General features: G+C 71.5%; 41 protein-coding genes and 1 pseudogene. 15 read left to right on the top strand and 27 right to left on the bottom strand.

Annotated elements, in window-relative coordinates; all coding sequences use genetic code 11:
- Positions 1-273: 273 nt before the first annotated feature.
- The 3 genes from ABZY45_RS34330 to thyX form a co-directional block, all read right to left on the bottom strand.
- Positions 274-1,959, bottom strand: coding sequence for a ribonuclease J (locus ABZY45_RS34330; protein WP_015578985.1), 1,686 nt, complete (start codon positions 1,957-1,959; stop codon positions 274-276).
- Between the two features lie 132 nt (positions 1,960-2,091).
- Complete coding sequence (gene dapA / locus ABZY45_RS34325) at positions 2,092-2,991, bottom strand: 4-hydroxy-tetrahydrodipicolinate synthase (RefSeq protein ID WP_356746173.1); 900 nt, start codon at positions 2,989-2,991, stop codon at positions 2,092-2,094.
- 152 nt (positions 2,992-3,143) lie between these two features.
- Entirely contained in the window at positions 3,144-3,881 is a 738-nt protein-coding gene (thyX, locus tag ABZY45_RS34320; RefSeq protein ID WP_356746172.1) for an FAD-dependent thymidylate synthase, read from the bottom strand.
- Between the two features lie 175 nt (positions 3,882-4,056).
- Here thyX and ABZY45_RS34315 point away from each other — a divergent pair, with 175 nt between their 5' ends.
- Positions 4,057-4,296 (top strand): hypothetical protein, encoded by a 240-nt coding sequence (locus ABZY45_RS34315; protein WP_356746171.1) that lies wholly within the window; start codon positions 4,057-4,059, stop codon positions 4,294-4,296.
- A 93-nt stretch (positions 4,297-4,389) separates the two neighbouring features.
- Positions 4,390-4,941 carry a hypothetical protein gene (locus ABZY45_RS34310; RefSeq protein WP_356746170.1) on the top strand — a complete coding sequence of 184 codons (552 nt, stop codon included), beginning with the start codon at positions 4,390-4,392 and terminating at the stop codon, positions 4,939-4,941.
- Positions 4,942-4,985: 44 nt separating this feature from the next.
- Here ABZY45_RS34310 and ABZY45_RS34305 read toward each other — a convergent pair whose 3' ends face one another.
- The 6 genes from ABZY45_RS34305 to eccD all read right to left on the bottom strand — a co-directional run bounded on the left by ABZY45_RS34305 (position 4,986) and on the right by eccD (position 12,034).
- The gene (locus tag ABZY45_RS34305; RefSeq protein WP_356746169.1) at positions 4,986-5,438 is read right to left on the bottom strand and encodes a hypothetical protein; all 453 of its coding nucleotides are present in this window, start codon (positions 5,436-5,438) and stop codon (positions 4,986-4,988) included.
- 11 nt (positions 5,439-5,449) lie between these two features.
- Positions 5,450-6,202: a 4-hydroxy-tetrahydrodipicolinate reductase gene (dapB, locus tag ABZY45_RS34300; protein WP_356746168.1), complete on the bottom strand. Its 753-nt coding sequence runs from the start codon at positions 6,200-6,202 to the stop codon at positions 5,450-5,452.
- A gap of 22 nt (positions 6,203-6,224) precedes the next feature.
- Positions 6,225-7,604 (bottom strand): pitrilysin family protein, encoded by a 1,380-nt coding sequence (locus ABZY45_RS34295; RefSeq protein WP_356746167.1) that lies wholly within the window; start codon positions 7,602-7,604, stop codon positions 6,225-6,227.
- Complete coding sequence (locus tag ABZY45_RS34290) at positions 7,601-9,814, bottom strand: polyribonucleotide nucleotidyltransferase (RefSeq protein ID WP_356746174.1); 2,214 nt, start codon at positions 9,812-9,814, stop codon at positions 7,601-7,603. The genes ABZY45_RS34295 and ABZY45_RS34290 overlap by 4 nt, the downstream gene beginning before the upstream one ends.
- Before the next feature lie 271 nt (positions 9,815-10,085).
- Positions 10,086-10,376 (bottom strand): 30S ribosomal protein S15, encoded by a 291-nt coding sequence (gene rpsO / locus ABZY45_RS34285; protein WP_003965855.1) that lies wholly within the window; start codon positions 10,374-10,376, stop codon positions 10,086-10,088.
- A gap of 176 nt (positions 10,377-10,552) precedes the next feature.
- The gene (eccD, locus tag ABZY45_RS34280) at positions 10,553-12,034 is read right to left on the bottom strand and encodes a type VII secretion integral membrane protein EccD (protein ID WP_356746166.1); all 1,482 of its coding nucleotides are present in this window, start codon (positions 12,032-12,034) and stop codon (positions 10,553-10,555) included.
- Between the two features lie 182 nt (positions 12,035-12,216).
- On the opposite strand from eccD, the gene eccCa reads away from it, so the two are divergent.
- Both eccCa and ABZY45_RS34270 read left to right on the top strand, forming a co-directional pair.
- Positions 12,217-16,173, top strand: coding sequence for a type VII secretion protein EccCa (gene eccCa / locus ABZY45_RS34275; RefSeq protein WP_356746165.1), 3,957 nt, complete (start codon positions 12,217-12,219; stop codon positions 16,171-16,173).
- A 210-nt stretch (positions 16,174-16,383) separates the two neighbouring features.
- Positions 16,384-16,617 carry a DUF397 domain-containing protein gene (locus tag ABZY45_RS34270; protein ID WP_356746164.1) on the top strand — a complete coding sequence of 78 codons (234 nt, stop codon included), beginning with the start codon at positions 16,384-16,386 and terminating at the stop codon, positions 16,615-16,617.
- 175 nt (positions 16,618-16,792) lie between these two features.
- Here the strand turns inward: ABZY45_RS34270 and ABZY45_RS34265 are convergent, their stop codons facing one another.
- The 4 genes from ABZY45_RS34265 to eccB all read right to left on the bottom strand — a co-directional run bounded on the left by ABZY45_RS34265 (position 16,793) and on the right by eccB (position 20,553).
- Positions 16,793-17,101: a WXG100 family type VII secretion target gene (locus ABZY45_RS34265; protein ID WP_145810664.1), complete on the bottom strand. Its 309-nt coding sequence runs from the start codon at positions 17,099-17,101 to the stop codon at positions 16,793-16,795.
- Positions 17,102-17,159: 58 nt separating this feature from the next.
- Entirely contained in the window at positions 17,160-17,510 is a 351-nt protein-coding gene (locus tag ABZY45_RS34260) for a hypothetical protein (protein ID WP_356746163.1), read from the bottom strand.
- Positions 17,511-17,736: 226 nt separating this feature from the next.
- Positions 17,737-18,966, bottom strand: a complete 1,230-nt coding sequence (gene mycP, locus ABZY45_RS34255) for a type VII secretion-associated serine protease mycosin (protein ID WP_356746162.1) — start codon at positions 18,964-18,966, stop codon at positions 17,737-17,739.
- Positions 18,967-19,011: 45 nt separating this feature from the next.
- Entirely contained in the window at positions 19,012-20,553 is a 1,542-nt protein-coding gene (gene eccB / locus ABZY45_RS34250) for a type VII secretion protein EccB (RefSeq protein WP_356746161.1), read from the bottom strand.
- Between the two features lie 221 nt (positions 20,554-20,774).
- On the opposite strand from eccB, the gene eccE reads away from it, so the two are divergent.
- The 8 genes from eccE to ABZY45_RS34210 all read left to right on the top strand — a co-directional run bounded on the left by eccE (position 20,775) and on the right by ABZY45_RS34210 (position 32,439).
- Complete coding sequence (eccE, locus tag ABZY45_RS34245) at positions 20,775-22,127, top strand: type VII secretion protein EccE (RefSeq protein WP_356746160.1); 1,353 nt, start codon at positions 20,775-20,777, stop codon at positions 22,125-22,127.
- Positions 22,127-22,849, top strand: coding sequence for a hypothetical protein (locus ABZY45_RS34240; protein ID WP_356746159.1), 723 nt, complete (start codon positions 22,127-22,129; stop codon positions 22,847-22,849). The genes eccE and ABZY45_RS34240 overlap by 1 nt, the downstream gene beginning before the upstream one ends.
- A 321-nt stretch (positions 22,850-23,170) precedes the next feature.
- Positions 23,171-26,311, top strand: coding sequence for an SCO5717 family growth-regulating ATPase (locus ABZY45_RS34235; protein WP_356746158.1), 3,141 nt, complete (start codon positions 23,171-23,173; stop codon positions 26,309-26,311).
- 197 nt (positions 26,312-26,508) lie between these two features.
- Entirely contained in the window at positions 26,509-28,383 is a 1,875-nt protein-coding gene (locus ABZY45_RS34230) for an ABC transporter substrate-binding protein (protein WP_356746157.1), read from the top strand.
- A gap of 3 nt (positions 28,384-28,386) precedes the next feature.
- Positions 28,387-29,478, top strand: coding sequence for an ABC transporter permease (locus ABZY45_RS34225; RefSeq protein WP_356746156.1), 1,092 nt, complete (start codon positions 28,387-28,389; stop codon positions 29,476-29,478).
- Positions 29,475-30,395: an ABC transporter permease gene (locus tag ABZY45_RS34220; protein WP_356746155.1), complete on the top strand. Its 921-nt coding sequence runs from the start codon at positions 29,475-29,477 to the stop codon at positions 30,393-30,395. Before ABZY45_RS34225 ends, ABZY45_RS34220 begins: the two co-directional genes overlap by 4 nt.
- Positions 30,392-31,453, top strand: coding sequence for an ABC transporter ATP-binding protein (locus ABZY45_RS34215; RefSeq protein WP_356746154.1), 1,062 nt, complete (start codon positions 30,392-30,394; stop codon positions 31,451-31,453). Before ABZY45_RS34220 ends, ABZY45_RS34215 begins: the two co-directional genes overlap by 4 nt.
- Positions 31,450-32,439 (top strand): ABC transporter ATP-binding protein, encoded by a 990-nt coding sequence (locus ABZY45_RS34210; RefSeq protein ID WP_356746153.1) that lies wholly within the window; start codon positions 31,450-31,452, stop codon positions 32,437-32,439. Before ABZY45_RS34215 ends, ABZY45_RS34210 begins: the two co-directional genes overlap by 4 nt.
- Before the next feature lie 13 nt (positions 32,440-32,452).
- Here the strand turns inward: ABZY45_RS34210 and ABZY45_RS34205 are convergent, their stop codons facing one another.
- The 10 genes from ABZY45_RS34205 to rimP form a co-directional block, all read right to left on the bottom strand.
- A complete protein-coding gene (locus ABZY45_RS34205; RefSeq protein ID WP_356746152.1) occupies positions 32,453-33,562 on the bottom strand; it encodes an XdhC family protein in 1,110 nt (369 codons plus the stop codon).
- A 72-nt stretch (positions 33,563-33,634) separates the two neighbouring features.
- A complete protein-coding gene (locus ABZY45_RS34200; protein WP_356746151.1) occupies positions 33,635-34,588 on the bottom strand; it encodes a bifunctional riboflavin kinase/FAD synthetase in 954 nt (317 codons plus the stop codon).
- Between the two features lie 43 nt (positions 34,589-34,631).
- A complete protein-coding gene (locus ABZY45_RS34195) occupies positions 34,632-38,189 on the bottom strand; it encodes a trypsin-like peptidase domain-containing protein (RefSeq protein WP_356746150.1) in 3,558 nt (1,185 codons plus the stop codon).
- A gap of 215 nt (positions 38,190-38,404) precedes the next feature.
- Positions 38,405-39,310, bottom strand: coding sequence for a tRNA pseudouridine(55) synthase TruB (gene truB / locus ABZY45_RS34190; RefSeq protein ID WP_356746149.1), 906 nt, complete (start codon positions 39,308-39,310; stop codon positions 38,405-38,407).
- Entirely contained in the window at positions 39,307-39,768 is a 462-nt protein-coding gene (gene rbfA / locus ABZY45_RS34185) for a 30S ribosome-binding factor RbfA (protein WP_145810696.1), read from the bottom strand. Before rbfA ends, truB begins: the two co-directional genes overlap by 4 nt.
- A gap of 26 nt (positions 39,769-39,794) precedes the next feature.
- Complete coding sequence (locus tag ABZY45_RS34180) at positions 39,795-40,091, bottom strand: DUF503 domain-containing protein (RefSeq protein WP_145810699.1); 297 nt, start codon at positions 40,089-40,091, stop codon at positions 39,795-39,797.
- Positions 40,092-40,258: 167 nt separating this feature from the next.
- On the bottom strand, positions 40,259-43,381 hold the full coding sequence (gene infB, locus ABZY45_RS34175) for a translation initiation factor IF-2 (RefSeq protein ID WP_356746148.1): 3,123 nt from the start codon (positions 43,379-43,381) through the stop codon (positions 40,259-40,261).
- Between the two features lie 148 nt (positions 43,382-43,529).
- Positions 43,530-43,808: a YlxR family protein gene (locus tag ABZY45_RS34170; RefSeq protein ID WP_014153747.1), complete on the bottom strand. Its 279-nt coding sequence runs from the start codon at positions 43,806-43,808 to the stop codon at positions 43,530-43,532.
- Positions 43,809-43,953: 145 nt separating this feature from the next.
- Entirely contained in the window at positions 43,954-44,994 is a 1,041-nt protein-coding gene (gene nusA / locus ABZY45_RS34165; protein WP_145810704.1) for a transcription termination factor NusA, read from the bottom strand.
- Positions 44,995-44,996: 2 nt separating this feature from the next.
- Positions 44,997-45,494, bottom strand: coding sequence for a ribosome maturation factor RimP (gene rimP / locus ABZY45_RS34160; RefSeq protein WP_356746147.1), 498 nt, complete (start codon positions 45,492-45,494; stop codon positions 44,997-44,999).
- 171 nt (positions 45,495-45,665) lie between these two features.
- Here rimP and ABZY45_RS34155 point away from each other — a divergent pair, with 171 nt between their 5' ends.
- The 3 genes from ABZY45_RS34155 to ABZY45_RS34145 are packed head-to-tail and all read left to right on the top strand — an operon-like array spanning position 45,666 to position 47,639.
- A complete protein-coding gene (locus ABZY45_RS34155) occupies positions 45,666-46,190 on the top strand; it encodes a hypothetical protein (RefSeq protein WP_356746146.1) in 525 nt (174 codons plus the stop codon).
- On the top strand, positions 46,187-46,690 hold the full coding sequence (locus tag ABZY45_RS34150; RefSeq protein WP_356746145.1) for a ferritin-like domain-containing protein: 504 nt from the start codon (positions 46,187-46,189) through the stop codon (positions 46,688-46,690). Before ABZY45_RS34155 ends, ABZY45_RS34150 begins: the two co-directional genes overlap by 4 nt.
- Positions 46,691-46,718: 28 nt before the next feature.
- Positions 46,719-47,639: an aminoglycoside phosphotransferase family protein gene (locus tag ABZY45_RS34145; protein WP_356746144.1), complete on the top strand. Its 921-nt coding sequence runs from the start codon at positions 46,719-46,721 to the stop codon at positions 47,637-47,639.
- Positions 47,640-47,695: 56 nt separating this feature from the next.
- Here the strand turns inward: ABZY45_RS34145 and ABZY45_RS34140 are convergent, their stop codons facing one another.
- From ABZY45_RS34140 to ABZY45_RS34125, 4 genes and pseudogenes are all read right to left on the bottom strand, one after another.
- The gene (locus ABZY45_RS34140; RefSeq protein ID WP_356746143.1) at positions 47,696-49,399 is read right to left on the bottom strand and encodes a proline--tRNA ligase; all 1,704 of its coding nucleotides are present in this window, start codon (positions 49,397-49,399) and stop codon (positions 47,696-47,698) included.
- Between the two features lie 72 nt (positions 49,400-49,471).
- Complete coding sequence (locus ABZY45_RS34135; protein ID WP_356746142.1) at positions 49,472-50,047, bottom strand: GNAT family N-acetyltransferase; 576 nt, start codon at positions 50,045-50,047, stop codon at positions 49,472-49,474.
- Between the two features lie 29 nt (positions 50,048-50,076).
- Positions 50,077-50,922, bottom strand: coding sequence for a GNAT family N-acetyltransferase (locus ABZY45_RS34130; RefSeq protein WP_356746141.1), 846 nt, complete (start codon positions 50,920-50,922; stop codon positions 50,077-50,079).
- A 150-nt stretch (positions 50,923-51,072) separates the two neighbouring features.
- Positions 51,073-51,215: pseudogene (locus tag ABZY45_RS34125) on the bottom strand (4-hydroxy-3-methylbut-2-en-1-yl diphosphate synthase); the annotation flags it as partial.

Here is a 51,215-nt window from a genome sequence, read left to right as displayed (position 1 = left end):
TTTCCGGCGAGTCCGACTTTACCAGACTCTTTTCCGTTCCGTTTCCGGTCCGAATTTGATTCCAGCGGCCTGCGGAATGGCCTTTGCCTTTCGGCGGACCCGACTTTATCAGAGGTTCTGAGCCGGATTTCCCGCCCCTGCGAGGAGCTCCCGGCGCACACGTGCGCGGACTGCTTCCCGGTCAGGCGGAGCCGTAAACGTACTGGAGCGGGGCTCCCCGATGCAAATCGGGGAGCCCCGCTCCAGGTCGGCGGCCGTCGGAGGCCTCTTCCGTCAGACCTCGACCACGACCGGAAGGATCATCGGGCGCCGGCGGTAGGTGTCCGACACCCATTTGCCGACCGTCCTGCGGACCAGCTGCTGGAGCTGGTGCGGCTCCATCACCCCGTCCTGGGCCGACTTGTTGAGGGCCTCCTCGACCTTGGGCACCACGGCGGTGAACGCCCCGTCGTCGATGCCGGAGCCCCTGGCCTGGATGTGGGGTCCGCCCACGATCTTGCCGGAGGAGCTGTCGACCACGATGAAGACCGAGATGATGCCCTCGTCCCCGAGGATCCGGCGGTCCTTGAGCGAGGTCTCCGTGACGTCACCGACCGAGAGGCCGTCGACGTACACGTATCCCGCCTGGACCTTGCCGACGATCTTGGCCTTGCCGTCGACGAGGTCGACGACGACGCCGTCCTCAGCGATGACGATGTGGTCCTTCGGAACACCGGTCAGCGCGCCGAGCTCGGCGTTGGCCCTGAGGTGGCGCCATTCACCGTGCACCGGCATCAGGTTCTTCGGCTTGCAGATGTTGTAGAAGTACAGCAGCTCGCCGGCCGAGGCGTGGCCCGAGACGTGGACCTTGGCGTTGCCCTTGTGGACCACGTTCGCGCCCCAGCGGGTCAGGCCGTTGATCACGCGGTAGACCGCGTTCTCGTTGCCCGGGATCAGTGAGGAGGCCAGGATCACCGTGTCACCCGGGACGATCCGGATCTGGTGGTCCCGGTTGGCCATCCGGGAGAGGGCGGCCATCGGCTCGCCCTGGGATCCCGTGCAGACCAGCACGACCTCGTCGTCGGGGAGGTCGTCGAGCGTCTTGACGTCGACGACCAGGCCGGCGGGAACCTTCAGATAGCCCAGGTCACGGGCGATGCCCATGTTGCGGACCATGGAACGGCCGACGAAGGCGACCCTGCGGCCGTACTCGTGGGCGGCGTCCAGGATCTGCTGGATGCGGTGGACGTGGCTGGCGAAGCTCGCCACGATGATGCGCTTCTGGGCGTTGGCGAACACCGTGCGCAGGACGTTGGAGATGTCCCGCTCCGGCGGGACGAATCCGGGGACCTCGGCGTTCGTCGAGTCGGAGAGGAGAAGGTCGATGCCTTCCTCGCTCAGCCTGGCGAAGGCGTGCAGGTCGGTGAGACGGCCGTCCAGCGGCAGCTGGTCCATCTTGAAGTCACCGGTCGCGACGGCCAGGCCCGCGGGGGTGCGGATGGCCACGGCAAGAGCGTCCGGGATGGAGTGGTTGACCGCGATGAACTCGCAGTCGAAGACGCCGATGCGCTCGCGCTGCCCCTCGGCCACCTCGAGGGTGTAGGGGCGGATCCGGTGCTCCTGGAGCTTGGCCTCGATGAGCGCGAGGGTCAGCTTCGAGCCGATCAGCGGGATGTCCGGCTTCAGGCGGAGCAGGTACGGGACGCCACCGATGTGGTCCTCGTGGCCGTGCGTGAGGACGATGCCCTCGATGTCGTCCAGGCGGTCCCGGATCGTGGTGAAGTCCGGCAGGATCAGGTCGATGCCGGGCTGCTCCTCCTCGGGGAAGAGCACACCGCAGTCGACGATGAGCAGACGGCCGCCGTACTCGAAGACCGTCATGTTGCGGCCGATCTCGCCCAGGCCGCCCAGCGGGGTGACCCGCAGGCCGCCCTTGGGGAGCTTCGGCGGGGTACCGAGTTCAGGATGCGGATGACTCAAAAGACTCTCCTCACCACGCGCGCCACGTACCGCTGAGGGCACGTGGCGCGCATGTCATTCGTGCACTTGCTGTTGTCAGGTGTGGTGTTTCCGTCGCGAGTTCCCTCGCTTATTCAGTTGTGAAGTCTGTGGTCAGAGCTGTACCCCACCGGCGGCCAGATCCATCTTGAGCTGGGCCGTCTCCTGGGTGGTGAGTTCCACCAGAGGGAGGCGCAGCGGCCCGGCGGGCAGGCCCTGGAGGGTCAGTGCGGCCTTGGTGGTGATCACACCCTGGGTGCGGAACATCCCGGTGAAGACGGGGAGCAGCTTCTGGTGGATCTCGGTGGCCTTCTGCACGTCCCCGTCGAGATGCGCCTCGACGAGGGCGCGCAGCTCCGGGGTCACGACGTGGCCGACCACGGAGACGAAGCCCACGGCGCCGACCGAGAGCAGCGGCAGGTTGAGCATGTCGTCACCGGAGTACCAGGCGAGCCCGGACTGGGCGATGGCCCAGCTGGAGCGGCCCAGGTCTCCCTTGGCGTCCTTGTTGGCGACGATCCTGGGGTGCTCGGCGAGGCGTACGAGCGTCTCCGTGTCGATCGGCACACCGCTGCGGCCCGGGATGTCGTACAGCATCACCGGCAGACCGGTGGAGTCGGCGATGGCGCCGAAGTGCCGCAGGAGGCCTTCCTGCGGGGGCTTGTTGTAGTACGGCGTGACCGCGAGGAGGCCGTGCGCGCCGGTGCGCTCGGCGGTGCGGGCCAGCTCTATGCTGTGCCGGGTGTCGTTGGTGCCGACGCCGGCGATGACGTGGGCACGGTCTCCGACGGCTTCGAGCACAGCCCGTACGAGCTGGTCTTTCTCCGCGTCGCTGGTGGTCGGGGACTCGCCCGTGGTGCCGTTGACGACCAGGCCGTCATTGCCTGCGTCCACCAGATGGGTGGCGAGCCGCTGGGCGCCGTCGAGGTCGAGAGCGCCGTCCGCCGTGAAGGGCGTGACCATAGCGGTGAGGACCCGCCCGAAGGGGGTCTGCGGAGTGGAGATCGGAGCCATGGGTAACACGCTACTCGTTGCTCGGAGCGCCGTGCCCCCTCGGGGGGACGGGGAAGAGGAGCCCGGCACTGCCTGCTCGGGGGTTCAAGCAGTGCCGGGTCCGTTTGATCAGCCTAGATGAACTTCACGAAACGTCGCAATACGGACACCGCCTACGGGGCGACCCGTCCGTTTTTGTTGAAGGCGGCATGAGTGAGTGGCATCAGCGTCTGCCAGTGCGTTTCCATCTGCTCGCCGACCATTTCGATCTCGCGCTGCGGGAAGGACGGCACCTTGGCGAGCTCGTGCTGCGTGCGCAGGCCGAGGAAGTGCATCAGCGAGCGTGCGTTGCACGTCGCGTACATGGTGGAGAACAAGCCGACGGGGAGCACGGCGCGGGCGACCTCGCGGGCGACGCCGGCGGCAAGCATCTCCTGGTAGGCGTCGTACGCCTGCCGGTAGGAGTCCTCCATGGCACGGCTGGTGAGCGCGTGCTGCTCGGGGGTTCCCTCGACGAATTCGTACTTGCCGGGACGGCCCTGCTGGATGAGCTTGCGGGACTCGCCCGGAATGTAGAAGACCGGCTCGAGCTCCCTGTAGCGGCCCGATTCCTCGTTGTAGGACCAGCCCACGCGGTGCCGCATGAACTCGCGGAACACGAAGATCGGGGCGCTGATGAAGAAGGTCATCGAGTTGTGCTCGAACGGGCTGCCGTGCCGGTCCCGCATCAGATAGTTGATGAGGCCCTTCGAGCGCTCGGGGTCCTTCGTGACCTCTTCCAGGGACTGCTCGCCTGCGGTGGACACCCGGGCGGCGAAGAGCACGTCGGAGTCGGCGGCGGCTGATTTCACCAGGTCAACGGTGACATCGCTGCGGAAGTGGGCCTTTGTGGGCTCGGGGGTGTCGGTCACCGGCGGGGGTCCTTCCAATTGCGGCGCTCGGGCGGCGTCCACTCTACGGGCCCCGGGACTGGCGTCCGTCAGCGGGAATTCCTGCATGTGTTCGGCGATTCGGGGCACCGATCGGGGATGCCATACGTCTGACTCGACAGCAGCACCCGTTACAGAGTCCAAGGAGATCTTCCTCATGTTCCGCCGGCGTGAATCCGTCCCGTTCTCGTTCGTCGCCGAGGCCGACCGGTTCCGCAGTAATGTCACTCCGCCTCCCCGCCAGCGCGCCAGCCGCTCGCAGCTGGCCGCTCGCTCCCTCGTGGGCCTGACGCTGGTGGCAGGCTTCGCCGGATCGCTGCTCCTCGGGCTGCCCGCCCTGGACACGGACCGGACCCCCTCGCACAGCCAGACCTCCGAGGCCTCCCGGCACCGCTGACCCGTACGGGCCCCCTGGGGTGGTAGGCCGGGGGGCTGCTCGGTAGCCTCACCGGGCACAGCAATCGAGCGTGCTTGTGAGTGAGGATCAGTCGTGCCCCTGCCCTTTCTGACGGCCGACCGCGTATTCGACGCGGACGCGGAGGACATCGCGCTGCCGTTCGACGACCACGACAGCTGGCGGCGGCCCTACCGCCCCGGCCCGTGGCGGGTCGCGGCGGCGGCCACCCTGCTGCTGCTCGCGTCGTTCGTGCTGCTCGCGGCGGTGATCATTTCAGTGGCCGGATCGCTGTCCGGCGCGGCCATGTGTTTCGCTCTGGCCGCGCTGGTGATCGCCGGTGCACTGCGCCTGCTGCGGGTGGGCGCCTGGGTGAGCCGTCACGGGGTCCGCCGGGTGGGCTTCTTCCGTACGACCACCGTGCGGTGGCCGGACGCGGTCGCCGTCCGCACGGTCCAGCAGCCGGTGAAGTGGCTCGGGTTCCCGCGCACCGTCCAGGGCCAGGCCCTGATCGTCGTACGCCGCGACGGCGAGCCGCTGGCGCCCCTGGTCACGGACCACAACGCGGACTTCCTGGCCCGGTCCGAGGCCTTCGAGCGGGCCACCGACACGATCGAGGCCTGGGGAGACGAGTACCGCACCGGCTGACCCGCCGGGACCGTCCATCCCCTCACGAGCCGGTACGGCGCCAGTCAGGCGCGTACCGGCTTGTTCGCGTGCAGGGCGATGGCGCGCTGCATCGCCTTGCGGGCTCGCGGGGTGTCCCTCGCGTCCTGGTAGGCGACCGCCAGCCGGAACCAGCTGCGCCAGTCGTCCGGGTTGTCCTCGGTCTCCTCCCGGCGCCGGGCGAACACGGCGTCGGCGGAGGCGCGGTCGATGCGCCCGGACGGGGTGCGCACCAGTTCGTCGACCGGCAGGCCCCCCTCCGCGTCCAGTTCGGCGGCCAGTGCGTTGGCCCTGCGGACGAACTGGGTGTTCTTCCAGAGGAACCAGACGCCGATCACCGGCAGGATCAGCACCGCCACCCCGAAGGTGACCGTGAGCAGGGTGCCGTGCCGGATGAGGAGGACACCGCGACTGCCGGCCAGGACGAAGTAGAAGACCAGGACGGCGGCGGTGACGGCGTAGGTGAGCTTTGCGCGCATGGGTGAGCCAGTCAGTTCAGGTCGAGGAAGTGTTCCAGGCCGAAGGTGAGGCCGGGAGTGGTCACCACGCGGCGGGTGCCGAGCAGGATGCCCGGCATGAAGCTGCTGTGATGGAGCGAGTCGTGGCGCAGGGTGAGGGTCTCTCCCTCGCCGCCCAGCAGGACCTCCTGGTGGGCCAGGAGGCCCCGGAGACGGACCGAGTGGACCGGTACGCCGTCGACGTCGGCGCCGCGCGCTCCGTCCAGCGCTGTGGCCGTGGCGTCGGGCTGCGGAGCCGAGCCCGCCTTCGCCCGGGCCGCGGCGATCAGCTGGGCGGTGCGGGTGGCCGTCCCGGAGGGGGCGTCCGCCTTGTTCGGGTGGTGGAGCTCGATGACCTCCACCGACTCGAAGTAGCGGGCGGCCTGCTCCGCGAACCTCATGGTGAGGACGGCACCGATGGAGAAGTTCGGTGCGATGAGCACACCTGTCTCCGGCGAGCCGGAGAGCCAGGTGTTCAGCTGCGCGAGCCGTTCGTCGGTCCAGCCGGTGGTGCCGACGACGGCGTGGATGCCGTGCCGTACGCAGAACTCGAGGTTGTCCATCACCGACGAGGGGGTGGTCAGCTCGACGACTGCCTGGGCACCGGCCTCGGTGAGGGTCTCCAGCTTGTCACCCCGGCCCAGTGCGGCGACCAGTTCCATGTCGTCGGCGGCCTCCACGGCTCGTACCGCTTCGGAACCGATGCGTCCGTTGGCGCCGAGAACGGCCACGCGCAGCTTGCTCATGTGCTCTTTCCTTACGGGGTGGTTAGGAGACCGCTTCCTGGAGGCGGTTCGCCTGCTTGTCCTTCAGCGGGCCGATGACCGAGAGCGAGGGCCGTTGTCCGAGGACATCGGCCGCCACCGCGCGGACCTCGTCGGGGGTCACCGCCGCGATCTTCGCCAGCATGTCATCCACGGACATCTGTTCGCCCCAGCAGAGCTCGCTCTTGCCGATGCGGTTCATGAGCGCGCCCGTGTCCTCCAGACCGAGGACGGTCGAGCCGGCGAGCTGGCCGACGGCGCGGCTGATCTCCTCGTCGGCGAGACCGTCGCTCGCCACGCGGTCGAGCTCGTCGCGGCAGATCTTGAGGACGTCGTGCACCTGGCTGGGACGGCAGCCCGCGTACACGCCGAAGAGCCCGCAGTCGGCGAAGCCCGAGGTGTAGGAGTACACGCTGTAGGCGAGGCCGCGCTTCTCCCGTACCTCCTGGAAGAGCCGCGAGCTCATGCCGCCGCCGAGGGCGGTGTTCAGGACGCCGAGGGCCCAGCGGCGCTCGTCGGTCCTGGCCAGGCCCGGCATCCCGAGGACGACATGCGCCTGCTCGGTCTTGCGGTTCAGCAGCTCGACCTTGCCGGCTGTGCGCAGGGTGCGGGAGCCTTCGCGGGGCGCCGTGGGCACGGCGTCGGTGCGGCTCAGGGCACCCGCGCGCTCGAAGGCGCTGCGGACCTGGCGTACGACCTTGGCGTGGTCGACGTTGCCGGCCGCGGCGACCACCAGGCGTGTGGGGTCGTAGTGCTTCTTGTAGAAGCGCGCGATCTGGCCGCGGTCCAGCGCGTTGATCGTGTCGACGGTGCCGAGGACCGGGCGGCCCAGCGGAGTGTCGCCGAGCATCGTGTGCGCGAACAGGTCGTGCACGCAGTCGCCCGGGTCGTCCTCCGTCATGGCGATCTCCTCGAGGATGACGCCGCGCTCGGCGTCGACGTCCTCGGGGGCGATCAGGGAGCCGGTCAGCATGTCGCAGACGACGTCGATGGCCAGCGGGAGATCGGTGTCCAGGACCCGCGCGTAGTAGCAGGTGTACTCCTTCGCCGTGAAGGCGTTCATCTCGCCGCCGACCGCGTCGATCGCGGACGAGATGTCGAGGGCGCTGCGCTTGGCCGTGCCCTTGAAGAGGAGGTGTTCGAGGTAGTGCGTCGCGCCGTTCAGGGTGGGTGTCTCGTCGCGTGAGCCGACGTTCGCCCAGATCCCGAAGGTCGCGGAGCGGACGGAGGGCAGCGTCTCGGTGACGATCCGCAGGCCACCGGGAAGGGTGGTGCGGCGGACGGTGCCGATGCCGTTGCTGCCCTTGAGAAGGGTTTGGGTACGGGCGACGGCCCGCCCCTCCGAGGAGGTGCGGGCCGCCGTCACGGAACTACGGGACGTCACTTGTCGGTGTCGTCCTTCTTCTCGTCCTCTTCACCCTCGATGACGGGGATGAGGGAGAGCTTGCCGCGGGAGTCGATCTCCGCGATCTCGACCTGCACCTTGGCGCCGACGCCGAGCACGTCCTCGACGTTCTCCACGCGCTTGCCGCCGGCGAGCTTGCGGATCTGCGAGATGTGCAGCAGACCGTCCTTGCCGGGCATCAGGGAGACGAACGCACCGAAGGTGGTGGTCTTGACGACCGTGCCCAGGTAGCGCTCGCCGACCTCCGGCATGGTCGGGTTGGCGATGGCGTTGATCGTGGCGCGGGCGGCCTCGGCCTGCGAGCCCTGCTGGGCACCGATGTAGATGGTGCCGTCGTCCTCGATCGTGATGTCGGCGCCGGTGTCCTCCTGGATCTGGTTGATCATCTTGCCCTTGGGGCCGATGACCTCACCGATCTTGTCCACCGGGATCTTGACCGTGATGATCCGCGGGGCGTTGGGGGACATCTCGTCCGGGACGTCGATGGCCTCGTTCATGACGTCCAGGATGTGCAGACGCGCGTCACGGGCCTGCTTCAGCGCGGCGGCCAGGACCGAGGCGGGGATGCCGTCGAGCTTGGTGTCGAGCTGGAGCGCGGTCACGAACTGCTTCGTACCGGCGACCTTGAAGTCCATGTCGCCGAAGGCGTCCTCCGCACCGAGGATGTCGGTGAGGGCGACGTAGTGGGTCTTGCCGTCGATCTCCTGCGAGATCAGGCCCATGGCGATACCGGCGACGGCGGCCTTGAGGGGCACACCGGCGTTCAGCAGGGACATGGTGGACGCGCAGACCGAACCCATGGACGTCGAGCCGTTGGAGCCCAGCGCCTCGGAGACCTGGCGGATCGCGTAGGGGAACTCCTCGCGCGACGGCAGCACCGGCACGATGGCGCGCTCGGCGAGCGCGCCGTGGCCGATCTCCCGGCGCTTGGGCGAGCCCACGCGGCCGGTCTCACCGACGGAGTACGGCGGGAAGTTGTAGTTGTGCATGTAGCGCTTGCGGGTCACCGGGGAGAGGGTGTCCAGCTGCTGCTCCATGCGGAGCATGTTGAGGGTGGTGACGCCCAGGATCTGGGTCTCGCCACGCTCGAACAGCGCCGAGCCGTGCACGCGCGGGATGGCCTCGACCTCGGCGGCGAGCGTACGGATGTCCGTGACGCCACGGCCGTCGATGCGGACCTTGTCCTTGATGACGCGCTCGCGGACCAGCTTCTTGGTCAGCGCGCGGTAGGCACCGGAGATCTCCTTCTCGCGGCCCTCGAAGGCCGGGAGGAGCTTCTCGCCCGCGATCTCCTTGATGCGGTCCAGCTCCGCCTCGCGCTCCTGCTTGCCGGCGATGGTGAGCGCCTTGGCGAGCTCGGTGCTGACGGCCTTGCTGAGCGCCTCCAGGACGTCGTCCTGGTAGTCGAGGAAGACCGGGAACTCGCCGGTGGGCTTGGCAGCCTTGGAGGCGAGGTCGGACTGGGCCTTGCAGAGCGCCTTGATGAAGGGCTTCGCGGCCTCGAGACCGGCGGCGACGACCTCTTCGGTCGGGGCCTCGGCGCCGTCCTTGACGAGCTGGATGGTCTTCTCGGTGGCCTCGGCCTCGACCATCATGATCGCGACGTCGCCGTCCTCCAGGACGCGACCGGCGACGACCATGTCGAAGACGGCGTCCTCGAGCTCGGTGTGCGTCGGGAAGGCGACCCACTGGCCCTTGATCAGGGCGACGCGGGTGGCGCCGATCGGGCCGGAGAAGGGCAGGCCCGCCAGGATCGTGGAGGCGGAGGCGGCGTTGATCGCGACCACGTCGTACAGGTGGTCGGGGTTGAGCGCCATGATCGTCTCGACGATCTGGATCTCGTTGCGCAGGCCCTTCTTGAAGGAGGGGCGCAGCGGCCGGTCGATCAGGCGGCAGGTGAGGATCGCGTCCTCGGAGGGCCGGCCCTCACGGCGGAAGAAGGAGCCGGGGATCTTGCCGGCGGCGTACTGCCGCTCCTCGACGTCCACCGTGAGGGGGAAGAAGTCGAGGTTGTCCTTGGGCCGCTTGGAAGCGGTGGTGGCCGACAGCACCATGGTGTCGTCGTCCAGGTACGCGACGGCGGAGCCTGCGGCCTGCTTGGCCAGGCGGCCCGTCTCGAAGCGGATGGTGCGGGTGCCGAAGGTGCCGTTGTCGATCACGGCTTCGGCGTAGTGGGTCTCGTTCTCCACTAGTGATTTCTCCATACTCGTCGTCTTTCGTCCTGCCGCCCGTGTGGCGGAGGACGGTGCGGAGAAGCGCACCGTGTGTGCGGGCCGGTCTTCGATCGAAGCTCCCGGGCGTTGCCCGGGGGCCACTACCGAGGACCGGCGGCTGCCGTCAGGCGCCTCTCCTCGTTTTCTGTTGTCGTGCGTCCAGGTTACTGAGCCTGACCCGGGTCACGCACGTACAGCAAAGGGAGCGGCCCCCTGGACCGGGGTACCGCTCCCTCTCACAGCGTCCTTACTTGGCGCCGCCGGCCGCACCACGGCGGATGCCGAGGCGGTCGACGAGCGCACGGAAGCGCTGGATGTCCTTCTTGGCAAGGTACTGCAGGAGGCGGCGACGCTGGCCGACCAGGATCAGCAGACCACGACGGGAGTGGTGGTCGTGCTTGTGCGTCTTGAGGTGCTCCGTCAGGTCCGAGATCCGGCGGGAGAGCATGGCGACCTGGACCTCGGGGGATCCGGTGTCACCCTCCTTCTGGGCGAACTCGGACATGATCTGCTTCTTCGTAGCGGCGTCGAGCGGCACGCGTACTCCTCTTGGTGTTCGATGCGCCCACGAGTGCCCCTGGTCTTGATCTCAGGGGAGCTTCCGTGACTCGGAGGCGAAGGTCCGATGAGCGCAGCCCCCAGGCAGACCCGGAGGCGCGTACACAAACGGCCACCAGTCAGAGTACCAGTCGCCGGGAGCGCCTCGGACGGGCGTCAGCTGGTCATGGCCCTGGCGCGGGTGAAGATGTCGAGGACGGCGAGGCAGAGCGGAACCAGGGAGAGCAGCAGCGCGCTCTCCGTGAGGTCGAGGAGCCGGCCCCAGAAGGGGGAGAGACCCTTGCGCGGGATGACCAGGCCGATCGCGGTGAGGAGCGCGGCGCCCGCCGCGACGGCGGCGGAGAGCCAGATCGTACGGATGTCCAGGGAGCCCCGGTCGCCGTAGCGCACCAGCTCGTACAGCAGATCGGTCGGAGGGTTGAGGGACAGGCCCAGGACCAGGAGGGCCACGGCGCCGATTCCCGCCACCAGGACACAGGCGACCTGGGAGGTGTAACGGAAGAGGCGGGCGCGCAGCAGCATGGAGAGTCCCGCGGTCAGCGCGAGGATCTGGCCCCAGATGCTGTCGGAGAAGCCGAGCACCGCGGCGGATCCGACGACCACTGCGGAGCAGCCGCCGACCAGGCCGAGGAGCATCTCGTGACCGCGGCGCGCCTGGGCCGCGATGCGGTCGGCGTCGACGGGCTCGCCGTCGGCCGCGGGTGCGGAGCCGGGCTCGGTGAAGGAGTCGTCGTAGCCGGCGGGGGCGGTGCGCGGGGAGGCGTAGCCGATGGGCAGCCGGGCGAAGCGGGCGGAGAGGCCGGGCAGGAAGGCGACCAGGCCGAGGGCGACCGGCGCGCAGACGGCGGCGGTCTCGGTGGCGGTGGCCTCGGTGAGGATGGCGACGAAGGTGGCGAGGGTGCCGACGGTGGCGAGGAAGGTCGCCGCGACGAAGGGCGCGTCACCGCTGGGGGTGAGGGCGACCAGGATGACGGAGGCGAGGAGGACCGCGACGCAGCCGAGCAGGAACTGGAGCCGCCCGGGGCCCTGGCCCGCGTCCGGGCCGATGATGCCGGAGCCCGCGATGAGGACGAGGGGCAGCGCCCCGAGTCCGAGGGCGACCGCCGTGGCGCGGTCGGCGTAGACCCGGGCGCGCACTCCGGCGAAGGCGGTCAGGATCAGGCCGGCGGAGCCGGCGACGATGCCGGGCAGGCTGTGCATGTCGTGGCGTACGGGGTCGGCGAACCAGAGCACGAAGCCCAGCAGGACGAGCAGCAGGACGCCGCCCACCAGGCCCGCGCCGCGCAGGAGTTCGTCGCTCCACAGGTGGCGGTCGCGGGTGACGGCGGAGGCGACCGCGTCGGACACGTCGTCGAAGACGGCGGGCGGCAGCGACTGGGCGAAGGGCCGCAGGCTGAGGAGTTCGCCGTCGAGCACCTGCTGTGCGGAGAGGGTGCGGGCGCCGTCCAGGACGGTGCCGTCACGGCGTACGAGGTGATAACCGGTGGGTGCGCCGGCGGCCTGGGTCTGGCCCGTGAGACGCAGGATCTCGGGGTAGACGTCGGCGACGGCGATGTCTTCCGGGAGGGCGACATCGATCCGGCTGTCGGGTGCCACGACGGTGACGCGGCAGAAGCCCGTCGCTGCGGTCGTACTCACGTGTCTGGTCCCCCTGATTCGCGGTTGCGCACAGTGCGGCGCCACCCTACCGGGAGGGGGGAAGGTGATCTGCAAGTAGGATCACCGTCGCGCGGATCCGAGTCCGCAGCAATCGCAGCCACGGGGGCGTCGGTGCGGACGACCGGCCTTCCGCCCGTCCGTATTGAGGGATTGATGTTCCGGTGAGCCAGATCGTCGTGAAACGACCTCCGCGGTCTCTGCCGCCGGAAGTGCCCTCTGACGAGTTGACTTTGGAGGCTCCCCCCGAACTGCCCCGCGGGCAGCAGGAGGGGATGCTGATGCAGATCCTGCCGGTGCTCGGCATGGGTTCGTCGGTGGTCTTCTTCTTCTCTCCGCAGGCGCCTCCGTTCATGCGGATCATGGGTGTCCTGATGCTGGTCTCGACGGTCGCCATGGTGGTCGCGCAGATCGTCCGGCACCGTCGCGGTACGCAAGGGCAAATGGGCGATGTCCGACGTGACTACCTGAAGTACCTCGCGCAGACCCGCCGGACGGTACGCCGTACGGCCCGCGCCCAGCGCGATGTGCAGCTCTATCTGCACCCGGCGCCCGAGCAGTTGTGGTCGGTGGTGGCGGAGGGCAGCCGGGTGTGGGAACGGCGCGTCGGCGACAAGGACTTCGCGCAGGTGCGGCTGGGGCTCGGGGCGCAGCAGCTGTCGACTCCGCTGATCGCCCCCGACACGGCTCCGGTGGACGAGCTGGAACCGATGTGCGCGGGTGCGATGCAGCAGTTCCTGGCGGTGCACGGATCGCTGGACGGACTGCCGATGGCCGTCTCGATGCGGGCGTTCTACCACGTGACGGTCTCGGGCCGTGCGGAGTCGGCGCAGTCCACGGCGCGTTCCCTGGTGGCGCAGCTGGTGACACTGCACTCCCCGGAGGACCTGATGGTCGCCGTGGTGGCGGCTCCGCACGCGGTGGCGCGCTGGGACTGGACGAAGTGGCTGCCGCACACACAGGTGCCGGGCCAGGTCGACGGTGCCGGTACGAAGCGGTTGTTCGGTGACGACCTGGGCGAGCTGGAGACCCTGCTGGCGAGCCGGCTGGACGGCCGGCCCCGCTTCGGCCGGGAGAGCCAGCCCGTGCTGGACCAGCCGCACATCGTGGTGGTCCTGGACGGCGGGATGGTGCCGCCGGACTCGCTGTTCGCGGCGGCCGAGGGGCTCCAGGGCGTGACCATAGTCGAGGTGGTCTCCGGCGAGCTGGACGAGCTGCGCGGCGGTCTCTCCGTGGTGGTGCGGCCGGGGCTGCTGCGGCTGGAGTCCGGTGGCGGCCTCGCGTACGAGGGTGTGCCGGACGTGATGTCGCCGGAGGCGGCCGAGGCACTGGCCCGGCAGCTGGCGCCGCTGCGCATGGGCGGGGGTGACGACGACGAACCGCTGCTGGCCAATCTGGACTTCACCGATCTGCTCAGTCTCGGGGACGCGGCCTCGGTCGATGTGGCGCGCACCTGGCGTCCCCGGTCGGTCTCGGAGCGGCTCCGGGTGCCGATCGGTGTCGGCGAGGACGGCCAGCCGGTGATGCTGGACCTGAAGGAGGCCGCGCAGGACGGCATGGGCCCGCACGGGCTGTGCGTCGGCGCGACGGGTTCCGGGAAGTCGGAACTGCTGCGGACGCTCGTGCTCGGCCTCGCGGTCACGCACTCCTCGGAGACGCTGAACTTCGTCCTCGCCGACTTCAAGGGTGGCGCCACGTTCGCGGGGATGTCGCAGATGCCGCACGTGGCGGCGGTCATCACCAACCTCGCCGACGACCTCACGCTGGTCGACCGCATGGGCGACGCGATCCGCGGTGAACTCCAGCGCAGGCAGGAGCTGCTGCGTTCCGCCGGCAACTATGCCAACATCCACGACTACGAGAAGGCCCGGGCGGCGGGCGCGGCGCTGGAGCCCCTGGCCTCGCTGGTGCTGGTGATCGACGAGTTCTCCGAACTCCTCACCGCCAAGCCGGACTTCATCGAGATGTTCATCCAGATCGGCCGCATCGGCCGTTCGCTGGGTGTGCATCTGCTGCTCGCATCGCAGCGCCTGGAGGAGGGCAAGCTGCGCGGGCTGGACACGTACCTCTCGTACCGGATCGGTCTGCGGACCTTCTCGGCGGCCGAGTCGCGTACGGCGCTGGGCGTGCCGGACGCGTACCACCTGCCGTCGGTGCCGGGTTCCGGCTATCTCAAGTTCGGTACGGACGAGATGACCCGCTTCAAGGCGGCGTACGTGTCGGGGACGTACCGCACGGGAGGCCCCGACCTGTCGGTGGGCCAGCTGCCGATCGAGCGGCGGCCCGCGGTCTTCAGTGCCGCTCCGGTGCCGGTCGTGTACGCGGCGCCCGACCCGGCGCATCTGGCGGCCCGCGCCTCGGCTGACGACGACGCGCTCGCCGACACGGTGCTCGACGTGATCGTGCGGCGGCTGGAGGGGCAGGGCGTGCCGGCCCACCAGGTGTGGCTGCCGCCGCTGGACCGGGCGCCGACGCTGGACCAGTTGCTGCCGGGGCTCGCGCCGACCGCGGACCGCGGGTTCACGGCGACCGAGTACACGAGGCCCGGTGGTCTCACGGTGCCGCTCGGCCTGATCGACAAGCCCTTCGAGCAGCGCCGCGAGGTGCTGTACCGGGACTTCTCCGGCGCGGCCGGGCACATGCTCGTCGTCGGTGGTCCGCAGTCCGGCAAGTCGACGTTGATCCGGGCGCTCATCGCGTCGTTCGCGCTCACCCACACCCCGCACGAGGTGCAGTTCTACGGTCTGGACTTCGGCGGTGGCGGTCTCGTCTCGCTGGCGGACCTGCCGCACGTCGGCGGGATGGCCTCGCGGCTGGACCCCGAGCGGGTCCGCCGGACGGTGGCCGAGGTCGGCGGCGTGCTCAACCGGCGCGAGGAGTTCTTCCGCGCCCACTCCATCGACTCCATCGCCACCTACCGGCGCAAGCGCGCGCAGGGCGAGCTGCCCGGCGAGGCGTGGGGTGACGTGTTCCTGGTCGTCGACGGCTGGGGCGGCTTCCGGGGCGAGTACGAGGGGCTGGAGCAGGTCGTCACGGAGATCGCCGCGCGTGGTCTCGGCTACGGCGTGCACGTCGTGATCACCGCGGCGCGCTACATGGAGGTGCGGGCCGCGCTCAAGGACCAGATCCTCGGGCGGCTCGAACTGCGGCTCGGCGACGTCATGGACTCCGAGTTCGACCGCAAGGTCGCGGCGAACGTCCCCGCGGGGGTGCCGGGCCGTGGCCAGGTCCCGCAGAAGCTGCACTTCATGGGCGCTCTGCCGCGCATCGACTCCGTCAGCAGCGGCGCGGACCTCTCCGACGGCACCGCGGCGTTCGTCGCGGCGGTGAAGTCGAACTGGGCCGGCCCGGTGGCTCCCTCCGTACGGCTGCTGCCGCGCAAGCTTCCGGCGGACCAGCTGCCCAAGGGCTTCGAGTTCCCCGAGCGGGGCATCGCGATCGGTATCGACGAGACGTCCCTGGAGCCGGTGTTCGTCGACTTCGAGACGGATCCGTTCTTCCTGGTCTTCGGTGAGAGCGAGTCCGGGAAGACCAACCTGCTGCGGCTGATCGCCAAGCAGATCGGGGAGCGCTACTCCCCCGACGAGGCGAAGATCGTCGTCGGCGACTACCGTCGCGCGCTGCTGGGAGCGCTGCCCGAGTCCCATCTGCTGGAGTACGCCCCGATGGCGAGCGCCATGCAGATGCACATGGAGGCGCTCGCGGGCGTGTTCGCGCGCCGGCAGCCGCCGACCGATGTGACACCGCAGCAGCTGCGGGACCGCAGCTGGTGGTCGGGGCCGCAGATCTTCATCATCGTCGACGACTACGACCTGGTCGCGACCAACGCGGGCAATCCGCTGGCACCGCTCGCGGAGTACCTGCCGTTCGCCCGGGACACCGGGGTCCGGTTCATCATCGCGCGGAACTCGGCGGGGGCGTCGCGTGCGATGTACGAGGGCTTCATGCAGCGCATCAAGGAGCTGGGCGCTCAGGGTGTGGTGCTGGCCGGCGACCCGTCCGAGGGTGATCTGATCGGCTCCGTGCGGGGCCACGCGATGCCGCCGGGCCGCGGGTACTTCGCGTCGCGCCGGCGCGGGACTCCGCTGGTGCAGACGGGACGGCTGCCGGAACAGCACTGAGCGGCGCACGACGGCCGGGCACGAGGAAGGGCTTCCGCGCACGCGCGGGGGCCCTTCCGCCTTCACTACCACGTCAGCCGCCCCCCCCCGGGCGTTCCGCACCGCTTTCCCGCCCCCGGGGCCGCCGGACCGGGGATAATCGGCGCGCGGAGCACACACGGATCGGCCGGCGAGTAACGCGCTCCGCCGCAGAAGAGGGAAAGGCGTCTGATGGGTACGCAGCAGGAGAAGGACGAGCTGTACGCACTCGACATCTCGGGGGTGACGTGGCTGAGCGCGCCGGGCACGGAGGAGGCTGAGGAGCGGGTGGAGATCGCCCATCTGCCGGGCGGCGCCGTCGCGATGCGGTCCTCCTTGGACCCGGAGACCGTGCTGCGCTACACGGAGGCGGAGTGGCGTGCCTTCGTACTGGGGGCGCGGGACGGCGAGTTCGACCTCACGTAGGCGCCGGGCGTACGGAAAAGCCTCTGGGAGGCGCCGGCGTACGGAGAGCCCGGGGAGCGTCGGCGTACGGAAGAGGGGCACAGCCCGGTGGGCGTGCCCCTCTTCCGTGCGTGACGGGACTCTCCGTGCGTGACGGGGCTCTCCGTGCGTGACGGGGCCGGTGACGGCCCGGCGGTCAGTACGCCTCGGTGAACAGGCGCGAGGCCTTCACGTCGGTGGAACGGTAGCTGTCCTTGCCGTTCTCGATGATCTTCGCGACGTGCTCCAGCCGGTCCTTCATGTGGTCGGCCTTGCCCTTGTACTGCTTCTGGAGGCTGACGTACCCGGCGTGGGCGTCACCGTCCCAGGTGTCGGTGACGACCTTGAGGGCGGCGTCCATCTCTTCGAGGTCCTTGATGATGTTGCGCGACACCGTGCGGATGCGGTTCGCCATCTCCTGGACGCTCTCGTACCTGACCTTGGTGTTCGGATCTGCTCCGGCCATCTGTCTGCTCCTGGTGTTCAGCGTGCAACGTGTACGGATGAGGGGACGACGTCCGGCCTCAGAGGTTGTTGAGCCCGGAGGTGTTGCCCGACGAGGCGGACTCCTTGACGGCGTTGAAGGCCGCGCGGACCTCGTCGTCGTTGGCGTTGCTGAGGTTCTTGGTCTGGCTCACACCGTTGAGGAGCACACCCAGCAGCCGGCGGATGTCGTCGTGGTCCTCGTTGATCACGATCTGTGCGGATGTGAATCCACCGGCACCGACACCGGTCCATCCCGCACTGACCGTCGCGAGGATGTCGGCGAGTTCGCGGGACTGCCTGGACACCGCCTGGGACGTCTCGATGATCTTGTTCTTCGCCTGGACGATCGGATCGTCGCCAAGCCCGAAACCGGAACCGGTGTTGCTCATCCGGAGGTCCTATCTCTCAGTTCCCGGGCCTGTCCGCGGACCGCGGACAGGCTTGTTGCTGCACGGGGTCCCGGAAGCGTCCGGCGGTGTTCGCGCACCCCGGAATCGGACTTCTCCACTTCTCGTTCCCCCGTCACACACGTGAAGTCTGCTACCACCCTAGCCACTTCGTCATCTCTCCCCAACTGCGCTTTACGGTGAGAGATCCAGTTCACTCGGCGCCCTCTCAGCGCAAACCGCGCCGTCGCCGGACATCACGGGCGACCGTCGCCGTACCGGCCACCACGCAGACCAGGACGGCCGCCAGGGCCAGGGCGTAGGTCGCGTAACGCTCGCTGCGCTCCTGCGAGGTCTCGGACATCGCCAGGTGCGCCGGCTGGGGCGCGGGCGCCTTGGCCGGGGCGGGGTCCGGGCGCGGGGAGGCGAGCGGGACGTCGTCCTTGTCTCCGGCCAGCGCCCTCACGGGGTCGACCACGCCCCAGCCGACGAAGTCGTCGTGGCCCCGGATGGAACGCTCGGCGGTCTGCTCGATCCGGGCGACGATCTCGGCGGGGCTCCACGTGGGGTACTTCGCCACGAGGAGGGCGGCGACTCCCGCCACGTAGGGCGCGGAGAAGCTGGTCCCGTTGTCGGTGCACTGGCCGTCGCCCGGCACCGTGGAGACGATGTCGACGCCCGGAGCGGCGACTCCGACGAAGTCACCGGCCTGCGAGAAGGCGGCGCGTTCGTTGTTCCGGTCGGATGACGCCACGGCGAGGACTCCGGGGAAGGCCGCAGGATAGGTCTGTTTCCGCTTGCCGTCCATGCCGTCGTTGCCCGCGGAGGCGACGACGACGATGTCGTCGGCGAGCGCCCTGGCGACGGCCCTGCCCAGCGCGGAGTCCACCGAGAGCGGCTTCGTGGTGTCCTGCGAGATGTTGATGACGTCGGCGCCCTTGGCGATCGCATGGTCGATCGCGGTGGCCATCGTGGTGTCCTTGCCGCTGTTCTTCTCGTCGTTCTGCCGGATCGGGATGATCGTCGCCTCGGGGGCGAGGCCGACGAACCCGGTGCCCTTGCGGGGACGGGCGGCGATGATGCCGGCGACCTTGGTCCCGTGGCCGACCTCGTCCGTGGTGCCGTCGCTGCTGCCCCCCTTCAGCAGGTTGCGTCCCGCGGAGACGTCGACGGCTTCCGCGAGCTGCGGGTTGGCGTTGTCCACGCCGGTGTCGATGACCGCGACCCGCACGCCCTTGCCCTTGGTGTCCTGCCACAGTTCGTCGAGCAGGACGCGCTGCAGCGACCAGGGCCGGCCCTCGAACTGCTCCTTCATCGGGAAGGTGCATTCGCCGCTGCCGTCCAGGACCGGCCCGGTCCCCTGACGCGGCCCCTCGGTGGCGTACGCGGTGTGCGGCGCCACCAGCGCGGCCAGCGCGGCGGTGGCCGCCGTCAGTGCGGCCGTCTTCCGGTGCAACATCTGTTCCTCTCCCCGGGTCCCGCGTTCGTGACGATGCCGGTGCGGCTACGAGCCCTGGGGCTGACGTGCGCTGTTGGTGTCGAGCCTGGGGCCCTTGGACAGGAATTCGGACCAGGCGATCGGCACGAGCGACGGGGTCACCTTCTCGTAGCCCAGCCGGATCTGCGCCTGACTGGCCTCGGGCCTGCCGTCCTCGGTCTGCCGGCCGCCGCCGATGTCGGAGCGCTCGGCGTCGCTGTCGCCGTTCGCCTGGACCGCGTAGCGCAGCCCGGTGTCGGTCACCAGGAAGAGTGAGCCGTCGGGCTTGGTCTGCTCGCCCCTGACCTGGGTGTAGAGCAGTCCGCTACCGGGGGTGACGTAGGTGCTGGTGCCGCCGGCGTTGATGGCGGCGGGGTAGGCGGGGCCGGCCCAGGTGCTCAGCGTCGTACGGCCCTTGTCGTCGACCTTGCGCAGCACGCTGCAGACGGTGTCCCGGCTGCCGTCACGCCCGGCGGAGTTGACCTGCTCGGCCTTGTGCGCCGGCCAGCGGGCCGCCTGGCCCGCGAAGGTCCGCGCGTCCGGCACGAAGTCCTGGAGGCCGACGGCGCGGGCCTCGCTGTCGAGGTTCAGCGGAGCGGTCTGCGGGGAGTTGATCAGCAGCCAGGCGGTGAACTCCGAGACGGGCTGCACCTTGCCTTCCAGGACGACGTAGTACGTCGTGCCCTCGCCGGTCCTGGTCCGCAGCACCATGCCGACCTTGTTCTCCTCGGCGGAGAGCTGGCCCTGGATGTGCGCGGGCGCCCCGACGGTGCCCGGGATCTCCGGGAAGACGAGCGGGCTTCCCTCGTGGAGAGTGGCCAGCCAGTCGTCCGTGACGGCCTGCGGCTGCCTGCTGCCGACGAGGGCGTTGGTCAGGTGGCCGTTGTCGGTCGCCTTCTCGTCGATGAGGTAGCGGGTCCCGCTCGCGTCGACGAGGTAACGCGCCTGGTCCTGGCCCTGCACGTAGAGCACCTGGCCCCCGGCGAGCCGGCCGGCGCCTTCTGTCAGCTTGTCGTCCCGCCCGGCGAACACGAAGGCGGCCTTCTGCACGGTGTTGCCCTTGCCGCCCGGCTGTTCGCAGACGGCCCAGCGCTTGGCGGTGCCCGCGTCCTTGGCCTCGGGGAGCCGGTCGGGTGCGTACGGGATGCCGAGGATCGGGCCGCGCGGGGGCTTGCCCGCGTCCAGGATGTCGTCGCCGACCTGGATGACGTCGAACTGCTGCGGAGTGAGCAGCAGCCGGGCGGAGGCGAGGTTGAGCACGGGGTGGAGCAGTGACTTCTTCTGCTTGCCCTCGCCGGTCTCCAGGACGACGTAACGGGTGGTCGACTTCTTGCCGACGATCACCTTGGTGCCGGGCTTGTCCCAGTCCTTGGGCGCCGTGGGCTTGAACATCCCCCAGGCGCCGAATCCGGCGACGATCAGCGCGCCGACGATCAGGCTCGGGACGACGGCGCGCAGGGGGCGCGGGGCGCCCTCCTCGGTACCCGTGGGCGAGGGTTGGAGGAATGCGGCCACCGTGCGCTTCTTCGCAAAGGTGTACGCGTTGAGCTCGTCCCGCCGTGATGCCATGAGTGTGTCTGTCTCCCGTGTCTCCCCGCGCGGCCCAGGAGCGTACGCATCCCCGTCCCCTGTGCCGGACCCGGTACCGGACCCTCGTGCCGGACCGGCCCCTACTATGCCTGCTGATCCCGCGTGCCGGTGGGGCGGGTAGGGTGATCCAGCCGCCGAAGCCCCGGCGGGAGCGGGGCGATCGGGTGGAGTTGGGGCCTTATGAACGGGGGAATGCCGGAATGATGGCTTCCGCGACGCGGACACGTCCGGCCGGGAACACACAGCCGTCCAGGGGTCCCGGAACGGGCCGCCCGGGGGCTTCCCGCCGCGGTTCCCGTACGTCTCCGAGCGGCCCCCAGGGCCCCGGCGGCGCTGCGGCTCCGCGACTGAACGGACGTGCCGGACAGATCGGTTCGTTCCGATTGCAACAGCTCGTACTGATCGAAATCGCGGCGGCTCTGCTCGTTTCGGCCTGGGCGATCGAGCCGCTGCTCCTCATGCCGGCGGGCGTCGTCGCGGCGGTCCTGGTGCTGCTCGCCGTGGTCCGCCGTCACCGCCGCTCGCTGCCTGAGTGGCTGGGTACCGTCTTCGCGCTGCGCGCCCGCGCACGCCGGGCGGCCACGCTGACGGTCCCGGTGGGTACCGAGCCGGGGCTGGCGCCCGCCGTGGAGTGCGAACCCGCCCTGCGTACGTACTCCTTCAGTGACCGTGACCGGCGCCCGGTCGGGATGATCGGGGACGGAACGTATCTGTCCGCCGTCGTCCAGGTCGAGTCGGACTCGACGGCCCTGCGCCCGGACCGTTCGGCGCGGCCGCTGCCTCTGGCGCTCGTGCGGGAGGTGCTGGAGGTCGACGGCATCCGGCTGGAGTCGGCGCAGATCGTCCAGCACACCCAGCCCGCGCCCGCTCCGCACCTCCCGAAGCAGTCGGTGGCCGCGCGCAACTACGCGCCCCTGCAGGCCCAGACGGGCTCACCGGCGCTGCGGATCACCTGGATCGCGCTGAAGCTGGACCCGGAACTCTGCCCCGAGGCGGTGGAGGCGCGCGGCGGCGGAATCACCGGCGCGCAGAAGTGCGCGGTACGCGCCGCGGACCAGCTCGCCAGCCGCCTGACGGGCGCCGGGTTCCGCGCGACCGTGCTGACGGAGCAGGAACTGACATCGGCGATCGCCACGTCGGCGTGTGTCAGCCCGCTGGCCATGGCGCAGGCCAGCCGGGCGGAGACGCCCGGCCGCCGCACCGAGGAGACCTCGCGCACCTGGCGCTGCGACGACCGGTGGCACACCAGTTACTGGGTGAGCCGCTGGCCGCACCTCGGCGGCGGCGGCGCGTCGATGCCGCAGCTGGTCGCGCTGCTCACCTCGATCCCGGCGCTGGCGACGACCTTCAGTCTGACCCTGGGCCACGGCGACCGCTCGGCGGTCTCGGTCACCGGGCATGTCCGTATCACCGGGCGCAGCGACGAGGAACTCCTCGCGGCCCGTCATGAACTGGAGCGCACCGCCCGGGGCGTGAAGGCGTCGCTGGTCCGGCTGGACCGCGAACAGCTGCCCGGTGTGCTCGCCACGCTGCCGCTCGGGGGTACCCGCTGATGTCGTCCGTCACGAGCTCCCGGTCCCGGCTGGGCTTCGGCCTGATCGGCCCCCGCCGCGGCCGGCACACGGTGTCCTTCGACGAACTGGCCACGCTGGCCGTGCCCGTCGGGGACGACGGCACGGTGATCGGCGTGGACGCGGAGGGCCGTCCCGCGGTCCTGGGCGTCAACAGGCCCACGCCTTACGAGATCACGCTGATCGGCGGGCTGTGGACCGCGCAGGTGCTGGCACTGCGGGCGGCGGCCACGGGCGCGCGGATCGCGGTGGAGACGGGGCGCTCGCAGGCCTGGACGGCGCTCGCGCAGGCCGCGGGCGGCGGGCAGCCGTGCATCTCGCTGCACGACGTGGGGCGGGTGCCGCCGCAGGGCGCGTCGGCCGGGTCCCCGGTGGTCGTGGTGCGCGACTGCGGTATGCGTCCGCCACGGGGCCGGGTGGTGGCGGGCCCCTGGCAGTCGGTGGTCACCCTGCTGCCGTATCTGAGCCCGGTGGCACCCCGGCTGATGGAGAAGTCGGCTCTCGTGGGCGTCCAGCGGGTCTCCCCCGACGAGGCGGCCCAGATCGGCCGGATCATGAATCTGCCGGCTGCCGAGACCCAGGCGCTGTCCACCCTGGCCGACGGGGTCACCCTGTGGTGTACGGACCGCGACCGGCAGTTCGTGATGACCCAGGCGACCGACGCAGAGTCCGGACTGCTGGGCAGCGCGCGGCGTATGGACTGACCGGGGCCCGGGCCCTGGTCTCCGGCCGTCACGAACAGCCCGCTCCCGGCGGGCAGATGTACTTTTTCGACCACTTCGACCCGCCCTGACGTCCACACTTGGTTCACTTGTGGCGGGACGTGACCTACTGGGCAGTTCTTCGCGTGCGAAACGGCCTGCCGTTGTGCGCCCCATGGCGATTAGGGTGGGTGGGGGCGCGGCAGAGGAACCTGCGGGCAGGCACTGCGCGTCGCAAGGGGGAGAGCCGGGCGGATCGGACAACGGGAACGGTCGCCCCCACCCACCACGGCACAAGGGTGCTCGACCACACCAGGAGGCAAAGTGAACGGCGATCGGGACGAGATCCGCGGGGGATGGAACACGCCCGTCGACGAGTCGTCCGACGCGGAGCCCGCCGAGATGACGGGTGAGTTCACCATCGACTACACCCCTCCCGCCTGGTACACCCAGAACGCGTCCGGGGACTCCTCGGGCGGGGCGGGGTCACACCTCGCGCCTCCACCGCCGCAGGGGGCGCCGCTGTCCGTACCGGGGCTTCCGGCCCCTGGCGGATTCGACGGCTGGCCGCCGGCTGTCCCGTCCGGCACGGCGGACTCGGGCACGGCACCTGCGGGCGCGGGCTCCGGGGGCGCGGGGCCTGCGGGCGTCACGCCTTCGGGTGTCACACCTGCGGGGACGGGAGCCGTGGGTACGGGAGACGCAGCGCCTTCGGGTGCGGCGCAGGAGCCGTCGGCGTCTCCGTCCGCACCTGCCTCCGAGCCCGTCTCCGAGCCCGTGGCCTCCGCCTCCTCGGACGCGGCCCCCGGTTCCGGCGTGCCGGGCGGTACGTCCGGTGCGTTCGGTGGCGGCGACGTGGAGAGCGGGGCCACCATGCGGTTCTCGCCGGCTGCGCTCAAGCGGGAGATCGCCGAGCGCGAGGCCACGGCCGAGGCCGAGGCCGCGGTGACCGCCTCGGGTGCCGCGGCCTCGGGTGCCGCGGCCGAGCCCGCGCCGTCCGCGGTTCCCGTCGTGGACGACGGCGCGGCACCGCCCGCCGCGTCCGACGCCCCGGCGGGCGACAAGGGCTCCGAGGAATCGGAGGAGAGCGGCGGGTCCGGCACCCCCGCCCCGGCGAAGGACACGGCTCAGGACGCCGTACGGGCCGAGGACGCCGAGGAGGACGAAGCACCCGCCCCGGACGACGAGCCCGCCGACGCCCCGGTGGACGCCGTACTCCAGGGAACCCCGCCTGCCCCGGCCGCCGAGGACGGGGCGTCTCCCGCCGACGCGCCGCCGTCCCCGGCCGCCCCGCAGGACGCGCCTGCCGGCGCGCCGGCCCCGTGGACCCCCGCGCCCGCGCAGGGAGCCCTTCCGCCGCTTCCGCCTGCCTTCCAGCCGGCCGCGCCGCAGCCGAGCACCCCGCAGTCCGCGCCCCAGTGGCCCGCACAGACGTCGCAGCCCGCACCGCTGCCGCCCGCCCAGACGCCTCCGCCCGCGCAGACGCCCCCGCAGGCACAGCCCCAGGTCCCCGGCCCCCAGGGCGGCTACGGCTTCCCGCAGACACCTCCTCCCGGGGGCGCTCCCCAGGGCGGCGGCTACGGCTTCCCCCAGGCCCAAGCGCCCGCACAGCCCGCACAGACGCCGCAGCCCGCACCGCAGCAGCCCGCGCCGCACCTGCCCGCGCCGCACCTGCCCGCGCCGCTGCCGCCCGCGCAGACGCCTCCGCCCGCGCGCCCCGACGCACCCGCGCCGCAGGGCGGTTACGGCTTCCCGCAGCAGCAGCCGCAGCCGCCGTTCCCCGCCCAGGGTGCGCCGCAGCTGCCGCCTGCCGCCCCGCCGCAGGGCGGTTACGGCTTCCCGGCCCCGCAGACTCCCCAGCAGCCGCACTTCCCGGCTCAGGGTGCTCCGCTCCCGCCGCAGTTCCCGCAGCAGCAGGCCCCGGGCACACCGGACCTGCCCGCCGCCCCGCAGCAGCAGCCGCCCGGGGCCTACCAGCCACAGCAGTCCGCGCCCCAGGGGCCGCCCGTCGATCCGCGCACCGGCGCCGCCTGGCCGACCCCGGTGACGCACGACCAGCGGGAGCGTTCCGTGCCGGGCGCACCGCTCGGTTACACGGCCGCCGTGGAGCTCTCGTCGGACCGGCTGGTCCGGGGCAAGCAGAAGGCCAAGAGCAGCCGCACCCCCTCCGGCGCCTCCCGCTTCAAGCTGGGCGGCAAGAAGGAGGAGCTGGAGCGCCAGCGCAAGCTGGACCTGATCCGCACGCCGGTGCTCTCCTGCTACCGGATCGCGGTCATCAGCCTCAAGGGCGGAGTCGGCAAGACCACGACGACCACCGCGCTCGGCTCGACCCTCGCCACCGAGCGGCAGGACAAGATCCTCGCCATCGACGCCAACCCGGACGCCGGTACGCTCGGCCGCCGTGTGCGCCGCGAGACCGGGGCCACCATCCGCGACCTGGTGCAGGCGATCCCGTACCTCAACTCGTACATGGACATCCGCCGCTTCACCTCGCAGGCGCCCTCCGGTCTGGAGATCATCGCCAACGACGTGGACCCCGCGGTGTCCACGACCTTCAACGACGAGGACTACCGCCGCGCGATCGACGTGCTGGGCAAGCAGTACCCGATCATCCTCACCGACTCGGGCACCGGACTGCTCTACAGCGCGATGCGCGGGGTGCTCGACCTCGCCGACCAGCTGATCATCATCTCGACCCCGTCCGTCGACGGCGCCTCCAGCGCGTCCACCACGCTGGACTGGCTGTCCGCGCACGGCTACGCCGATCTGGTGCAGCGCTCCCTGACGGTCATCTCCGGCGTCCGGGAGACCGGAAAGATGATCAAGGTCGACGACATCGTGCAGCACTTCGAGACGCGCTGCCGGGGCGTGGTCGTCGTACCGTTCGACGAGCACCTGTCGGCGGGCGCCGAGGTCGACCTCGACATGATGCGCCCGAAGACCCGCGAGGCCTACTTCAACCTCTCCGCGCTGGTCGCCGAGGACTTCCAGCGGGCCCAGCAGCAGCAGGGCCTGTGGACGTCGGACGGCGGCAACCCGCCGCCTCAGTACGCCCCGCCCATGCCGGGCGGGCAGACGCCGGGTCAGCAGGTGCCCGGCCAGGGGCAGTACGCGCCGCAGCCGCAGCCCGGTCAGCCGTACCCCGTGCAGCCGCAGCAGCCCTATCCTCCGCAGCAGCCGTACGGGGGACAGCAGCCCTACCCGGGGCAGCAGCCGCCCCAGCAGCCGGCGTCACCCCAGCAGCCCTACCCGCCGCACCCCGGCCAGGGCGCGCAGAACAACAGCTGGCAGCAGACGCCGCCCGCCCAGCCGCAGCCCGGCGCGCACCCGGCAGGACCGCCTCCGGCGCCCGCGCACCACGATGGCCAGGCACATCAGCCCGGCCAGCCCGAACTGCAAGGCCCCGTTCCGCCCGCGGGCTGGCAGCAGCACCCTCCGCAGCCGCCGTCGGCGCCTCAGCAGTAAGGCAGTAGAGGTCTAAACCAATGAGGGCTCGCACCGTTCACCCGGTGCGGGCCCTCATCGCATTCCCGCAGACCACACGCGGTTTCGCCGACCGTTGACGCGACTCGACCGCCGCTGATAGACCTTCGCTTCACCAGCTGGCGAACCAGAGATCTGCCCGCCTTCACCGTGCGAGTCATGACGCGAGGTCTACGTCCATGGTCACAAGATTCCCTCCACGCTCCTCCCGCCCACACGGCCGCCTGCGCATCCTTCTCGCCTCCGGAGCCGCCGCGTTGGCGCTTGCCGCCGGATCGGTCGTCCCCGGAAACCCGCTCGCCCCCGCCCCGCAGGAAGCGCGGGCCGACGACGGGAAGTCGACCCTCACGGTCGCGGTCGCGCAGAGCGTCGACTCCCTGAGCCCCTTCCTCGCCCAGCGGCTGGTCTCCACGAGCATCCACCGGCTGATGTACGACTACCTCACCAACTACGACGCCAAGGACAGCCACACGATCCCGGGCTTCGCCACAGCGTGGGAGGCGTCGCCGGACAAGTTGACCTGGACGTACACCATCCGGGGCGACTCGAAGTGGTCCGACGGTGAGAAGGCCACGGCCGAGGACGCGGCGTGGACGTTCAACACGATGATGACCGACGAGGGCGCCGCCACCTCGAACGGCAGCTTCGTCGGCAACTTCAAGAAGGTGACCGCGCCCAGCCCGGACAAGCTGGTCATAGAGCTGAAGCAGCCTCAGGCCACGATGACGGCGCTGGACGTTCCCATCGTTCCCAAGCACGTCTGGGAGAAGGTCGGCGACTTCTCGAAGTTCAACAACGACACGAAGTTCCCGATCGTCGGCAACGGGCCGTTCATCCTGACGGACTACAAGGTCGACAGCTATGTGAAGCTCAAGGCCAACAAGGACTTCTGGCGGGGTGCGCCCAAGTTCGACGAGCTCGTCTTCCGGTACTACAAGGACCAGGACGCAGCCGTCGCCGCCCTCCGAAAGGGTGAAGTTTCCTTCGTCGCCGGCAGCCCCAGCCTGACGCCCGCCCAGGCGGACTCGCTGAAGAGCGCGGACAACATCAAGGTCAACGACGCCCCCGGCCGCCGCTTCTACGCACTGGCCACCAACCCGGGCGCGCAGACCAAGGACGGTAAGAAGTTCGGCGACGGCCACGCCGCACTGCAGGACCAGAAGGTCCGTCAGGCGCTCTTCATGGCCGTGGACCGCACGACCATCATCGACAAGGTCTTCCAGGGTCACGCCATAGAGGGCGAGGGCTACATCCCGCCGCGCTACGACTCGTACTTCTGGAAGCCGTCGGCCGAGCAGAAGCTCGCGCACGACCCGGCGAAGGCGGGCGCCCTCCTCGACGAGGCGGGATACAAGAAGAACAGCGCCGGCAAGCGGACGGGCAAGGACGGCAAGCCGCTCGACTTCCGCATCCTGTGTCACGCCACCGACCCGAACGACAAGGCGATCGGCAAGTACCTCCAGGAGTGGTGGGGCGACCTCGGCGTCGGCCTGAAGGTCGACTGCCGCGACAACGTCTCGGACCCCTGGTACGCCGGTGAGTACGACCTCGCCTTCGACGGCTGGTCCGTGAACCCCGACCCCGACTTCGTCATGTCGATCCACACCTGCGCCGCGCTGCCTGCCAAGGCGAAGGAGACGGCGCAGACCGACAACTTCATCTGCGACAAGCAGTACGACGAGCTCTACGCGAAGCAGCTGGCGGAGTACGACCCCGCCAAACGGGCCGATCTCGTGAAGCAGATGGAGTCGCGGCTGTACGACCTGGGGTACATGAACGTCATGGCGTACCCGAATGCCGTCGAGGCCTACCGCACCGACCAGATCAAGTCCATCACGACCATGCCCTCGGACGCGGGCAACATCTACGGCCAGGACGGTTACTGGAGCTGGTGGTCGGCGGTCCCCGCGGCCGGCGCGTCGGGCGGCTCGTCCGACGGCGGCGGCAGCTCCACGGGGGTTCTCGTCGGTGTCGGTGTCGCCGTAGTCGTCCTCGCCGGTGGCGGGCTGCTGTTCGCCATGCGTCGTCGTTCCACCGCGGAAGACCGTGAATAGTCCATGAGCACAGAAAGCACTCCCGCGCTCCTCAAGGGCGCGGCGGGCGCGGACGCTGTCGAGACCGACGGCCCGGCTCCGGCCGGGCCGTCGGCCCGCGGTCCACGCGCCCGCAGCACGACCGCGTACCTCCGCTACGCGGCGGGCAAGCTGGCCGGTGCGGCCGTCTCGCTGTTCGCCGTGCTCGTCACCAGCTTCTTCCTCTTCCGGCTGATCCCCGGCGACCCGGTCAAGCAGATGACCGGCGGCCGGCAGGTGTCGACCGAGCAGATCGCCGCGATGCGCAAGGAGTTCGGCCTGGACCTGCCGCTCTGGCAGCAGTTCACCGAATACTGCGGCAAGGCCCTGACCGGGGATTTCGGTACGTCGTACCAGTTCCGCGCCCCCGTCATGGACAAGATCAGCGAGGCGCTGCCCGCGACGCTGCTGCTCACCGGCACGGCCTTCGTGATCTACACGGTCATCGGCATCTGGCTGGGCGCCAGGTCCGCCTGGCGCAACGGCTCGGCCGGCGACCGCTTCCACACGGCGTTCGCGCTGACGCTGTACTCCGTCCCGTCGTTCTGGCTGGGCCTGCTCCTGATCATCACCCTGTCGGTCGGCATCGGGCCGATCCCCGGGCTCTTCCCGACGGGCGGCATGGAGTCCGGCAGCGAGAGCGGCTTCGCGTACGTCGTCGACGTCGCCCATCACCTGGTCCTGCCGGTTGTCACCCTCGTCGCCGTGGAGTACGCGCGCACCCTGCTGGTGATGCGCTCCTCGCTGCTGGACGAGATGGGCAGCGACTACCTGACGACGGCCCGTGCCAAGGGCCTGCGCGACGACCTCGTACGCCGCAGGCACGCCGTCCCCAACGCGATGCTGCCGACCGTGACCCTGCTCTTCGTCAACCTGGGCAACACGGTGGCGGGCGCCATCCTGGTGGAGACGGTGTTCTCCTGGCCCGGCCTCGGGGGCCTCTTCTACCAGGCGCTGAGCGTGCCCGACCTGCCCCTGGTGCAGGCGCTGTTCTTCATCTTCGCCGCCGCCGTGATCCTGATGAACACGCTCGCCGATGTGATCTATCCGCTCCTCGATCCCCGGGTGGGCCGATGACAGCCACGACCGACTCCGCGCCCGCCCTCAGCCCGCGCGCGCTCACCTGGACCCGCCGGCGTCACGCGGCGGCCCGGTTCTGGCAGCAGTACCGTGCCCACCGCGCCGGACTGGCCGGCCTCACCGTGCTCGCGCTGATCGCCCTGATCGCGCTGGCAGCCCCTGTACTGGTGGGCACGGACTCGCAGAGCGTCACCGAAGCGCCCGGCGGCCCGCTGGAGGCGCCGAGCGGGGCGTTCCCGCTCGGCACCGACCAGTTCGGCCGCAGCCTGCTCGCCCTGCTGGTCTGGGGGACGCGGGTCTCGCTGACCGTCGGACTGCTCGCCGCGTTCCTCTCGGTGGCCATCGGGACCCTGGTGGGCATCACGGCGGGCCACTTCAAGGGCTGGTACGGCAACGTCGTCATGCGGATCACCGACTGGTTCCTGGTGATGCCGACCCTGGTGCTCGCCATCGCGCTGGCGACCGTGCTCTCGCGGTCCCTCTGGACGACGGTGCTCGCCATCGGCGTGACGACCTGGCCGACGACGGCGCGGCTGGTGCGCGCCCAGACGCTGTCCGTGGAGTCCCGCCCGTACATCGAGCGCTCCAGGGCACTGGGCGGCGGACACCGCCACATCATGTCCCGTCATGTGCTGCCCAACGTGATGCCTCTGGTGCTCGCCCAGACCACGCTGGTGATCTCCACCGCCATCCTCACCGAGGCGACCCTCGCCTTCCTCGGGCTCGGCGACCCCACGGTCGTCTCCTGGGGCGGACTGCTCCAGGACGCCCGCGAGGCCGGGGCGGTCAGCTCCGGCAACTGGTGGTACCTCGCTCCGCCCGGACTCGCCATCGCGGTGGTCGCGCTCGCGTTCACGCTGTGCGGCCGGACGATCGAGTCCGTGCTCAACCCCAAGCTGGGGGTGTCCCGTTGACCGCTGTGAAGACCGAGAGCGTCGAGAGGCCCGAGGCCGGCCCGCCGCTGCTCGACGTACGCGATCTGCACGTCACCTACGGCTCCGGGGCCTCGGCCGTCCCCGCCGTGCGGGGCGTGGACCTACGGGTCGAGGCGGGCCGGAAGCTCGGCATCGCCGGGGAGTCGGGCTGCGGGAAGTCGACGCTGGCGCTCGCGCTGCTACGGCTGCTGCCCGCGTCGGCGACGCTGAGCGGGGAGATCCTGCTGGACGGCGAGGACGTCCTCACCATGAAGTGGGGCCGGCTGCGCGCCGTGCGCTGGGCAGGGGCGTCGATCGTCTTCCAGGGCGCGATGCACTCGCTGAACGCCGTGCACCGGATCGGGGACCAGATCGCCGAACCGATCCTGCTGCACGGCAGGGCAGGCCCGGCCGCCGCGCGTACCCGCGCCGGTGAGCTGCTGGAGCAGGTGGGGCTTCCGGCCGCCCGCGCGGACGCCTATCCGCACGAGCTGTCCGGTGGCCAGCGCCAGCGCGTGATGATCGCCATGGCGCTGGCCTGCGACCCCCGGCTGATCATCGCGGACGAACCGACCACCGCGCTGGACGTGATGATCCAGGCGCAGATCCTGCGGCTGATCGAGAAGCTCGTGGCGGACCAGGACCTCGGCCTGATCATGATCAGCCACGACCTCGCGGTGCTCTCCGACACCTGCGACCGGCTCGCGGTGATGTACGCCGGCCGGGTCGTCGAGGAGGGCCCCGCCAAACAGGTCTACGAAAGCGCCAGGCACCCGTACGGCAGCGCCCTCTCGGCGGCATTCCCGCGCATCGGCGACCTCTCGTCACGGCACGCGCCACGCGGTCTCCCCGGTGACCCGCCGGACCCGTCGGCGCTGCCCTCCGGCTGCACGTTCCATCCGCGCTGTCCGGCGGCGCTGGACATCTGTGCCACCGAGGACCAGGAGCTGCGGGTCTCGGGGCCGTCCCGGAGGGCCGCGTGCGTGCTGGTGGCGCCGGGCGCCGCTGCGGCGCCGGGTCTGTCCGGCGGCGCCGACGAAGCGAGGAGCACCTCATGACCACCACTCCCCCGGCGCCTCTGCTCAGCGCCCAGTCCCTGGAGGTCGCCTTCCCGGGGCGGCGCGGGGCGGCGACCGCACGGGCGGTCGACGGGGTCGACCTCGACATCCGCCCCGGCGAGATCGTCGCCCTGGTCGGCGAGTCGGGCTGCGGCAAGACGACGCTGGCCCGTTCGCTGCTGGGCCTGGTGCCGCCCACCGCGGGCCGGGTCACCTTCGGCGGTGAGCCCCTCGACTACGCGGGCCGGGCGCTCAAGGCGTACCGCAAGCGGGTGCAGCTGGTGCTCCAGGACCCGAGCGGCTCCCTCAACCCGCGTCACACGGTGTACGACGCGGTGGCGGAGGGCCTGCGCATCCACGGGTACGCGGGCGACGAGCGGGCGGCCGTGGCCGAGGCGCTGTCCCGGGCCGGGCTGCGGCCTCCGGAGCGGTTCTTCCTGCGCTATCCGCACGAGCTGTCCGGCGGTCAGCGTCAGCGCGTGGTGATCGCGGGCGCGCTGGTGCTGGAACCGGAGCTCATCGTCGCGGACGAGCCGGTGGCCTCGCTGGACGCGTCCGTGCGCGGCGAGATCCTGGCGCTGCTGCTGCGGCTGCGCGACGAGCTGGGCCTGTCTGCGCTGGTGGTGACGCACGACCTCGGGCTGGCCTGGAACATCGCGGACCGGGTCGCGGTGATGTATCTCGGCCGGATCGTGGAGACGGGTGACGTCGAGCAGATCCTCACGGCTCCCCGGCACCCGTACACCCGGGCGCTGCTGTCCGTGCTGCCTGAGGCGGACGGCGAACCGGTGATCCTGACGGGCGAACCGCCGGACCCCTCGAAGGTACCGTCCGGCTGCCGCTTCCACGCCCGCTGCCAGGTGCTCGCCTCGGGCGAGGCGGAACGTGCGGGTGTCGCGGACGCGTGCCGCAGCCAGGACCTGCCGGTGCTGGACGGAGGCGGGGCGGCCCAGGTCGCGTGCCACTGGGCGGCGGCCACCACCTAGGCCCGCAGCGGACTCAGGGCTCCCGGGTGTGGTGGATGGTGCCGGTGAGCTCCCCCAGGGGCCGCCCCGTGCCGCCCCAGCGGTGCTGGATGATCTCGGCGGCGATGGAGACCGCCGTCTCCTCGGGCGTACGGGCCCCGAGGTCGAGGCCGACCGGGGAGGCGAGGCGGGCGAGTGACGCCTCGTCCACCCCGGCCTCGCGCAGCCGGGCCGTCCGGTCGGCGTGGGTGCGCCGGCTGCCCATCACCCCGATGTACGCCGCGGGGGTGCGCAGTGCCGCGACGAGCAGGGGGACGTCGAACTTCGGGTCGTGGGTCAGGACGCACACCACCGCGCGCGCGTCCACCTCGGTCGACTCCAGATACGTGTGCGGCCAGGCGCAGACCACCTCGTCGGCCGTAGGGAAACGCTCGCGCGTCGCGAAGACCGGCCGGGCGTCGCAGACCGTCACCCGGTAGCCGAGGAAGGACCCGATCCTCGCGGTGGCGGCGGCGTGGTCGATGGCCCCGAAGACCAGCATGCGGGGTGCGGGGGCGTAGGTCTGGACGAAGACGGTAACGTCCTGCATCCGGCGCTCGCCGTGCGCGCCGTAGCGGATGCTCTCGGTGGCGCCCTGCGCGAGGAGCCCCCGCGCGTCGTCGGTGACGGCGGCGTCCAGTGACTCGTCACCGAGCGAACCACGGGCGCGGCCGGGCAGGACGAGCCGCCGGGCCCCTTGCGGCGCCGCTCCGGAGACCACCGTGGCGAGCGCGGCGGGCCTGCCGTCGCCGATCGCGCCGAGGAGTTCCCGCAGCAGCTCGAGGTCGGCCCGGGCGGTGTACGGCTGCACCAGGACGTCGATGGTACCGCCGCAGGTCAGGCCCGCCCCGAAGGCCTCGTCGTCGCTGATGCCGTACGTCCGCAGCAGCGGGCGGCCCGTGGTCAGGGTCTCGGTGGCGGCCTCGTACACGTCGCCCTCCACGCACCCGCCGGAGACGCTGCCCGCCACCTGGCCCGTGGCGGTCACCGCCATCACCGCGCCGGGTGCGCGCGGCGCGCTGCCCCGCACCCCGACGACGGTGGCCAGGGCGAAGGGTGTACCCGCGGTGTCCCAGCCGCGCAGTTCCGGCACCAGTTCACGCACGCGGACCTCCCGGCTCCTCGGCTGCTACCCCCGACGATGCCCTCGTGTCCGCCCGCGCACCACAGGAAGGCGTCAGCGGCGGTCGTACGCCGCGATCAGCTCGCTGGAGCGCTTCACATCGGCGGCCATCGCCACGAGGAGGTCGTCGATCGAGTCGAACTTCAGCATGCCGCGTACGTAGGCGAGGAAGTCCACCGCCACGTGCAGGCCGTACAGGTCGAGGCCGACGCGGTCGATCGCGTACGCCTCCACGGTGCGGTCCTTGCCGTCGAACTGCGGGTTCGTCCCGACGGAGATCGCGGCGGGCATCGCCTCGCCCTCGACGGTCAGCCAGCCCGCGTAGACGCCGTCGGCGGGGATCGCGGTGTGCGGCAGGGTCTCCACGTTCGCGGTGGGGAAGCCGAGCTCGCGGCCCCGCTGCGCGCCGCGCACCACGACGCCCTCCACGCGGTGCGGGCGGCCCAGGATCTCCGCGGCCCCTTCGACGTCGCCCTCGGCGATCAGACGGCGGGTGAGCGTCGACGAGAACGGCTCGCCGCCGCCCGCGTCACCGCTGACGAAGAGGTCGATGACCTCGACCTCGTAGTCGTACGTCGCGCCGAGCTCGGCGAGGAACGTCACGTTGCCCGCCGCGCGGTGCCCGAAACGGAAGTTGGGGCCCTCGATGACCAGCCGGGCGTGCAGCTTGTCGACGAGGACCTTCGCGATGAAGTCGGCGGGCGAGAGCTGCGAGAACTCGGCGGTGAACGGCAGGATCAGCACCGCGTCCACCCCCAGCTCCGTCATCAGCTCGGCGCGGCGCTGGTGCGGGGCCAGCAGCGGCGGGTGCGTGCCGGGGCGCACGACCTCGCTGGGGTGCGGGTCGAAGGTGACGACCACGGAGGGCACGCCGAGTTCACGCGCCCGGTCCACGGCCCGGCCGATGATCAGCTGGTGCCCGCGGTGCACCCCGTCGTAGGAGCCGATGGTGACGACGCTGCGTCCCCAGCCCTCGGGGATGTCCTCCAAGCCACGCCAGCACTGCACTGTGACCGCTCCTCGCCCGAACCTGTGTACGTGTGTAAGTCCATTACGCAGGTCTAAGACTGCCATGCTCACGTCCCGCGGCCTGCATCGGCACCTGCATCCCCGGCCGCGCCCCTTCCATGGCCTCCATCGTGCGCCGGGCGGCGGCCCCCACCACGGCGGCCCACTCCTGCGGGGCGTCGGCCAGCCACCGGGTGACGAGTGCCGCGAACCCGGGAACGTCCCGGGCGAGTTCCACCAGGGCCCGGTCGAAGCGCCCGGCGCCCTCGGGTGTGCGTACGAGCAGCATTCCGGTGCGGTGCACCAGCGCCCGGGTGCGGGCCTCCGGGCGGCGGGCGGATCCGGCCGCCGCGGCCCGCAGCAGGGCTTCGAGGACCTCGGGGTCCTTCCCGGTGTCCTGCTCGAACTCCAGCAGCACCTCCAGCAGCTCGGCACGCAGGGGCCGTGAGGCGGGGCTCCCCTGGGCGGCGAGCACCCGGGCCAGCGCGGCGCGCACGGGCGGCGGCGCGGGGCGGTCCCGCAGCAGCCCGGTCACCAGGGGCAGCAGCAGCGCGCGGGCGGCCGGGCTGTGCTCCAGCCGGAGCTCCACATAGGCCGCCGCCCGTGCCCCGCCCCCGCCGGGGCGGCTGTCGATGTACCGGCGTACGAGGCCGGGGGCGTGCAGCGCCAGGGCCGGTGTGTCCAGGGCGGCCAGCTCCCGCAGCACCTCGTCGGCGGCCTCCCCCGGCAGCGACAGACGGGCGCGCAGCGCGGCGAGCACCGGCTCGGGGTGCTCGGGCAGCACGTCCGTCAGCAGGGACAACGGCAGCCTCGGGTCGCCGGCGGCGAAGACGCGCAGGGCCTGCGGCAGATGACGGCCCCCGGTCCCCGGATCGCGTACGAGCACGGTGAGCGCCTGGGCGTGCAGGGCGGTGTCGTCCGGGCGGGCGAGAAGGGTGAGTGCCGCGCCGCGCAGCAGGGCGCGGTCCTCGTCGGTGAGGCTGAGGGCGGCCGTGAGCGTGGCGTGGGCGGCGGCAGCCGCACGCCGCTCGGGGTGCTCCTCGTCGCGCGCCCACCGGTCGACGGCACGGCAGAGCGCGCCTGGCTCGTCCTCCGCGAGGGCGGCGAGCAGTTCGGCGGCGCGCGGGTGGGAGGTGTCGACGAGGGCCTCGGTGAGGTCGTCGAGCGCGAGGTCCCGGCGGGCGTACAGGAGTGCCTGGGCCGCGGCGGCCACGGTGAGCCGTACCGGCACACCGTCCTGGGACGGGAGGGGGCTCTCGTCGGTGAACCAGCGGCAGAGCAGTGCCTGCACGGTCCTGGGGTGGGCGGCCAGGCGGCTGGACACGGCGTCCAGATAGCGTTCGCCGCCGTCCGCGCGCCGGGCTCCGTCGGCGGGCAGGAGCCGGCGCAGGAGGTCGATGCGGTCCTCCTCGGGCAGCTGGACGCGGCGCCAGAACCAGGGACCGAATGCGGCGTAGGGGCCGAGCGCGGCGGGCCCGTCCGGGGAGAGGGACCGCCGGGTGATCCGCCCGGTGAGCACCCGCAGGATCCCGAGGCACGGCCGGGCGTCGGGCACCCTGAGCAGGCTCTCCCGGAGCAGGTGGGCGGCCCACCACGCGGCGTCGCGGTGCCGGCCCGCCGTGCCCGCCCCGGCCGGGAGGCGGTCCATCGCCTCGATCAGGTCCGCCATCCGGTGGGCCAGCGCCGCGGGTCCCTGCCTGCGCCCGAGCAGGAGCATCGCCTGGATCACGGGGCCGATGCGGTGCCGCGGCACGGGGAGGTTGCGGGGCTCCTCGCCGGGGTCCTCCTCTTCCGACCCGGCGGGTTCCCGCGCGGCCTCGTCTCCGTGCCAGCGGTGGACCAGGGAGTGCAGGGCGGCGTCCAGGTCCAGGTGGGCACCCTGTACCCAGTCGCCCAGCTCCTCGTGGGCGAAGCGGTATCCACCGCCCGCGGGCACCAGCAGGCCTTCGGTGAGGACGGCGGAGGCCCATCCCGTACGCCAGGGGAAGATCTCCTCGAACGCCTCCCGGTCCAGCTCCCCCTGGCCGGGCCCGAGGCAGCGCCTGGCCGCCTCGTGGACCTGGCCCGCCACCTTCGCGGCAAGTCTGCGGACCGCCTTGCCGCGGAGCCTCGGTTCGGCCTGGGCTCCGATCCGCACGGCGATCCGGACGCAGCTGAGGTCCAGGTGCGCGGCGAACACCTCTTCCGTCCCGGGCCGGCCGGCCACGTCCGGCGGAAGGGCCTCCCGGACCTCCGCCAGCAGGCGCAGGGTGAGGGGGTGCCGGTCGTGGCCCGGCGCGATCGCGCCGGGCGGGATGCCGTATCCCTCCATGACCCGTGCGGCCTGGTCGGCGGTGAGGTCGCCGAGCCGGACGGCCGGGGGCAGTCCTCCGGCGGGCCGCTCGGGTCGGTGCAGGGCGTCGGGCGGGTAGAGCGCGCCCGCGGTCTCCCAGTGCTCGGGGCGGCACGCCACGACCATCCGCGCCTCGTGGGACCGGAGCCAGGCGGCCGTCGCCCGCGTCCAGCCGGCGAGCCGGTGGGCCAGCAGCGGAGGCATCTCCTCGGGGCCGTCCACGACGACGAGCAGCGGGCTTCCGGACTCCGCGGCGAGGCGCGCCACGCGTTCGGGAGTCGCCGGTGCCATGTCTCCCCGGGCCCCTGCGGCGGTGAGGATCCTCCCGGAGCGCTCGAGGGCCCGGCTCATGGCGTCGGTGACCGAGGTGTCGTCGGCCAGCAGATCCGCCCCGCGCAGCCAGAGGGTGAGGGCCGGTACGGGGCCGCGCGCCCGGCGGGCTGCCAGGGCGGCCAGTTCGGTGGTCCGGCCGGTACCCGGGGCGCCGACCAACCCGAGGACCGGACCGGTGCCGCCCTCGAAGGCGGTGAACTCGGCCCTGACGCGGGGGCGTTCGACGGCCTCCGTGCCGCGGGGGCGGCTGTCCGCCTGGCCGAGCGAGGTGGCGGTCAGCTGGAGTGCTCCCGCGAGGTTGAGGTCGCATCCGTAACCCGGGACGCCGTTCGCGTTGCGCCGGAGCACCTCCGCCAGCGGCCCCGGGGCGTCCCCGGCGGTCAACGGCACCGCGAGTCCGGCGGCCTCGTGAGCGGTGCGCAGCGCCGTGGAGAGCACGCCCAGGACCGCTCCGGTGCGCGGGTCCGTCACGGGCCCGCCGACCGCGGCTCCGCCGGATCGCAGCGCGTCCCGCCCGTCCGTGCCCAGGGCGAGCTCGAGGGCGTCGCTCACCGGGTGGTCGCGCCCCCCTTCGGTGTACGTCGCCGGGACCGCTCCGAGCACCCGCGCCTCGCGCCAGCCGTGCGCGGCGATGCGTACGTAGGTGCCCGTCCCGATCCTCTCGCGCACCGCGATGGGCAGCGGCTCCACGCCGAGGGCCTCGGGGCCGCCTGTACGCAGCAGGGCGAGGCCGAGCGCGGGCAGGGGGGTGATGTCACCGGCGGCGAGGGAGCAGCTGCGGCCGTCCGCGCCGTGCAGCGTCAGGGGGACGGAGCGCGCGACGGCCTGGTGTGCGGTGACGACCGTGCCCCGGTCGTCCGCGACGAACCCGGTCCCCCGCGGCCGGCCGGCCTGATCACAGATTCTCACCAGTTTCGACCGGTCCCCGCTGCCCATGGTCCGACGGTAGATCCCGGGTGATCGCCACGAGAAACGCGGGGGGCGAAAGCGCCCCCCGCACGCCCCTCCGTCACTCCGAGCGCCCGTCCATTGGGGTGAACAGGTGGGTTCGTCTGGACAGAGATGATCGCGGGAGGGGGATCGTGGAGCGGGCTCCGGGGGGAGGGCCCGCTCCACGGCGGGGCGAACCGCTGGAGCTCCTCGCCGACGGATCAGGCGAAGACGGCGAGGCTCTTGGCCTTGCCCTTCTGCTCCTCGACGAGCACCAGGAAGGTCCCGTCCGGACCGAAGACACCGACCGGTCCCGGAGGATAGGACGGCATGTCCACGCGTACGCCGTTCAGCAGCAGCTTGGCGCGCTTCTCGTCCACGTCCCAGCGGGGGAACGCCGAAGCCGCCGCTTCGGCCACCGGCATCACGGTGAGCTCCTGCTGGTGCTGGTCGAGGGTGCGCGCCGCGTCGAGACCGTACGGGCCGACACGGGTGCGCCGCAGTGCCGTCAGGTGCCCGCCGACGCCGAGCCCGGCGCCGAGGTCGCGGGCCAGGGCCCGGATGTACGTACCCGACGAGCACACGACGGAGACGACCAGGTCGACGACCGGGGTGCCGTCCTCCGCGACGTCCTCGCGGACGTCGTAGACCCGGAAGGACGAGATGGTCACCGGGCGGGCCGGGATCTCGAACTCCTCGCCGCCGCGCACACGCGCGTAGGACCGCTTGCCGTCGATCTTGATGGCGCTGACCTTGGACGGCACCTGCATGATCGCGCCCGTCAGCGCGGCGACCCCGGCGTCGATGCCCTCGCGAGTGACCCCCGAGGCATCGGTGGACGAGGTGATCTCGCCCTCGGCGTCGTCGGTGACGGTGTCCTGGCCGAGTCTGATGGTCCCCAGGTACTCCTTCTCGGTCAGTGCGAGATGGCCGAGAAGTTTGGTCGCCCGCTCGACCCCGAGCACGAGGACGCCGGTCGCCATGGGGTCCAGCGTGCCGGCGTGGCCCACCCGCCGGGTGCGGGCGATGCCGCGCATCTTGGCCACGACGTCGTGCGAAGTGAAACCGGACGGCTTGTCGACGATGACGAGGCCGTCCGGCGTCCTGTCCTGCTTGTTCTGCGTCATGCGGAAGGCGAGTCCCCGTCGTTCTCGTCGTTCTCGTCCTCCGGCTTGCGGTACGGGTCCGCGTCGCCGGCGTACGTGGCACCGGAGGACGCCTCGCGGACCTTGGCGTCCGAGGCACGTGCCCGGTCGAGGAGGTCCTCGATCGCCCTGGCGTTGTCCGGCAGGGCGTCGGCCACGAAGGCCAGGGTCGGGGTGAACTTCGTCCCCGCCGCGGCGCCGACCGCCGAGCGCAGGATGCCCTTGGCGCTCTCCAGGCCCGCGGCCGCGCTGGCCCGCTCCTCGTCGTCGCCGTAGACCGTGTAGAAGACCGTGGCCTCCCGCAGGTCGCCGGTGACCCGGGTGTCCGTGATGGTCACGTGCGTGCCCAGACGCGGGTCCTTGATACCGCGCTGCAGTTTCTCGGCGACCACCACCTGGATGAGGTCCGCCAGCTTCTTTGCCCGCGCGTTGTCGGCCACTGGTCCGTCTCCTTCTTAAGCCTTGCTCAGTCGTCTTCGTCGCTGTGCAGCCGCCGTCGTACGGACAGCAGCTCCACTTCCGGCCGGCCCGCGATCATGCGTTCGCACCGGTCGAGTACGTCTGTGAGGTGCCCGGTGTCCCCGGAGACCACGGCAAGGCCGATCCGGGCCCTGCGGTAGAGCTCCTGGTCCCCCGTCTCCGCGACGCTCACCGCGAACTTGCGGTGGAGCTCGGCGACGATCGGGCGGACGACGGAGCGTTTCTCCTTCAGCGACCGTACGTCGCCGAGGAGCAGATCGAAGGACAGAGTCCCCACATACATGTGTGTCCGGATGTCCCGCCGGTTCGGGTTCACGCCCCGCCATCGCTTGGCAGGGACACCAGAACCGTACACGGAACGGCCGGGGCCGATCGACGGAAATACGACCCGTCGACCGGCCCCGACTGTGGAAGAGAGCCCGGGGGTCTCCCCCCGGGAATCCCCGTTGATCAGCCTCGCGGCTTCTCGCGCATCTCGTACGTCGCGATGACGTCGTCGATCTTGATGTCGTTGAAGTTCCCGAGGTTGATACCGCCCTCGAAGCCTTCGCGGATCTCGGTGACGTCGTCCTTGAAGCGGCGCAGACCGGAGATGTTGAGGTTCTCCGCGATGACCTTGCCATCGCGCAGCAGCCGCGCCTTGGTGTTGCGCTTGACCTCGCCGGAGCGGACCAGCACACCGGCGATGTTGCCCAGCTTGGACGAGCGGAAGATCTCGCGGATCTCCGCCGTGCCGAGCTCGACCTCTTCGTACTCCGGCTTGAGCATGCCCTTGAGGGCCGCTTCGATCTCTTCGATCGCCTGGTAGATGACCGAGTAGTACCGGACGTCCACGCCCTCGCGCTCGGCCATCTGCTCGGCACGCCCTGCGGCGCGCACGTTGAAGCCGATCACGATGGCGTCGGAGCCGGTCGCCAGGTTGATGTCCGACTCGGTGACGGCACCCACACCGCGGTGCAGGACACGGATGTCGACCTCTTCGCCGACGTCGAGCTGGAGCAGCGAGGACTCGAGAGCCTCCACCGAACCGGACGCGTCGCCCTTGATGATGAGGTTGAGTTCCTGGACCAGACCGGCCTTGAGCGCCTCGTCCAGGTTCTCCAGGGAGAACCGGACACCCTTGCGGGCGAAGTTGGCGTTGCGCTCACGGGCAGCACGTTTCTCGGCGATCTGACGGGCCGTACGGTCCTCGTCGACCACCAGGAAGTTGTCGCCGGCACCCGGGACGTTGGTGAGACCCAGGACCAGGACGGGGGTCGAGGGACCCGCTTCCTGGACGTTGTTGCCGTTGTCGTCGAGCATCGCCCGGACACGGCCGTACGCGTCGCCGACGACCATCGTGTCGCCGATGCGCAGCGTTCCGCGCTGGACGAGGACGGTCGAGACGGCACCGCGGCCGCGGTCGAGGTGGGACTCGATCGCAATACCCTGCGCGTCCTGCTCCGGGTTGGCCCGCAGGTCGAGCGAGGCGTCGGCGGTGAGGACGACGGCCTCCAGCAGCGCCTCGATGTTGAGGCCCTGCTTGGCGGAGATGTCGACGAACATCGTGTCGCCGCCGTACTCCTCGGCCACCAGACCGAACTCGGTGAGCTGACCGCGCACCTTGGTCGGGTCGGCACCCTCGACGTCGATCTTGTTGACCGCGACCACGATCGGCACCTCGGCCGCCTTGGCGTGGTTCAGCGCCTCGATCGTCTGAGGCATCACACCGTCGTTGGCCGCGACCACGAGGATCGCGATGTCGGTGGACTTCGCACCACGTGCACGCATGGCGGTAAACGCCTCGTGACCCGGGGTGTCGATGAAGGTGATGCGGCGGTCCTCGCCGTTGACCTCGGAGGAGACCTGGTACGCACCGATGTGCTGCGTGATACCGCCGGCCTCGCCCGCGACGACGTTCGTCTTGCGGATCGCGTCCAGCAGCCGGGTCTTACCGTGGTCGACGTGACCCATGACGGTCACGACCGGCGGACGGGAGACCAGGGCCTCTTCGCCGCCCTCGTCCTCGCCGAACTCGATGTCGAAGGACTCGAGCAGCTCGCGGTCCTCCTCCTCCGGGCTGACGATCTCCAGGACGTAGTTCATCTCCTCGGCGAGGAGCTTCAGCGTCTCGTCGGAGACCGACTGCGTGGCGGTGACCATCTCGCCGAGGTTCATCATCACGGCGACGAGCGACGCCGGGTTGGCGTTGATCTTCTCCGCGAAGTCGGTCAGGGACGCACCGCGCGACAGCCGGACAGCCTGCCCGTTGCCGCGAGGCAGCATGACGCCGCCCACCGACGGGGCCTGCATGGCCTCGTACTCCTGGCGCCTCTGACGCTTCGACTTGCGACCGCGACGCGCGGGACCACCGGGACGGCCGAACGCACCCTGCGTGCCACCACGGGCACCCGGGCCGCCGGGACGTCCACCGAAGCCGGGACGACCGCCGAAGCCGCCGCCACCACCGGGACGGCCTGCGCCGCCACCGCCACCGGGACCACCGGGACGGCCGGCGAAGCCGCCGCCGCCACCACCGGGACCGGCCGGACGGCCCGCGAAGCCACCGCCGCCGGGACGACCGCCGCCGCCACCGGGACGACCGCCGCCGGCCGGACCACGGCCACCGCCGGGGCCACCGCCGGGACGCGGGCCCGCAGCGGGACGCTGCGGCATCATGCCGGGGTTCGGACGGTTACCCGAGGGGGCACCGCCCGGACGGGGAGCCTGCGGACGGGGCATGCCGCCCGGGGACGGGCGAGCGCCACCCTGGCCCTGGGGGCGCGGGGCGCCACCGGGACCACCCTGCGGGCGCGGGGCGCCGGGGCGCTCCTGACCGCCGCCGGGGCGCGGGGCACCGCCGGGACGGGGCGCCTGGGGGCGCGCCATGCCGGTGGTGCCGCCGGAGGTGAAGGGGTTGTTGCCCGGACGGGGACCGGCCGGACGTGCGCCGCCGGGGCGGGGTGCGCCCTGGCCCGCGGGACGTGCGGGACGGTCTCCGCCACGCTCGCCACCGCGCTCGCCGCCACGGCCGCCGTCACGCTGGCCGCCGTCACGCTGACCGCCGGCCGGAGCCGGACGGGCGGGACGCGGGCCGGGGGTGGCGCCGGTGGGACGGGGAGCCTGCTGCGGCGCGGCAGGCTGCTGGGCCGGAGCCGGAGCCGAGAACTCGGCGGCGGGCACCGGGGTGACCGGGGCCGGCTTCGGCGCGGGCCGGGGGCCCGGACGGGGTCCGCCGGACTGGGCGGCCGGCGCGGCCGGCGCCGCGGGGGTGCTGCTCGCCGGGGCCTCGGCAGCGGCCGGCTTGGGGGCCGGTGCGCCGGGCTTCGGGGCAGCAGGACGTGCCGCGGCGGCCGGAGACGGCGCCGCGGGCTTTGCGGGGGCGGCCTTACGAGGCGCGCCAGGCTTCGCAGCGGACTTGCCGGCGTTGCCGCCGGGCCCCTGCAGTGCGTCAGTCAATTTGCGTACAACCGGCGCCTCGATCGTCGAGGACGCCGAACGGACGAATTCACCGAGTTCTTGGAGCTTGGCCATGACGACCTTGCTCTCCACGCCGAACTCCTTGGCGAGTTCGTATACCCGGACCTTAGCCACTTCGCTCCTTTTAGGTCCGGGTTACCGCCGGACCGTCGCTACTTCATGGGCGTACTCATCGCGTACTCATCGAGTGCTCATCGCAATCTCGACCTACTTCCAACTCGCGAGGTACCTGACCGCACGGGGACCCGTGCCGTTCACTTTCTTACGGTGTCACCCGCTCGACGAACCGCTGCAGTGCGGCGGAGTCGAACGGCCCCTTGGCCTTGAAGGCCCGGGGGAACGCCCGGCGGCGGACCGCCAGGTCGAGACATACAGAGGCGGGGTGTACGTATGCACCCCGGCCGGGCAGCGTACCGCGTGGATCAGGGACAACCTCTCCCTCGTCCACCACGATGCGCAGCAGCTCGCTCTTGGCCGCTCGCTCCCGGCATCCCACACAGGTTCGCTCGGGGCAAGCGCGGGCGTGCGTCCGGCCAGACACGGCTAAGTCTACCTCCCCGCACCGACCTCACCCCTTTGGGGCAAAAATCGAACGGATGTTGTCGTGATCTCAGCGACGTGACGCCTCGATCTATTCCCTCGTACCCCGCCGCAGCGCGCCTGGGCGGCCCGGCGTGGTACCGGATTCAGCCGCGCTCGGACCGCTCCCGGGCGCGCTCGGCGCGCTCCCGGTCGGCGATGTCACGCTCGGCATCGGTCTCGGTGTCGGGACGGATGTCGATGCGCCAGCCGGTGAGCCGCGCGGCCAGGCGGGCGTTCTGCCCCTCCTTGCCGATGGCCAGCGACAGCTGGTAGTCGGGGACGGTCACCCGCGCGGAGCGCGTGCCGAGGTCCACGACCTCCACCTTGCTCACCCGTGCGGGTGACAGCGCGTTGGCGACCATCTCGGCCGGGTCGTCCGACCAGTCCACGATGTCGATCTTCTCACCGTGCAGCTCGGCCATCACGTTCCGGACACGGCTCCCCATCGGCCCGATGCAGGCGCCCTTGGGGTTGAGCCCGGCCCGGGTGGACCGTACGGCGATCTTGGTGCGGTGACCGGCCTCACGGGCGATGGCCTCGATGACGACCGAGCCGTCAGCGATCTCCGGGACCTCGAGCGCGAAGAGCTTCTTGACGAGGTTGGGGTGGGTGCGCGAGAGCGTCACCGACGGGCCACGGACACCCTTGGCCACCCGCACGACGTATGTGCGCAGGCGCAGGCCGTGGGTGTACTCCTCGCCCGGGACCTGCTCCTGCACGGGCAGGATCGCTTCCAGCTTGCCGATGTCGACCAGGACGTTCTTCGGGTCCTTTCCCTGCTGGACGAGGCCGGTGACGACGTCACCCTCGTGGCCGGCGTACTCGCCGAACGTCCGGTCGTCCTCGGCGTCGCGCAGCCGCTGCAGGATGACCTGCTTGGCGGTGGTCGCGGCGATACGGCCGAAGCCGGACGGGGTGTCGTCGAACTCCTTGGGCTCCTGGCCTTCCTCGAGGTCGGCCGGGTCCTCCTTCGCCCACACCGTGACATGGCCGTTGGCGTCCAGCTCGACGCGCGCACGCCGGTGGCTGCCCTCGGTGCGGTGGTACGCGATGAGGAGGGCCGACTCGATCGCCCCGACGAGCACGTCGAAGGGGATCTCCTTGTCCTGCGCCAAGCCCTTCAGAAGCTTCACATCGATGTCCACGGCTACGCCTCCTCTTCCTTCTTGTCCTTGCGGTTGAATTCGATCTCCACGCGCGCCTTGGCGATCTCGTCGAAGGCGAGACGGCGCGCCGTGGGCTTGCGGCCCTTGACGCCCGGCACTTCGAGATCGAGCCCCTCGTCGTCCACCCCGAGGATGCGGGCCACCAGCTCGCCGCCCTCACCCAGGGTGAGCCTGGCCAGCCGGCCGGTGGCGCGTACGTAGTGGCGGTGCTCGGTCAACGGGCGGTCGGCGCCCGGAGAGCTCACTTCGAGGACGTATTCGCCCTCGCCCATGGCATCGGTCTCGTCCAGCGTCTCGGAGATCGCGCGGCTGAGCTCCGCGCAGGTGTCGAGCTCCACGCCGTCCTCGGAATCCACGATGACCCGCAGCACCCGGCGGCGGCCCGCCCGGGACACCTCGATCTCCTCGAGGTCCAGCTCCTTGGCGCCGACGAGCGGCTCCAGCAGTTCGCGCAGCCTGTCGCTCTGGGTGGTGCTCATCCGGGTGACTCCTCGGCCGCGTGTGCTGTTGTGGGGATCGTCGCGTGTCAGGTCAAAGGGTATCCGGTCCGCAGGGGTGTTGCCGTCCGCCTCCCGCCCTGCCGCGGGTACGCTCACCTTCGGTGATCACTTCAGGTCAGAAACTGTCAAAAACCAGGCTGAAGGAGACAAGTGCGCCGCACGGGGACGACGCGCAGGAGTGCGCTCACCGCTACGGGAGCATTCGGCCTGGGCGCGGTGCTCACGGGCTGCGGGAGCGGCGGTGGAGCCCCGCGGCATGACTCCACGGGCGCGGACGCCAGGACGGTCTCGCTCCGCGCGAGTACGGCGCTGAAGGCGGCGGAGGCCCGCTCCGGCGTCTCTCTGCTCGCCCGCTATGACCAGGTGGTGGCCGCCCACCCGCTGACGGAGGCCGGACTCGCGCCGATGCGGGCCGCCGTCCGGGAACACGTGGCGGCGCTCGGCGGCCGGGCCGGTACGGGCGTCCCGTCCTCCCCCGCCCCCGCGGCCCCGGCGGCCGACGTGCGGACCGCCCTGAGGGAACTGGCCGCCGAGGAGCGCCGGCTCGCCGACGTCCGCGCGGCCGCCCTGCTGAAGGCCGAACCCGAACTGGCCAGACTGCTGGCCTCCATCGCCGCGGCCGGCGCGGCCCACGCGTATCTGCTCACCGAACTGGCCAAGGAGACCCCCGCATGACGGGCAGGACACAGGAGGCCGGCACCGGCGACACCGCGGACGCGCTGCGGGCCGCACAGTCCGCACTCGCCGCCGAGCACGCCGCGGTGTACGGCTACGGCACGCTGGGCGGGCGGCTGGAAGGCGGCCGCCGCCGCGACGCCACGGCGGCCGGCGACGCGCACCGCGCCCGGCGCGACGCGCTCGCCCGGACGGTGCGCGACCTGGGCGGCACACCGGTGGCGGCCCGGGCCGCGTACGCTCTGCCCTTCGCCGTACGGGACCCGGCGAGCGCGCTGCGGCTCGCCGCCGTGCTGGAGGACCGGGTCGCGGGGGTGTACTCGGACCTCGTGCGGGCCGCCCGGGGGCCGTTGCGGCAGGATGCGGCGGGCGCGCTCCGGGAGGCCGCGGTGCGCGCGGCCCGTTGGCGTGGCACCGGCGTAGCCTTTCCTGGGCTCACCGAGAAGGCCGCGCCGCCGGAGAACACGGCGGAGGCCGGCGCCACGGGTGTCACGCACTGAGGAAGCTCTGAAAGGGAACAAGGCACGTATGGGTTTCGAACCGCCGCAGCGTCTGGTGCGAGCGCTCGGCGAGACGTGCGGGGAGACGGCCGCCGCCGAATGGCTCGAACGGCTCCCCGCGCTCACCGGCGACGCGCTGTCCGCAGCCGGCCACCAGGTCCTGCCCGACCGGGTCGTCGCCCCCGGCGGGCGGAGCAGTCTCGTCCTCCTGGTGCACCGGACGGACGGCACTCCCGCGGTGCTGAAGATCGCGGCTCCGGGCGCCGCGCCCGAGCTGGAGCGGGCGGCTCTCGCGCACTGGAAGGGCTGGGGCGCGGTCGAGCTCCTGGCCACGCGGGACGCCCCGGTGCCCGCTGACGCGCTGCTCCTGGAGCGGCTGCACCACGAGGTGTCGCTGCGCTCCCTCCCCGAGGCGAAGGCCCTGCTGGAGGCCGCGGGCACGGTACGGAGGCTGTGGGTCGAGCCGCCGCCGGGGCACTCCTTCGAGACCGTCCAGGAGCGCACCGCCCGGCAGGTGGAGCCGATGAGGGCGGCCGCCGTGCGGGACCCCGCGCTCGGCCCGCTCGTCTCGGCCGCCGTCGCCGCCCGCGAGGAGCTCGTCGCCGATTCCCCCGAACTCTTCCTGCTCCACGGCAACTTCCGGCAGAGCAAGGTCCTGTCCGGTGAGCGTGCCCCGTGGCTGGCGGTCGGTCCGGAGCCGCTGACCGGCGAGCGTGCGTACGACCTGGCGCGGCTGGTACGGGACCGGGTCGAGGATCTGATCGCCTCGCCCGGAGGGGCCGCGACGGCCCGCCGCCGGATCAAGAAGCTCGCCGAATCGCTGGAGGTGGACCAGGCGCGGCTGCGCGGCTGGACACTGTTCCGGGCCGTCGAGTCCGGCACGCGCGCACTGACGGTGGGGCGCAGGCAGGACGGCGAGCTGTCCCTGGAGTTCGCGGACTGGCTGTAGCGGCATGTGCGACGGGCCCCGCGCGGTGCGCGGGGCCCGTCGTGCTGTGCGGCAGGTCAGCGCCGGTCGGTCAGGCGGGCGATCGCCTCGTCGACGGTGAGCTCCTCGCGCTCGCCCGTGCGGCGGTCCTTGAGCTCCAGGACTCCTTCGGCCGAGCGACGGCCCGCCACGAGGATCTTCGGGACACCGATGAGCTCGGAGTCGGTGAACTTGACGCCGGGCGAGACTCCGGCGCGGTCGTCGACCAGCACGCGCAGGCCGGCGGCGGCCAGCTTCTCGGAGACGTCGAGGGCCAGTTCGGTCTGGAGCGCCTTGCCCGCCGCGACGACGTGCACGTCGGCCGGGGCGATCTCGCGGGGCCAGCACAGGCCCTTGTCGTCGGCGGTCTGCTCGGCCAGGGCGGCCACCGCGCGGGAGACGCCGATGCCGTACGAGCCCATGGTGACGCGGACGGGCTTGCCCTGCTGGCCGAGGACGTCCAGCGAGAAGATGTCGGCGTACTTGCGGCCGAGCTGGAAGATGTGGCCGATCTCGATGGCGCGGTCCACCTGGAGGCCGGTGCCGCACTTGGGGCAGGGGTCGCCCGCCTCGACGACGACGACGTCGAGGTAGTCGTCGACCTCGAAGTCGCGGCCCGCGACGACGTTCCTCGCGTGCTTGCCCTCCTTGTTGGCGCCCGTGATCCAGGAGGTACCGGCGGCGACGCGGGGGTCGGCGATGTAGCGGACCTTCTCCAGACCCTGCGGGCCGACGTAGCCGCGCACGAGGTCGGGGCGGCCCACGAAGTCCTCGGCGGTGACGAGTTCGACGACTGCCGGGGCGAGGTGCTCACCGAGCTTGCCGAGGTCGACCTCGCGGTCGCCGGGCACGCCCACGGCCACGATCTCGCCGTCGACCTTGACCAGGAGGTTCTTCAGGGTGGCGGAGGCCGGGACGCCGAGGTGGGCGGCGAGGGACTCGATGGTCGGGGTGTCGGGGGTGTCCAGCTCCTCGACGGGTCCGGCCGCGGAGGCGTCGGCGGCGGTCGTGACCTTGTACGTCACGGCCTCGGTGTTGGCGGCGTAGTCGCAGTTGGGGCAGTCGACGAAGGTGTCCTCGCCGGCGGGCGCCGGGGCGAGGAACTCCTCGGAGGCGGAGCCGCCCATGGCGCCGGAGACGGCGGAGACGATGCGGTGGTCGAGGCCGAGGCGCTCGAAGATCCGGATGTAGGCGGCCCGGTGCAGCTGGTACGCCTCGGCCAGGCCCTCGTCGGTGGTGTCGAAGGAGTACGAGTCCTTCATCTGGAACTCGCGGCCGCGCAGCACACCGGCGCGGGGGCGGGCCTCGTCGCGGTACTTGGTCTGGATCTGGTAGAGGATCACGGGCAGGTCCTTGTAGGACGAGCACATGTCCTTGACGACCTGGGTGAAGATCTCCTCGTGGGTCGGGCCCAGGAGGTAGTCGGCGCCCTTGCGGTCCTTGAGCCGGAACAGCAGGTCGCCGTACTCGTCGTACCGGCCGCTCGCCTCGTACGCCTCCTTGGGCAGCAGCGCGGGGAGCAGGACCTCCTGGCCGCCGATGGCGTCCATCTCCTCGCGGACGACGCGGGTGATGTTCTCCAGCACCTTCTTGCCGAGCGGCAGCCAGGACCAGATGCCGGCCGCGGTGCGGCGTACGTATCCGGCGCGGACGAGGAGCTTGTGGTTGAGCGTCTCGGCGTCCGCCGGGTCGTCGCGCAGTGTCTTGATCATCAATCGGGACATGCGCTGGACCTGGGCCATGATGAACTCCTGCTCGGAAGGGTGGTGAGCCCGAGGTTAGCCGGGGGGCCCGCGCGGGCGGAAATCGATTCGTCAGCCGCGGCGCAGCGGGAGGGGCGCGCCCATGACCGCGTAGGGCCTGGGAGCGCTGGGGAACAGCACCTGCCGGGCCAGGTCGCGGTAGCCGAGGGCGCGGTAGAGGCCCCGGGCGGGGCTCTCGGTGTCGATCGCGGAGAGGATGGACCGCGGCTGGTCCACGGCGTCCGTGATGGTGGTGATGAGGCTGCGGCCGATGCCGCGCTGCTGGAACTCCGGGTGGACGTGGAGTTCGGTGATCACGAACGAGTCGTCGAGCCAGTCGTCGGATCCGGTGGCGCGCAGGTAGGGCTCGACGACGGTGGACCACCAGTGCGTGCGGCTGTTCGGCAGCCCGTAGACGAATCCGACGAGCCGCCCGTCGGCCGAGGTGGCGCCGAGGGCGCGGGCCTGGGGGTGGTCGAGGTGCCGGAGGACGATGTGGCGGCGTACGTCGATCTCGTCCTGGCCCAGGCCGAAGGCGAGTGCCTGCACGGCGAGTGCCTCGTCGACGCGGGCGGCGAGGTCGAGCGGTCCGACCACGATGTCGGGGGCCCCGGAGCCCTGGGGGGACGCGGGCGTTGCGGCTGCCATGCGGGAACCCTACTGGCCGCGCCGTCAGGTCAGAACAGCACGCTCATGAACGCGCCCGTCTCACGGAAGCCGACGCGGCTGTAGGCCCTGCGTGCGGCGGTGTTGTAGTCGTTCACGTACAGGCTGACGACCGGTGCCACGTCGTGGAGCGCGTAGCGCAGGACGGCCGCCATGCCCGCCTTGGAGAGTCCGCGGCCCCGGGCCTCGGGGGCGACCCACACGCCCTGGATCTGGCAGGCGCGGGAGGTGGCCGCCCCGATCTCGGCCTTGAAGAGGACCTTGCCGTTCTCGATGCGGGCGAAGGAGCGGCCGGTGCTGATGAGTTCGGCGACGCGTGCCTGGTAGAGCAGCCCGCCGTCACCGGCCAGCGGGGAGACGCCGACCTCCTCGGTGAACATGGACACGCAGGCCGGCATGAGGACGTCCATCTCGTCCTTGCGCACCCTGCGCACGAGCGGGTCGGGCGCCACCTCGGCGGAGGGGGCGTCGGTGACCATGAGCGGCTGGTTGGGCCTGACCTCGCGGGCGGGGCCCCAGCTGGGTTCGAGCAGCCGCCACAACTGGGAGGTGGGGCCGGCCGGCCCGACGATCGAGGAACAGCGGCGCCCGGCCCGCCGGGCACGGTCGGCGAAGGCCCTGACGGCCTCGGGGGTGGCGCAGATGGGCACGAGGTTGGCGCCGGAGTAGCAGAGCGAGCGCAGCCGGCCGTCGGCGTACCATCCCCACATCTCGCCGCCCAGACGCCAGGGATCGAGTCCGGCGATCTGCACGCGGGAGGTCACGAACGCGTTGTCCACGGGTTCGCTCTCGAGGATGGCGAGCGCGGCAGGGAGCTCGCCGGGGTCGAGGACCCGGGTAGTGGTCTGCGTCAACACTGGGGCCTCACCGAACGGTCTACTGGTTTCCGCACTGTAACCGAGAAGGCTGTGAGGTGCCGCCCCGCGGGGGGAAGGCGGATGCCGGCCGGACACGGCTGTGCCCCGCAGGACGGGACCTGCGGGGCACGGGGAGCCGGGGCCGGAGGGTCAGCCGGCGATGGAGATCTTGGGCTCGCCCGAGGGGATGCCGTCCTTCTCCATCTGTTCCGCGATCTTCATGGCTTCCTCGATGAGGGTCTCCACGATCTTCGATTCCGGGACGGTCTTGATGACCTCGCCCTTCACGAAGA

The organism is Streptomyces sp. NPDC006516 (assembly GCF_040611875.1).
Taxonomy (GTDB): domain Bacteria; phylum Actinomycetota; class Actinomycetes; order Streptomycetales; family Streptomycetaceae; genus Streptomyces.
The sequence above is the reverse complement of the archived record's forward strand: the minus strand, read 5'-3'. Positions and strand labels throughout refer to the sequence as shown.

What these genes read in the sequence shown, in the direction of transcription:
- eccE (WP_356746160.1), top strand. Translation starts at nt 20,775, where the DNA reads ATGATGGCTTCCGCGACGCGGACACGTCCGGCCGGGAACACACAGCCG.
- ABZY45_RS34315 (WP_356746171.1), top strand. Translation starts at nt 4,057, where the DNA reads ATGTTCCGCCGGCGTGAATCCGTCCCGTTCTCGTTCGTCGCCGAGGCC.
- ABZY45_RS34135 (WP_356746142.1), bottom strand. Translation starts at nt 50,047, where the DNA reads ATGGCAGCCGCAACGCCCGCGTCCCCCCAGGGCTCCGGGGCCCCCGAC.
- ABZY45_RS34150 (WP_356746145.1), top strand. Translation starts at nt 46,187, where the DNA reads ATGACGGGCAGGACACAGGAGGCCGGCACCGGCGACACCGCGGACGCG.
- ABZY45_RS34260 (WP_356746163.1), bottom strand. Translation starts at nt 17,510, where the DNA reads ATGAGCAACACCGGTTCCGGTTTCGGGCTTGGCGACGATCCGATCGTC.
- ABZY45_RS34240 (WP_356746159.1), top strand. Translation starts at nt 22,127, where the DNA reads ATGTCGTCCGTCACGAGCTCCCGGTCCCGGCTGGGCTTCGGCCTGATC.
- ABZY45_RS34145 (WP_356746144.1), top strand. Translation starts at nt 46,719, where the DNA reads ATGGGTTTCGAACCGCCGCAGCGTCTGGTGCGAGCGCTCGGCGAGACG.
- ABZY45_RS34225 (WP_356746156.1), top strand. Translation starts at nt 28,387, where the DNA reads ATGAGCACAGAAAGCACTCCCGCGCTCCTCAAGGGCGCGGCGGGCGCG.
- ABZY45_RS34140 (WP_356746143.1), bottom strand. Translation starts at nt 49,399, where the DNA reads ATGGCCCAGGTCCAGCGCATGTCCCGATTGATGATCAAGACACTGCGC.
- mycP (WP_356746162.1), bottom strand. Translation starts at nt 18,966, where the DNA reads ATGTTGCACCGGAAGACGGCCGCACTGACGGCGGCCACCGCCGCGCTG.
- truB (WP_356746149.1), bottom strand. Translation starts at nt 39,310, where the DNA reads ATGACGCAGAACAAGCAGGACAGGACGCCGGACGGCCTCGTCATCGTC.
- ABZY45_RS34210 (WP_356746153.1), top strand. Translation starts at nt 31,450, where the DNA reads ATGACCACCACTCCCCCGGCGCCTCTGCTCAGCGCCCAGTCCCTGGAG.
- dapB (WP_356746168.1), bottom strand. Translation starts at nt 6,202, where the DNA reads ATGAGCAAGCTGCGCGTGGCCGTTCTCGGCGCCAACGGACGCATCGGT.
- eccB (WP_356746161.1), bottom strand. Translation starts at nt 20,553, where the DNA reads ATGGCATCACGGCGGGACGAGCTCAACGCGTACACCTTTGCGAAGAAG.
- ABZY45_RS34230 (WP_356746157.1), top strand. Translation starts at nt 26,509, where the DNA reads ATGGTCACAAGATTCCCTCCACGCTCCTCCCGCCCACACGGCCGCCTG.
- ABZY45_RS34305 (WP_356746169.1), bottom strand. Translation starts at nt 5,438, where the DNA reads ATGCGCGCAAAGCTCACCTACGCCGTCACCGCCGCCGTCCTGGTCTTC.
- rimP (WP_356746147.1), bottom strand. Translation starts at nt 45,494, where the DNA reads ATGAGCACCACCCAGAGCGACAGGCTGCGCGAACTGCTGGAGCCGCTC.
- ABZY45_RS34220 (WP_356746155.1), top strand. Translation starts at nt 29,475, where the DNA reads ATGACAGCCACGACCGACTCCGCGCCCGCCCTCAGCCCGCGCGCGCTC.
- ABZY45_RS34195 (WP_356746150.1), bottom strand. Translation starts at nt 38,189, where the DNA reads ATGGGCAGCGGGGACCGGTCGAAACTGGTGAGAATCTGTGATCAGGCC.
- ABZY45_RS34265 (WP_145810664.1), bottom strand. Translation starts at nt 17,101, where the DNA reads ATGGCCGGAGCAGATCCGAACACCAAGGTCAGGTACGAGAGCGTCCAG.
- ABZY45_RS34270 (WP_356746164.1), top strand. Translation starts at nt 16,384, where the DNA reads ATGGGTACGCAGCAGGAGAAGGACGAGCTGTACGCACTCGACATCTCG.
- dapA (WP_356746173.1), bottom strand. Translation starts at nt 2,991, where the DNA reads ATGGCTCCGATCTCCACTCCGCAGACCCCCTTCGGGCGGGTCCTCACC.
- ABZY45_RS34180 (WP_145810699.1), bottom strand. Translation starts at nt 40,091, where the DNA reads ATGTATGTGGGGACTCTGTCCTTCGATCTGCTCCTCGGCGACGTACGG.